This window comes from Apibacter sp. ESL0404 (assembly GCF_019469245.1).
Classification (GTDB): Bacteria; Bacteroidota; Bacteroidia; order Flavobacteriales; family Weeksellaceae; genus Apibacter.
Genome location: NZ_CP048267.1, coordinates 115,343 through 173,013, shown reverse-complemented (window position 1 = coordinate 173,013; position 57,671 = coordinate 115,343). Strand labels below are relative to the sequence as shown.

48 protein-coding genes and 1 pseudogene (2 of these 49 running past the window's edge) are annotated in these 57,671 nt (G+C 31.1%); 24 read left to right on the top strand and 25 right to left on the bottom strand.

Features of this window, described 5'->3' with window-relative positions:
- The 3 genes from carB to GYM72_RS00735 all read left to right on the top strand — a co-directional run.
- Positions 1–151, top strand: the end of a protein-coding gene (carB, locus tag GYM72_RS00745) for a carbamoyl-phosphate synthase large subunit (RefSeq protein WP_220264364.1). It extends 3,026 nt beyond the left edge of the window; only the last 151 of its 3,177 coding nucleotides appear in the window; its start codon lies off the left edge, out of view; the stop codon is at positions 149–151.
- Positions 152–477: 326 nt separating this feature from the next.
- Positions 478–891, top strand: coding sequence for a DoxX family protein (locus GYM72_RS00740; RefSeq protein WP_255571517.1), 414 nt, complete (start codon positions 478–480; stop codon positions 889–891).
- A gap of 55 nt (positions 892–946) precedes the next feature.
- Positions 947–1,591, top strand: coding sequence for a carbonic anhydrase (locus GYM72_RS00735; protein ID WP_166005258.1), 645 nt, complete (start codon positions 947–949; stop codon positions 1,589–1,591).
- 134 nt (positions 1,592–1,725) lie between these two features.
- Here the strand turns inward: GYM72_RS00735 and GYM72_RS00730 are convergent, their stop codons facing one another.
- Complete coding sequence (locus GYM72_RS00730) at positions 1,726–3,000, bottom strand: YeiH family protein (RefSeq protein WP_160565831.1); 1,275 nt, start codon at positions 2,998–3,000, stop codon at positions 1,726–1,728.
- Between the two features lie 186 nt (positions 3,001–3,186).
- On the opposite strand from GYM72_RS00730, the gene lepA reads away from it, so the two are divergent.
- The 4 genes from lepA (at position 3,187) to GYM72_RS00710 (ending at position 7,331) form a co-directional block, all read left to right on the top strand.
- Positions 3,187–4,980, top strand: a complete 1,794-nt coding sequence (gene lepA / locus GYM72_RS00725; protein ID WP_160542477.1) for a translation elongation factor 4 — start codon at positions 3,187–3,189, stop codon at positions 4,978–4,980.
- A gap of 714 nt (positions 4,981–5,694) precedes the next feature.
- A complete protein-coding gene (locus GYM72_RS00720; RefSeq protein ID WP_220264363.1) occupies positions 5,695–6,297 on the top strand; it encodes a Crp/Fnr family transcriptional regulator in 603 nt (200 codons plus the stop codon).
- Positions 6,298–6,399: 102 nt separating this feature from the next.
- Positions 6,400–6,798: a hypothetical protein gene (locus tag GYM72_RS00715; RefSeq protein ID WP_220264362.1), complete on the top strand. Its 399-nt coding sequence runs from the start codon at positions 6,400–6,402 to the stop codon at positions 6,796–6,798.
- 14 nt (positions 6,799–6,812) lie between these two features.
- The gene (locus tag GYM72_RS00710) at positions 6,813–7,331 is read left to right on the top strand and encodes an acyl-CoA thioesterase (protein ID WP_220264361.1); all 519 of its coding nucleotides are present in this window, start codon (positions 6,813–6,815) and stop codon (positions 7,329–7,331) included.
- Positions 7,332–7,333: 2 nt separating this feature from the next.
- On the opposite strand, the gene GYM72_RS00705 is transcribed toward GYM72_RS00710, so the two are convergent.
- Both GYM72_RS00705 and GYM72_RS00700 read right to left on the bottom strand, forming a co-directional pair.
- The gene (locus tag GYM72_RS00705) at positions 7,334–8,128 is read right to left on the bottom strand and encodes a UDP-2,3-diacylglucosamine diphosphatase (protein WP_255571516.1); all 795 of its coding nucleotides are present in this window, start codon (positions 8,126–8,128) and stop codon (positions 7,334–7,336) included.
- On the bottom strand, positions 8,107–8,550 hold the full coding sequence (locus GYM72_RS00700; protein WP_220264360.1) for a 6-carboxytetrahydropterin synthase: 444 nt from the start codon (positions 8,548–8,550) through the stop codon (positions 8,107–8,109). Before GYM72_RS00700 ends, GYM72_RS00705 begins: the two co-directional genes overlap by 22 nt.
- A 47-nt stretch (positions 8,551–8,597) precedes the next feature.
- Here GYM72_RS00700 and GYM72_RS00695 point away from each other — a divergent pair, with 47 nt between their 5' ends.
- From GYM72_RS00695 to GYM72_RS00680, 4 genes are all read left to right on the top strand, one after another.
- Positions 8,598–9,269 carry a ComF family protein gene (locus tag GYM72_RS00695; protein ID WP_220264359.1) on the top strand — a complete coding sequence of 224 codons (672 nt, stop codon included), beginning with the start codon at positions 8,598–8,600 and terminating at the stop codon, positions 9,267–9,269.
- 217 nt (positions 9,270–9,486) lie between these two features.
- Complete coding sequence (locus tag GYM72_RS00690) at positions 9,487–9,840, top strand: T9SS type A sorting domain-containing protein (protein WP_220264358.1); 354 nt, start codon at positions 9,487–9,489, stop codon at positions 9,838–9,840.
- Positions 9,841–10,033: 193 nt separating this feature from the next.
- Positions 10,034–12,439, top strand: coding sequence for an endopeptidase La (gene lon, locus GYM72_RS00685; protein WP_220264357.1), 2,406 nt, complete (start codon positions 10,034–10,036; stop codon positions 12,437–12,439).
- A gap of 189 nt (positions 12,440–12,628) precedes the next feature.
- Complete coding sequence (locus tag GYM72_RS00680; RefSeq protein ID WP_220264356.1) at positions 12,629–14,431, top strand: hypothetical protein; 1,803 nt, start codon at positions 12,629–12,631, stop codon at positions 14,429–14,431.
- 62 nt (positions 14,432–14,493) lie between these two features.
- Here GYM72_RS00680 and GYM72_RS00675 read toward each other — a convergent pair whose 3' ends face one another.
- From GYM72_RS00675 to GYM72_RS00660, 4 genes are all read right to left on the bottom strand, one after another.
- Positions 14,494–15,471 carry a hypothetical protein gene (locus tag GYM72_RS00675; protein WP_220264355.1) on the bottom strand — a complete coding sequence of 326 codons (978 nt, stop codon included), beginning with the start codon at positions 15,469–15,471 and terminating at the stop codon, positions 14,494–14,496.
- A 28-nt stretch (positions 15,472–15,499) separates the two neighbouring features.
- Entirely contained in the window at positions 15,500–16,300 is an 801-nt protein-coding gene (locus GYM72_RS00670; RefSeq protein WP_220264354.1) for a hypothetical protein, read from the bottom strand.
- A gap of 49 nt (positions 16,301–16,349) precedes the next feature.
- Positions 16,350–17,246, bottom strand: a complete 897-nt coding sequence (locus tag GYM72_RS00665) for a hypothetical protein (protein WP_220264353.1) — start codon at positions 17,244–17,246, stop codon at positions 16,350–16,352.
- Between the two features lie 666 nt (positions 17,247–17,912).
- Positions 17,913–18,107, bottom strand: coding sequence for a hypothetical protein (locus GYM72_RS00660; protein WP_160565807.1), 195 nt, complete (start codon positions 18,105–18,107; stop codon positions 17,913–17,915).
- 86 nt (positions 18,108–18,193) lie between these two features.
- Here GYM72_RS00660 and GYM72_RS00655 point away from each other — a divergent pair, with 86 nt between their 5' ends.
- From GYM72_RS00655 to GYM72_RS00640, 4 genes are all read left to right on the top strand, one after another.
- Positions 18,194–18,904 carry a helix-turn-helix domain-containing protein gene (locus GYM72_RS00655; RefSeq protein WP_220264352.1) on the top strand — a complete coding sequence of 237 codons (711 nt, stop codon included), beginning with the start codon at positions 18,194–18,196 and terminating at the stop codon, positions 18,902–18,904.
- 191 nt (positions 18,905–19,095) lie between these two features.
- Entirely contained in the window at positions 19,096–19,785 is a 690-nt protein-coding gene (locus GYM72_RS00650; RefSeq protein WP_220264351.1) for a LexA family transcriptional regulator, read from the top strand.
- 294 nt (positions 19,786–20,079) lie between these two features.
- A complete protein-coding gene (gene clpB / locus GYM72_RS00645) occupies positions 20,080–22,707 on the top strand; it encodes an ATP-dependent chaperone ClpB (RefSeq protein ID WP_220264350.1) in 2,628 nt (875 codons plus the stop codon).
- Positions 22,708–23,026: 319 nt separating this feature from the next.
- Positions 23,027–24,895: a TolC family protein gene (locus GYM72_RS00640; RefSeq protein WP_220264349.1), complete on the top strand. Its 1,869-nt coding sequence runs from the start codon at positions 23,027–23,029 to the stop codon at positions 24,893–24,895.
- 65 nt (positions 24,896–24,960) lie between these two features.
- Here GYM72_RS00640 and GYM72_RS00635 read toward each other — a convergent pair whose 3' ends face one another.
- Positions 24,961–25,545, bottom strand: a complete 585-nt coding sequence (locus GYM72_RS00635; RefSeq protein ID WP_220264348.1) for a riboflavin synthase — start codon at positions 25,543–25,545, stop codon at positions 24,961–24,963.
- Positions 25,546–25,764: 219 nt separating this feature from the next.
- Between GYM72_RS00635 and pdxA the strand changes: the two genes are divergently transcribed.
- Complete coding sequence (pdxA, locus tag GYM72_RS00630; protein WP_220264347.1) at positions 25,765–26,862, top strand: 4-hydroxythreonine-4-phosphate dehydrogenase PdxA; 1,098 nt, start codon at positions 25,765–25,767, stop codon at positions 26,860–26,862.
- Positions 26,863–26,948: 86 nt separating this feature from the next.
- Here the strand turns inward: pdxA and rny are convergent, their stop codons facing one another.
- From rny to GYM72_RS00600, 6 genes are all read right to left on the bottom strand, one after another.
- On the bottom strand, positions 26,949–28,520 hold the full coding sequence (rny, locus tag GYM72_RS00625) for a ribonuclease Y (RefSeq protein WP_105296320.1): 1,572 nt from the start codon (positions 28,518–28,520) through the stop codon (positions 26,949–26,951).
- Between the two features lie 286 nt (positions 28,521–28,806).
- Positions 28,807–29,076: a cell division protein ZapA gene (locus GYM72_RS00620; RefSeq protein WP_105296321.1), complete on the bottom strand. Its 270-nt coding sequence runs from the start codon at positions 29,074–29,076 to the stop codon at positions 28,807–28,809.
- A gap of 6 nt (positions 29,077–29,082) precedes the next feature.
- Positions 29,083–29,376, bottom strand: coding sequence for a hypothetical protein (locus GYM72_RS00615; RefSeq protein ID WP_105296322.1), 294 nt, complete (start codon positions 29,374–29,376; stop codon positions 29,083–29,085).
- Positions 29,377–29,720: 344 nt separating this feature from the next.
- On the bottom strand, positions 29,721–30,482 hold the full coding sequence (locus GYM72_RS00610) for a porin family protein (RefSeq protein ID WP_220233805.1): 762 nt from the start codon (positions 30,480–30,482) through the stop codon (positions 29,721–29,723).
- 27 nt (positions 30,483–30,509) lie between these two features.
- The gene (ubiE, locus tag GYM72_RS00605) at positions 30,510–31,232 is read right to left on the bottom strand and encodes a bifunctional demethylmenaquinone methyltransferase/2-methoxy-6-polyprenyl-1,4-benzoquinol methylase UbiE (protein ID WP_220233804.1); all 723 of its coding nucleotides are present in this window, start codon (positions 31,230–31,232) and stop codon (positions 30,510–30,512) included.
- A 40-nt stretch (positions 31,233–31,272) separates the two neighbouring features.
- Positions 31,273–31,839 carry a hypothetical protein gene (locus GYM72_RS00600; RefSeq protein ID WP_220264346.1) on the bottom strand — a complete coding sequence of 189 codons (567 nt, stop codon included), beginning with the start codon at positions 31,837–31,839 and terminating at the stop codon, positions 31,273–31,275.
- Between the two features lie 103 nt (positions 31,840–31,942).
- On the opposite strand from GYM72_RS00600, the gene GYM72_RS00595 reads away from it, so the two are divergent.
- The 7 genes from GYM72_RS00595 to rlmN all read left to right on the top strand — a co-directional run bounded on the left by GYM72_RS00595 (position 31,943) and on the right by rlmN (position 39,450).
- Complete coding sequence (locus GYM72_RS00595) at positions 31,943–33,025, top strand: 3-oxoacyl-ACP synthase III family protein (RefSeq protein WP_160565785.1); 1,083 nt, start codon at positions 31,943–31,945, stop codon at positions 33,023–33,025.
- A 29-nt stretch (positions 33,026–33,054) separates the two neighbouring features.
- Positions 33,055–34,281, top strand: coding sequence for a metallophosphoesterase (locus tag GYM72_RS00590; protein ID WP_220264345.1), 1,227 nt, complete (start codon positions 33,055–33,057; stop codon positions 34,279–34,281).
- A gap of 73 nt (positions 34,282–34,354) precedes the next feature.
- Positions 34,355–35,215, top strand: a complete 861-nt coding sequence (locus GYM72_RS00585; RefSeq protein WP_220264344.1) for a YicC family protein — start codon at positions 34,355–34,357, stop codon at positions 35,213–35,215.
- A gap of 7 nt (positions 35,216–35,222) precedes the next feature.
- The gene (gmk, locus tag GYM72_RS00580) at positions 35,223–35,864 is read left to right on the top strand and encodes a guanylate kinase (protein ID WP_317164154.1); all 642 of its coding nucleotides are present in this window, start codon (positions 35,223–35,225) and stop codon (positions 35,862–35,864) included.
- A 319-nt stretch (positions 35,865–36,183) separates the two neighbouring features.
- Positions 36,184–37,035 (top strand): glycoside hydrolase family 25 protein, encoded by an 852-nt coding sequence (locus GYM72_RS00575; RefSeq protein WP_220264343.1) that lies wholly within the window; start codon positions 36,184–36,186, stop codon positions 37,033–37,035.
- Positions 37,036–37,340: 305 nt separating this feature from the next.
- On the top strand, positions 37,341–38,390 hold the full coding sequence (gene queA / locus GYM72_RS00570; RefSeq protein WP_105296330.1) for a tRNA preQ1(34) S-adenosylmethionine ribosyltransferase-isomerase QueA: 1,050 nt from the start codon (positions 37,341–37,343) through the stop codon (positions 38,388–38,390).
- A gap of 19 nt (positions 38,391–38,409) precedes the next feature.
- Entirely contained in the window at positions 38,410–39,450 is a 1,041-nt protein-coding gene (rlmN, locus tag GYM72_RS00565; RefSeq protein WP_220264342.1) for a 23S rRNA (adenine(2503)-C(2))-methyltransferase RlmN, read from the top strand.
- A gap of 80 nt (positions 39,451–39,530) precedes the next feature.
- Here rlmN and pnuC read toward each other — a convergent pair whose 3' ends face one another.
- From pnuC to gltB, 4 genes are all read right to left on the bottom strand, one after another.
- Positions 39,531–40,223, bottom strand: a complete 693-nt coding sequence (gene pnuC / locus GYM72_RS00560) for a nicotinamide riboside transporter PnuC (protein ID WP_220264341.1) — start codon at positions 40,221–40,223, stop codon at positions 39,531–39,533.
- A 19-nt stretch (positions 40,224–40,242) separates the two neighbouring features.
- Complete coding sequence (locus GYM72_RS00555) at positions 40,243–41,142, bottom strand: DMT family transporter (protein WP_220264340.1); 900 nt, start codon at positions 41,140–41,142, stop codon at positions 40,243–40,245.
- 78 nt (positions 41,143–41,220) lie between these two features.
- Entirely contained in the window at positions 41,221–42,642 is a 1,422-nt protein-coding gene (locus GYM72_RS00550) for a glutamate synthase subunit beta (protein WP_220264339.1), read from the bottom strand.
- Between the two features lie 18 nt (positions 42,643–42,660).
- Entirely contained in the window at positions 42,661–47,160 is a 4,500-nt protein-coding gene (gene gltB, locus GYM72_RS00545) for a glutamate synthase large subunit (protein ID WP_220264338.1), read from the bottom strand.
- A 333-nt stretch (positions 47,161–47,493) separates the two neighbouring features.
- Here gltB and tssD point away from each other — a divergent pair, with 333 nt between their 5' ends.
- Positions 47,494–47,880 carry a type VI secretion system tube protein TssD gene (gene tssD, locus GYM72_RS00540; protein WP_105296336.1) on the top strand — a complete coding sequence of 129 codons (387 nt, stop codon included), beginning with the start codon at positions 47,494–47,496 and terminating at the stop codon, positions 47,878–47,880.
- A gap of 246 nt (positions 47,881–48,126) precedes the next feature.
- Here the strand turns inward: tssD and recA are convergent, their stop codons facing one another.
- The 7 genes and pseudogenes from recA to GYM72_RS00505 all read right to left on the bottom strand — a co-directional run.
- On the bottom strand, positions 48,127–49,149 hold the full coding sequence (recA, locus tag GYM72_RS00535) for a recombinase RecA (RefSeq protein WP_160542507.1): 1,023 nt from the start codon (positions 49,147–49,149) through the stop codon (positions 48,127–48,129).
- Positions 49,150–49,249: 100 nt separating this feature from the next.
- A pseudogene (bcp, locus tag GYM72_RS00530) lies at positions 49,250–49,708 on the bottom strand (thioredoxin-dependent thiol peroxidase).
- A gap of 213 nt (positions 49,709–49,921) precedes the next feature.
- Entirely contained in the window at positions 49,922–50,845 is a 924-nt protein-coding gene (locus tag GYM72_RS00525; protein WP_220264337.1) for a GYDIA family GHMP kinase, read from the bottom strand.
- A 20-nt stretch (positions 50,846–50,865) separates the two neighbouring features.
- The gene (locus GYM72_RS00520; protein WP_220264336.1) at positions 50,866–51,276 is read right to left on the bottom strand and encodes a thioesterase family protein; all 411 of its coding nucleotides are present in this window, start codon (positions 51,274–51,276) and stop codon (positions 50,866–50,868) included.
- An 89-nt stretch (positions 51,277–51,365) separates the two neighbouring features.
- Positions 51,366–53,321, bottom strand: coding sequence for a putative porin (locus tag GYM72_RS00515; RefSeq protein WP_220264335.1), 1,956 nt, complete (start codon positions 53,319–53,321; stop codon positions 51,366–51,368).
- A gap of 208 nt (positions 53,322–53,529) precedes the next feature.
- The gene (locus tag GYM72_RS00510; protein ID WP_220264334.1) at positions 53,530–54,945 is read right to left on the bottom strand and encodes a RagB/SusD family nutrient uptake outer membrane protein; all 1,416 of its coding nucleotides are present in this window, start codon (positions 54,943–54,945) and stop codon (positions 53,530–53,532) included.
- A 17-nt stretch (positions 54,946–54,962) separates the two neighbouring features.
- Positions 54,963–57,671, bottom strand: the 3' portion of a protein-coding gene (locus GYM72_RS00505) for a SusC/RagA family TonB-linked outer membrane protein (RefSeq protein WP_220264333.1). Its footprint extends 363 nt past the window's final position; the window shows 2,709 of its 3,072 coding nt (coding positions 364–3,072); the start codon falls outside the window, past its right edge — the gene reads right to left on this strand; the stop codon is at positions 54,963–54,965.

The window sequence follows — 57,671 nt, the reverse complement described above, 5'->3', positions numbered from 1 at the left end:
ACTTTCTAATGACGGTACGGCTCAAGAAGACGGCTTTTTAATTCGACGAAATGCTGTTGAAAACAGTGTGGCTTGTTTTACTTCTTTGGATACTACCGCCGCCGTAATTCAAGTATTAGAATCAATAGTATTTGATATTAAACCTTTTTAAATTTAAATTTTATAAAATATACATACAAAAAAGCCCTGTAAAAACAGGGCTTTTTTGCATTTATAGTTTTTCGATGTTTGTTTTTATTTCTTTAATAGTATCTTTTCATATCTGATTATGACTAAAATTAATACACAATATGGTAAAAGTATCACTTATTCAAGCTTTATTTTTATCTAGTAAAACACATTTTATACCACTTAATTACGTTTATCGTAAAACTTATTGTAATACATTTTTAACTATAATAAATTTGATTTTATTTACAAAAGATACAGAATTTATGAAATAAAAAATTTATTTTTGATCAAATTTACATTATAATTATGGCTAAAGAATTGAATTCTGATCTTGGAAAACTCCTATTACGTGTTTCAATAGGCGGATTAATGGTCTTCCATGGAATATCAAAATTATATCATGGACACGATTTTATAAAAGGAATGCTTACTTCAAAAAATTTGCCTGAATATCTCTGGCTTGGTGTTCCTTTAGGGGAAGTATTTGCTCCTATTTGTATCTTATTAGGGATTTTTACAAGGATTTCATCCCTTTTAGTAGCATTTACTATGCTTATGACTTTTTATTTGGTGCATGGGATGGAAGGTTTTTCACTATCGCAAACCGGAGGTTTAAAAGTTGAGCTTAACCTATTTTATTTATTAACCTCATTAGCGCTTTTCTTCTTAGGTTCTGGAAAATATAGCGTATATAAAGGAAACAAAGGAATTATGATATAAATGATTTCTTTCTAATTTTTGTTCATTATTTTTTTACTACTATATTAATCCATACATGAATTTTGAAAAAATATTTGCCCACAATGAAACATGGATAGCAGAAAAGTTATCTATGGATAAGGAGTATTTCCATAAGCTATCAGAAGGACAGAATCCTGAAGTTCTTTATATTGGCTGTTCTGATAGTCGGGTAGCAACAGAAGAATTACTTGGAGCTAAACCCGGAGAAGTCTTTGTCCATAGAAATTTAGCCAATATGGTTATTAGCACAGATTTTAATGTTCAATCTGTAATAACTTATGCTATCGATCATTTAAAAGTTAAACAAATCATTGTTTGTGGACATTATTATTGTGGCGGAGTTAAAGAGGCTATGGAGGCTAAAGACCTGGGACTTTTAAATCCGTGGTTGCGAAATATCAGGGACGTTTATAGAATTCATAAAGATGAATTAAATTTAATTACCGATTCAGAGGAAAAATACAATCGGCTTATTGAATTGAATGTGGAAGAACAATGCATTAATTTAATTAAAACCGCTGCTGTACAAAAAGCTATTATAGAAAGTAATCTAAAGGTTCATGGCTGGATTTTTGACATACGATCCGGAAAATTAATTGACATGAAAATTAATTTCAAAAAGATTCTAAAAGAGATTATGGAAATATATAATCTTTATGAAGGGAAAAGTTTATTTTAATATATGAAGGGTCAATTACCTTTCTCTACTAAATTAAAAAGTAACTTTTTTCCCAATAAAAAAATTTATAAAAATAATGGGAGAGTTAACTATTTTGCTAATCTCTCCCAAAATAAAAATAATAAAGTAATTGTTTATATTTTAGTCCATTCGATACCAAAAACTAAATAAGCGATAATTAAGGTAAATACAACATTAAAAGTTTGTGCGCCTAAAAATACTAAAGTAGCTTTTCTGTTTTCTTTATTAATCAACGTTTTAAAATTAGTTTCTAAACCTATGGAGGTAAACCCTAAGGCAAACCATAATCCTTGAAATTTCTTCAATACAGCAAGAACCGGTTTGTAGTGCTCAGTTGGAATAACAAATGAGAATAACAAAGAAGCTAAGATAAAACCTATAACAAATTTAGGAAATCGATCCCAAATTACTTTTAGATTAGGTTTATCAGCAAATTCATTTCCTTCTTTTTTAGTATAACTCCAATAAACAGCTATTAAAAAGGCAGCAATACCTAACAAAACATTTTGTGAAAATTTAACTATTGTACTAATTTTAAGTGCTTCTTCCCCATAAACGGCTCCGGTTGCAGCTACTGCTCCGGTAGTATCAATTGTTCCACCAATCCATGCACCGGCCATTACTTCTCCTAATCCTAATAATTTAGCTAATGCCGGCATAATGATAATCATAGGTACAGCAACTACTAAAACTAGTGATACTACATAAGATAATTTTTTGGAATCTCCTTTTATTGCTCCTGCCGTTGCTATAGCAGCTGAAACTCCACAAATGGATACCGCACTGGAAAGCATCATAGACATTTCCTTATCTATATTGAATTTTTTGCACAGCCAAAAAGAAAAATACCAAACAGAGAAAACTACTACTACTGATTGTATTAATCCCAAAGCACCCGCCTGCATAATATCTTGAAAAATAATGGTTGAGCCTAGAAAGATCAATCCTATTTTCACATACATTTCAGAAGATAAACATCCTTTCATCCACTGAGGAGTACCTATAAAGTTATTGATAACTAATCCTATAAGCAAACAAAATATTACGGTTTCAAATCCCCAATAATTCATTACCGAGTTTCCACCAATCACCATGGCGACTATAGTAAGAATAAACAGTAAGGGAAACCCTTTTGCTGAACTCATAGGTTTTCCTTGTAATAGATCTGCCAATAATAATAAAATATAAGAAACAATAAAAATGATAAAAATGTTTATAAAATTTTTACCTGTTAAAACATTGGACAATAAATCGTCACCGGTGCTCCATTTAAATGTAGGCCAACTTAGTGTATACCCGAATGAAGAATATAAAATAATACCTAATACTATGACCAATCCACCAATTATTGTGGCTGTCCAATCTTCTGTTAAACTCAGTTTTTTCATTTCTTATTTTTGATGTTCTTTAAAAAAGTTTTTTAGTTTTATTTTAGATCAAAACTCCGCAAATGTAATAATTCCTATCGAAATAATAGGAATTCAACTAAAATTTTTTACCCAGATTCGCAGTTTGTAGCAAATACACCCTTATATTGTTTATAAAAAATGTATTTTTGCACTATTGTAGAAAATATGAAGAACATAAGAAATTTTTGCATTATTGCCCATATAGATCATGGCAAAAGCACTTTAGCAGACAGACTTTTACAACAAACCAAAACTATTTCTGATCGTGAGCTGCAAGAGCAGACCTTAGATGATATGGATTTAGAACGCGAACGGGGTATTACTATAAAGAGTCATGCTATTCAAATGGAGTATGAATATAAAGGGGAAAAATATGTTTTGAATTTGATCGATACTCCCGGGCATGTTGATTTTTCTTATGAAGTTTCTCGTTCTATTGCTGCCTGTGAAGGTGCCTTATTAATTGTTGATGCAGCACAAAGTATTCAGGCACAAACCATATCCAATCTTTATTTAGCGTTAGAACACGACTTGGAAATTATTCCAGTTTTAAATAAAATTGACCTACCTTCTGCTAATCCTGAAGAAGTTACCGATGAAATTGTAAATCTTCTCGGTTGCAAACCTGAAGACGTTTTACGCGCCAGTGGCAAGACCGGAGCGGGGGTTGAAGAATTGTTGGAGCAAATTGTGGAAAGAATCCCGGCACCATCCGGAGATCCTAATGCTCCATTACAAGCCTTGATTTTTGATTCTGTTTTTAATCCTTTTCGAGGAATAGAGGCCTTTTTCAAGGTTGTAAACGGCAGCATAACTAAAGGTCAAAAAGTGAAATTTATGGCTACCGGTAAAAGCTATGATGCCGATGAAATAGGAACTTTAAAACTAAATCAAGTCCCAAAAGATGTTATACATTGCGGTGATGTGGGATATATTATAAGTGGTATTAAAGAAGCTCGTGAAGTTAAGGTAGGTGACACCATCACATCGGTTGAACGCCCTGCATCTGAAGCTATTGCCGGATTTGAAGAAGTAAAACCGATGGTGTTTGCCGGAATATATCCGGTGGATACGGAAGAATATGAATTGTTGCGTTCTGCTTTGGAAAAGCTTCAACTTAATGATGCTTCTCTTGTTTTTGAACCGGAATCATCCGCTGCTTTAGGATTTGGTTTCCGTTGCGGATTTTTAGGTATGCTTCATATGGAAATCATTCAAGAGCGTTTGGAACGAGAATTTAAAATGACTGTAGTTACTACCGTTCCCAATGTATCTTATAATGCCTATTTAAATAAGGATCCTGAAAAAGCGATTGTAGTACATAATCCTTCGGAACTTCCGGAACCTACGTCTTTAAATCGTGTGGAAGAACCTTATATTAAAGCTTCAATCATCACCAAATCAGATTTTATTGGTTCTGTAATGAACCTTTGTATTGATAAAAGGGGCGAACTGACTAACCAATCGTATTTAACTACAGACCGAGTAGAGCTATTTTTTGAAATGCCTTTAGCTGAGGTGGTTTTTGACTTTTATGATAGACTCAAAACTATTTCCAAAGGATACGCTTCTTTTGATTATTCGCCTTGCGGAATGAGAACTTCCAAGCTGGTAAAAGTTGACATCCTTATAAATGGTGAACCTGTGGATGCTTTATCTGCTTTGATTCATCAAGATAATGCCTATACTATAGGTAAAAAAATGTGTGAAAAGTTAAAAGAATTAATTCCAAGACAACAATTTGACATTCCTATTCAAGCAGCACTTGGAGCTAAGATTATTGCTAGAGAAACTATTAAAGCTTTACGAAAAGACGTTACTGCCAAATGTTACGGAGGGGATATATCTCGTAAAAGAAAATTACTTGAAAAACAAAAAGAAGGTAAGAAACGAATGCGACAAATTGGTCGAGTGGAAGTCCCACAATCTGCATTTTTAGCGGTATTGAAACTGGATTAAGCGTTTGTTACTTATTTATAGATTATAGGCTATAATTTGCAATTATTGTATTATAGGAGTATCATGTTATGATAATTGATTAATTTACCTTCTATAATTATTTTGTACCTTAATAAGTTATTGGATATTTACTTGCATATATCTTTTCTAAAAGGTAAATACATTTATTTTATAGCTGTTATCTTTTTTATATAAATTAAACTTCTAATAATTATTATCTTATAAACATTATTTATTATTTTTATCTATAAAATTTATTTGAATATTATTTTTTATGTTTTTATATCTAATAAAAATTCTTTAAATTAATATTTCAATATTTTTTTAAATAATTAAAGTAAGTATAGTAATCTAAATATGTTTAGCTTTTATGTAAAATTCGAATTCCATTAAATTTTAAATAGATAAACAGATTGTTTATTATTTTTGTGAAAATTTTTTTTATAGATTAATTTTCGTAACCAATCCTAATAATATACTACAAATAGTAAAAAGGGATTCAGTGTTCTTTACCATTTAATACAGTTAAGACAATGTATTTATAAAATTTTAACATCGGTTATATTATTGTTTTCTATCTCTACTAAAAAAATAGTGAAGAGAATTCTAACCAAGTAGGACAATTTTACAAATAGCATTCTTACAATTATAAATGGATATAGTATTACATATTTAAAAAATTTTTACATAGCGATTTAAAAACTCTTATATACTATGATTTTTGAAAAAATAATGGAAGAAATAAATGAGGTAGTGCCTATTTCCAGAGAGGAAAAAGAGTATCTAAAATCTATTTTAAAATTTAAAAAGCTAAACAAAAGAGATTCTCTTTTGCATCAAGAGGAGGTTGAAGATAATTATTATTATGTACTTTCCGGTTGTTTACGAAGCTATATTAACGACAAAAAAGGATTGGAGCAGGTTCTTCAATTTTCATCTAAAGGTTGGTGGATTGCAGATAATGAAAGTATTATATACAATCAACCTGCTAAATTCAATATTGTTGCAGATTTAGATACTGAAATACTTATTTTATCTAAGAAAGCAAAAGAAGAATCCGTTAAAAGGTTTCCAAAATTAGAACTTTACTATAATGAAAGTTTAATCCGCTCTGTAATTTTCTTACGTAATCGTTTATATGAAATATTAAGTTTATCTGCAGAAGAACGATATAGAAATTTTTGTATTATGTTTCCTGAATTAAAAAATTCAATATCTCAAAAACATATCGCTTCATACATTGGTATTACTCCTGAATTTTTTAGTGCTATGAAAAAAAAATTAAAAGACAGGCAAACATGCGTTGAGGAATTTTAATTATATATCCTAAAGTTATTTAAATTTGGGAAAATATATTTCAGCTTTAAAAAAGGAGATAAAGATAGTTGATAAATAATGTATTTATTATAAATTTACTTTATGGACCTAACAAAATATTGCATACTATTATTACAAGAAACCAATCAAGTTACTTTACCTTCTTTTGGAAAATTTGAATTAAAATTTAATTCGGTGAGAGAGGATCAGGAAACTAATCAACTACTCCCCCCTTCCTATTCCCTATTTTTTACTCAGCAACATAACCTCAATGATATCGCTTTAACTAGTGTAATTGCGGAATTGAATTCAATAGATGTTGATAGAGCTAAAGATTTTGTTTATCAAACAATTAAAGAGTGGAAAAAAATTCTAAAATCGGAACCATATTTAACCATTGAAAATTTAGGAACATTTACAGCTGAAAAAGAAAAAATTATTTTCAGTTTGAGTGAAAAGAGTTTTGTTACTTGCAAAAATTTTGGTCTACTTCCTCTATAATTGAATTGAAATTCATGAAAGCTAAAACTCCCTCTGATTCAAGAACCATAATGACCACCATTGTGCTAACGAATGAAACCAATGCTTATAATAATATGTTTGGTGGGGATTTACTTTCTTTAATGGATCGAGCATGTGCCATAGCCGCTCAAAGACATGCGGAAGCTAAAGTTGTGACTGCTTCTGTTAATCATGTTTCCTTTTCAACACCTATTCCATTAGGAAGCACCGTAGAAGCCATAGCTAAGGTTTCTAGAGCTTTTGGATCTTCAATGGAAGTATTTGTCGATATATGGGTGGATGATGCAATAAATCATACAAAGACCAAAACCAATGAAGGGATATATACTTTTGTAGCTTTAGATGAATTTATGAAACCTAAAAAAATACCTGATTTAGTTCCCGAAACTGAAGAAGAAATAGTTAGATATAACTCAGCCCTTCACAGAAGGGAATTATCTTTGCTACTATCCGGAAGAATTACTCCGTCAGAAGCTGTTGAATTAAGAAAAATGTTTACGTTGGATAACTAAAATTAAACAGGTTTGGTAAAAGTCTGTAAATGCAAATGATCTCCATCGAAAACGGCATAGGTAAAATACGAAATCCAATCCCCTAAATTTACATAGTGGCTGTTTTTATCTTCACCAATCAATAAATCCATAGGTAAATGACGATGCCCGTAAATAAAGTAATCATAATGTTTTTCATTCAATTTTTCTTTAGAAAAGACAATCAGCCATTCATTATCTTCCCCTAAGAATTTAATATCTTCCTCCCCGCTAATTAATTTATTTTTTCTTGATAAATAAGTACCTAAGGCTACTCCTACATCCGGATGCAACCATCTGAAAAACCATCGAGCAATAGGATTAGTAAAAAGTTTTTTCATTCTTTTATACCCTCGATCTCCCGGTCCCAATCCATCTCCATGAGCAATAAAAAAACTTTTGTTGTTGATGATAAATGTTTGTTCCTCATTAAAAACTGTTATTGCTAATTCTTTTTGAAGATAATCTCTCATCCATAAATCATGATTTCCGGTAAAAAAATATATTTTAACCCCTGAATCTGAAAGTTCAGCTAATTTTCCTAATATTCGAACAAATCCTTTGGGTACAACGGTTTTATATTCATGCCAAAAATCAAATAAATCCCCTATTAGGAATAATACTTGAACATCAGGTTTAATTTGTTCTAAAAATTTTACGAAAATCTTTTCTCTTTTTCTGGATGAAACTTCATCAGGTGCTCCTAAATGCTGATCTGAGGCAAAATAAACTTTTTTGCCTGCCATAAGATTAATTTCTATTGGTCTTCCCTTATCCATTCACCATATGACGTTTCGGTTTCATATAATTTAAGCTTCGCTAATAAAATATTTTCAGGAAGCTCTGATTGTATCTTTTCGGCAAAATCCATCAACATATTCTCACATGTGGGCTGATAATTTATAAAAATAACTTTATGCCCTTGATTTTGCAATTGCTCTCCTAATTGTTTATGTTCTGTTTGAGCGTTTAAAATAATGGCATGATCTAAAGGATTTATAATTAATTTTTTTACAATAGATTTCAACTCTCCAAAATCCATAACCATTCCATTTTTTACATGGTGTATATCATTACACGGCTCTCCTTTAACAGTAACATACAATTTATAAGAATGCCCATGAATGTTTTTACATTTACCATCATATCCCCACAGAGCATGAGCTGTTTCAAATGTAAATATTTTAGTCAGCCTTATCACAATAAATAAATTTGTTTATATTACGCAAAGATAATTGAAAAATACTCATGTGGCAAGAAATACTCTCTACTCTGTTTCCTAATAGATGTATTGGTTGTGAAACAATTATTTCTTCATCACAACACTATGTATGCGAAAAGTGTAAAGCTCATTTACCTTTTACTTATATTCCTTTTGACAACGCAAATTCAATTCACAGCCAACTTAACAATTCTGCGAAAATAGAATTTGCATCTTCCTTATTGTTTTTCTCAAAAGAAAATATTACGCAACAATTAATTCATCATTTAAAATATAAAAATAAACCGGAAATCGGTTCATGGTTAGCTGAGATTTGGTTTATGCAAAATGAGAACAATCCTTGTTTAAAAGAAGTAAAAACCATTGTTCCGGTCCCTATTCATTCGAAAAGATATAAAAAAAGAAACTATAATCAAATTTTGCTCTGTTGCAAAAAATTAGCAACTCTATTGAATTGCAATTTCGACGAGCATGTTCTCCGACGAGTTTCTCATACGAAATCTCAAACTCAATCCAACAGAGAAGAACGTATAAAAAAAATGGAAAACGCTTTTATAAGAAATTCAAATTGTTCGAGTCATTATTTATTGGTTGATGATGTCTTAACAACGGGTGCAACTTTAATTGCATGCACTCAAGAACTGTTAAAAACCGATGATTCTCAAGTAAGTATATTTACTTTAGCAACAACAATATAAATATAAAATATAGAATAATTCAGAAAAAAGCCCTTAAGACAAAACTATTGAAGATAAGATAATTGAATATTATCTTTATTCCCAAATAAAAATAAAAATAATTTAATGAAAAGTTGTAAAGAATATTTTTTTTTTATAATTTTATACATTAATTTTAAGTACATAAAACTATCATTTTATCAAGGAAATTTTCATAATTTTTAGATATAAATTGCTTATGAAGAAATTTTTATTTTTTATTACGTTGCTTTTTTCAATTAAACTGGTTACTGCAAAAGATTTTCCAGCCAATATTTTAATGAACTTTTATTTACAAGAGCAACCTTATACTAAATCAAAATTATATCCTAATCCGGCAGTAAATTTTATACTTGTTAAGAATTCAAGTTCTTATAAAATCGATAATATTTCTGTTTTATCCATGGTTGGTACCAATTTAATCGATAAAGATATAATTGACTCCAATCTTAATCAGGAAATTAATATTTCAAAACTTCCTACAGGAAGATATTTTGTTAAAGTTACTTATTCCGATGGAAGCAGAGAAATTCTAACCCTTATCAAGTTATAATTCTAAGCTTTATTAGCAATTATAGTAAGTTTTTATTTGGCATATTAATTGACCTTAGTACACGTACAAACTTTGGAGGTTACAACATTTCTTATTAATAATCAATACTATACCCCATTTAAGATTTAAAAAAAGTAGTTCTCTTTTTTTAGATATCTGAAAGTTTGTCATTAAATCTTTAATACGAAACATTATGAAGTTCGACATATTGTCATTAGATCAAGTTATGCAAAATGATAGTGAATTTATTCCTTTACTAAGCCAGGATGAAGAAGATAAAATGATGAATGAAACTTTTCCTACAGTTTTACCTTTACTTCCGGTAAAAAATGTAGTTTTATTTCCCGGGGTTGTTATACCAATTACCGCCGGAAGAAATAAATCCATCAATTTATTACAAGATGCTCAGCAAAACGATAAGATAATAGCTGTCATTACACAAAAAGATGTAAATGCAGATAATCCGACTATAAATGATATGTACTCGGTAGGTACTATAGGTAAAATATTAAAATTACTTAAAATGCCTGATGGAAGTACCATGGTAATTATTCAGGGGATACGTAAATTTTCTATTAATAATATACTTGAGGAGGAGCCATATTTAAAAGCAGAAATTACTTTATTGGAAGACAAAAGAAAGGTTTCCAATAAAAATAAAGAACATTTTAATGTTTTATTGGAAAGTCTTCGTGAAACAGCCATTAAAATTATTAATGAAAATCCGGCTATCCCTTCAGACGCTTCCTTTGCTATAAAAAATATTGAAGGCAGCTCCTTGTTGGTAAATTTTGTTGCTTCTAATCTTGATTTGCCGTTAGTCAAAAAGCAGGAATTACTGGAAGTTAACAGTTTGTTAGATCGTGCTTCCAAAACGTTAAAGTACCTGAACGTTGAGCTTCAAAAAATATCTTTAAAAAATTCTATTCAGGATAAGGTTAACTCCGACCTCAGCAAACAACAACGTGAATATTTCCTACACCAGCAAATGAAAACCATTCAGGAAGAGTTGGGAGGCGTTTCTTATGAAGCTGAAGTTCAAGAAATGAAAGAAAAAGCTTCGAAAAAAAAATGGAGCAAGTCTATAAATGAACATTTTGAAAAAGAACTTAATCGCTTAGTTCGCATGAACCCGCAAACACCTGATTATGGTGTTCAAAGGAATTATTTAGAATTAATGTTGGATTTGCCTTGGGAAAAATATTCTAAGGACAATTTTGATATTAATCATGCTGAAAAAGTTTTAAATAAAGACCATTTTGGCTTAGAAGATGTTAAAGAACGAATCTTAGAATATCTCGCAGTCCTAAAACTTAAAGGAGATATGAAATCTCCCATCATTTGTTTATATGGTCCTCCCGGTGTCGGTAAAACTTCATTGGGTAAATCCATTGCTTCTGCTTTAGGAAGAAAATACGTTCGTATATCATTGGGAGGGTTGCATGATGAATCGGAAATTAGAGGACATCGTAAAACTTATATTGGGGCTATGCCGGGGAGAATTATTCAATCCATAAAAAAGGTTGGAACATCTAATCCCGTTATTGTTTTAGACGAAATAGACAAAATTAGCACCAGTGGACACGGTGACCCGTCATCTGCTTTACTTGAAGTATTAGATCCCGAACAAAACAGTACTTTCCATGATAATTTCCTGGATGTAGATTACGACTTATCTAAAGTATTGTTTATTGCTACCGCCAATAATTTAGCAACCATACAACCGGCGTTGTTAGACAGAATGGAAATTATTGATATTTCCGGATATACTATTGAGGAAAAAGTAGAAATAGCTAATAAATATCTTTTACCAAAGCAAATCCTTGAACATGGACTTACCAAAAAAGATATTTTAATAAGTAAGAAAGAATTGGAATTTATTATCCAAGCATATACTCGAGAATCCGGTGTTAGAGGCTTAGAAAGGAAAATATCAAAAATTGTAAGGAATATTGCCTTACAAATTGCTCGCAATACAGAATACAATAAAAAATTGAGTCAAAATAAAATTATCGAAATCCTAGGTCCGCCAATGATGCCTGAAATGTCTGAAACTAATAAAGTTCCAGGAGTTGTTACAGGATTAGCTTGGACTCAAGTAGGAGGAGATATTCTTTTTATTGAAAGTATTCTTTCTAAAGGCAAAGGAAACTTAACCATGACCGGAAATTTAGGTAATGTAATGAAAGAATCGGCTACCATTGCTTTGGAATACATAAAATCTAATTATAAAGAGTTCGGTATCGATCCGCAAAAAATTGAAGAAAGTAATATACACATTCACGTTCCTGAAGGTGCAACTCCTAAAGACGGACCATCTGCAGGTATAGCAATGCTTACTTCTCTTGTTTCCTCTTTTACCGGTAAAAAGGTTAAGTCTAAATGGGCAATGACCGGTGAAATTACGTTACGAGGAAAAGTTCTTCCGGTAGGCGGAATTAAAGAAAAAATATTAGCTGCGAAACGGGCCGGTATTACCGATGTCATATTATGTGAAGAGAATAGAAAAGATATTGAAAAAATCAATCCTGATTATATTAAAGGCTTAAAAATACATTATGTAACTCAAATGTCTGAAGTGATTGATTTAGCTCTATAATAAAATTATAATAATTATAAGCCTGATTTTCATCAGGCTTTTTTATTTCTAATTATAATATATTTAAAATGCTACATTTATCAAATAATAAAATTTAATTTTTTTTTATTCCTGTTCAAATTTGAAAGTAAAGTACTAGATATATATAGACTTTAAATTAACTATTTTATTTTGTTTACCTTTGATATCATGAAAATAAAAGATATTGAACATTCATACCGTTCTCTTATTAATAAAGAGATTTCAACGGTACAATCACTTAAAAAAAAGATATTTATTATTGCTGCTTTGAGATTATCAGTAGTTCTTGTTGCTGCTTTACTTTGTATTTTTACTTGGAAAAACAGCTACCTTACCGGCGGTATCATCTTTGTATCTTTTTCAATATTTATCTTGTTATTAAAGTTACATCAAAAACTGTTTTATAAAAAAAATTATTCAGAATCATTAATAACTTTAGCAGAAAATGAATGTAAAGCTCTTAATTACGATTTTTCATCTTTTGATGGAGGCCCAGAATATATTTCGACTGAACACAGCTTTAGCTACGATTTAGATTTATTTGGCGATCGATCGGTTTTTCAGGCTATTAATCGAACATGCACCTATCAAGGTAAAAAATTTCTTGCCTATCTGTTCCTTACTCCCTATTTAGACAAAAAAACCATAGTGGAAAATCAGGAAAGCATCCAAGAATTAGCTTCAAAACAAGATTGGGTAAACCATTTCCGAGTTTTGGGGTCTTCAAACGGAAAATTAGAAAATAAAGAAAATTTTGATTCAAATATATTTCCGGAAACATTTTTATTGCATAAAAATAAATTCTGGGAAATAATGATAAATATTATTCCCTGCTTGTATTTAATCTTACTTGTACTTACAGCTTTTAATAGGGTATCTGCATTATATTTTATTCCTTTATGGATCATAACTTATGCAATTAATGCCTTTGCGAGTAAGCATGTAAATAATATAGTTAATAACATAGAAAAAAAAACAGATGTTTTAAACACCTATACCTCACTTTTTAATGCCATAGAAGAGCAAAATTTTGATAGTTATTTGTTAGAAAAAAATCGTAAAATCCTTATCAAGAAAACTTCTGCATCAAAAGCTATCTATAAATTAAATAGATATTGTTCTCAATTAAATATGAGTATGGCTTATCCGATGATTTTATTTTTCAATCCGGTCTTATGTTGGAGTGTTCTTTATGCTATTAAGATAGAAAAATGGTTAGATATCTATAAAAAGTATCTACCGAATTGGTTTGATTCTCTTTCTCATTTTGATGCTTGGTGCTCCCTGTCAACATACGCATATACTCACCCCGGATATTCATATCCTAAAATAAATACTGAACATTTTATATTTGATGGGAAAGAATTGGGCCACCCTCTACTTAACCGATCTAATTGTGTAACCAATGATGTTAAAATTTCAAAAGAAAATTATTTTTTAGTAATAACGGGAGCTAATATGGCAGGTAAAAGTACGTATTTAAGGACTATAGGGGTTAACCACGTGTTAGCCTGTATCGGTGCTCCGGTATACGCTAAGTCATTAAAAATATTCCCTGGAAATTTGGTAACTAATTTAAGAACTACAGATTCCTTAGTTGATCATGAATCATATTTTTTCTCTGAATTAAAACGATTGAAAATGATTATAGACAGACTTCATTCCGGAGAACATTTATTTATTATTTTAGACGAAATTTTAAAAGGTACCAACTCTGAAGATAAGCAAAAAGGATCCTTAGCGCTTATGAAACAGCTTATTTTGTTAAAAGGAAATGGCATTATTGCTACGCATGATTTAGTACTAGGCACCTTGGAAGCAAACTATCCCGACAATATAAAGAACTATCGTTTTGAAGCAGAAATAGCTCAGGATGAATTAGTGTTTGATTATAAATTAAAAGAAGGTGTAGCTCAAAATATGAATGCCACTTTTTTAATGAAGAAAATGGGAATTACAGATATTGAATAAAAAATACCTGCCTATTCGGCAGGTATTATATAAATACTAGTATATAACTTAATTTTTAAAATTTATAGAGATGATTCATCTATATCTAAACGAATAGCAAAGAAATAAACACCAACCGGTAGATCTCCACCATTATTACCCGCTCCAGATATTGAAGATTTACATTCTAAAAGAGCTTCTCCCTTTAAACTTGTGCTAAATGTTAGAGCTATTTCATGTTCATATCCTGTATCACCCGGATTCTTACCTGGAGATTGGATTACAGCAATATAATTTACATATGGAGTAGTGTATCCAGGGCTATAAGGCTTAGCTTCTGGGTAGATACCTACAACAGTTAACGCACTTTTTGAAGGATTAGCTCCAAGATCAGCACTAGCTAAGTACCAATTTAAATTATATCCTTTACCATCACAATTTTTTTCTGGAAGAGCTCCATCAATTAGACAAGGCTTACGTTTATCAGCAAGATGAGTTCCATCAAAAGATAGACCAGTAAGATCATCCAAATCATGCAAATACGTCCAAAATAAATTTCCTTGATCACCTTTATGGTTATATACCATATATTTTGCCATAATCATCCATATACCCGGAGGTAATTTTAATCCTTTTCCAGGTTGCGTAATTTCTACATGATCTCCTGAATTTCTACCATTCATTACAAAGTCTGTTCTAAGTTCTTTTGTTTCAACCCGCTTAATACTAAATGGTTTGGGCACCCAGTTAACCATACCGGTATCATCATGGAACATTAACATGCTTCCTGCAGCTTCAGATTGATCACTTATACGAATTGCTGGTACGGTTCCATCCGTATAAATATGAACTTTAGCTTGAGGCGTTAGGGTACCTATCCCCAGATTACCATTACTATCAACTATTACATCATCGGAAATATTAGTATTCCCTTGAGTATTACCTTTTGCATCAACATGAAAAACTCCTTTAGGTTCTGTTGTATTTATACCTACTTGTGCAAAAGCAGAGGAAATTCCTACACTTCCTCCTAACATATATAATAAAAATAATTTTCTCATATAATAAATTTAAAATTCGTATAATTTATTAATCAATAAGATCCGCATCTAATCGAACAGCATAAAAGAAAGAACCTTGAAAGTTTGTATTTGATGTTATATAACCATATTCCTTATTACTTGTGCTTCCAAATATTCTAAATTCATGATTCTGCCCTTTAGGAACAACAACTAAAGCTGCTAACTGAGGTGTTCCAATAAAAGCTCCTTCTTGTTCCACGGGTACACCTAAAATAGTATTATAGACTTTATCGGTTATTAGCGGATATTCGCTAACATTTTTTAGATAAATCCATATATTATTTCTAGGTTTATTATCTTTTGGATTCGGTGGTGTTGTTGTATTTTTAACTACAAATTTGGAAAGAATCAGCCATCTTCCTTGAGATAGTATTACGGGCTGCTCTGTTAAATCTGTGGCACTCTCATCTAATGGTAAAGGTATATTGTCTCCTATTTGACCAAATTTAATTAAAGGTCTTGATGGCACTACCCATTTGGCATTTCCTAAAGAGTCTGTGCTGACCAATATGTTTGCATTAGTTTCATGACCATCTTCCAAACGAATATTTCCGTTTACATCCAAACTAACATCAGGATTAATTTTACCTACCCCAACCTTTCCATAATAAGGAATAATAGTATCTCTTGTAAATACCACATCATCCGAAGTATTTACCGGATTTGGTATATCGCCATTATCCTTTTTTGCATCAATATGAAATATCGCTTGGGGATTTTCGGTATTAATCCCTATCCCCTTCTCTTGCGAAATACCTATACCTGTTGCTAACAACAAAATGCATATAGTTAAATATATATTTTTCATGATTTTTTTATATAAAAATTATTATGATAATAAATAATAATGATCTTTTTTATTTAAATTGATCTATCCGTACAGCTCTAAAATAAGGTTTACCGGTAGAAAACACATCATAATCCCCATCTACATACACTATTGTATTATGATCAATGCTGGTACTGGCATAAGCGCTAACCTTCATGGTTTGTCCATTGTTTATCTTAACCACATGGGTTAGCTGTGGTGTACAGGCACAAGCTCCACTGCGTTCTGTAGCAAAACCAACAGTTGTTAATACTCCTTTATCGGGTGACTGATTTTCGTCATAAAGTAGGGTCCAGATATATTGATCAAAACCTACATCTCTTGGGTCTTGTCTTCCACATCTTTCCCCTCCTACTTGAAAATTATTTCCACTTCCAGCTGTTGTTCTAGTAGTATATTTAAGCTGTATTAACCATGTACCTTCTGTTAGCTCTAATGACTGATCTGAAATTTTTACTGCCGGTTTAGAACCACTAGGCATATTTGGGTCACCGGGTACAAACGGAGTTGTATTTATTAAATTAGGTGCAGCACTAGGTGCCCACCCAATTGGAGTGTGTATTTGAATAATAGAACCTTCCTTGATCTCCGGCATAGGCCTCGTTTCAGCTACAAAATTACCTTCTGCATCAGAAGCAATAATTTCACCTTTAGACTGTACACCGGCCGGTTTTACTCGTAATGCTTGCCCTTTTGTCCCTATAATTTCGAGCTTTGCTTTCGGAGTTCTGGTACCAATACCTACATTTCCTTCTGAATCTACTATAAATTCATCAAATTCTTGATTTAAATTGCCTTCTTTTCCACTTACAATGTGGAAAACTCCTTGAGGATCTTCTGTGTTTATTCCCACATTTTTGGTTTGAGAGAAAGAACAAACGGAAATCACTCCGAGTAATGAACATAATAAAACTCTCTTTTTCATAATGAATTATTAATTAACATATTACTTATTAATTGATTTTCTACTTTTTAATTTAAAAAATCTATCCTATTTTTAATGATCATCTTTCTTTTTTCATTATAAAAATATAGTACCTACAAGGGCATTAAAAATAGATGAACGCTTAATTTTTTAAACTTTATAACACTTTAACACTAACTTTATGGCGGTAAAGATAAACAAAAAAAATATACAATCACAAAGTTTATATAACATATATATTTTTTATATATTTAAATCAAATAAAGTGATTTTAATTTATTTTTTAAATATATAGGTAACACACATTAACAATTTTTAAAATATAAATCTTTTAAATTATATTGATTAAATATTTACTTTATATAAATTTAAAATTTAAAAGTATGCATATAATAGCATTTATATATTAAAAGATCCATTCTTTTTATATCAATTTATGTCATTATCAAAAGACGTAAAGTTATTTTAACACTCCTAAAAATTTATAAATCGTTTATTTAAGTAAGTGTATATGTATACAGAATTGATAGATTATTTAATATAAATTTTAAAAAATATTAAGTAGCATAATTCATAAGTTTATTTCATTCCATTCGTGCCGATAAAGTAGTTATTTACATTGATTATTGTTTTCTTATATTAAAAATAACTTTATTTAATCCTAAATTAATTTGAAATTTTCTTTTGATAATTTTTAATAAACTTTTCTCTATTACTAATAATTGCTTCTAAAGCCTCTAATACATCATTTTTTTCACGGGAAAAACGAGCTCTTACGTTTTCAGGAGTTATATTCAATAACTTAGATGCCAAAATATAATCTCCCACTTCAATTTTTCTTTTTATTTGTTCTACTGTCATAACAATAATATATTTTTTGATATCTTTGTTTTATCTCAACACAAATATATATACATTTTGTTTATCTTAAAATTTTTTTACACGAAATGTATATTTTTATACATGCTATGGATAAAGTTATTATTTTAAATGAAATTAAAAAACACTATGGATACACTAAAGATTCTCAGTTAGTAAAACATTTGGGAATAACTTCTCAAATTTTGTATAACTGGAAAAAACGTAATTCATATAACATTAAATTAATTTATACAAAATGTGAAATTTTCAACTATGAATGGCTATTAACAGGAAAACCTCCTATGTTGAAAAAAGATAATACCATTACAAATAATAATAATTCTATAGCTGAAGAATCAAAAAATATTTTTCTTAAAGGCCAAAAAAATTATATCCCTTTATATAATTTGGACCGTAATGGGGGTTTAAAAAATATTTTTGTAAAAAAATTTGATCAAAATTTAATTATAGAATTTATCAAAATACCGGATTTAGCTGATTGTGATGGGGCAACATATGTTAAAGGCAATTCCATGCTACCAACAATCCAAAACGGTGACATTGTTATTTTTAAAACTATTTCCCTTAATGATTTATTTTGGGGAGAACTTTACTTAGTCGAAATATGCATGGATGACGATTCATTTTATTTATTAATTAAGTTTATACAAAAATCTGAAAAAGGAGATAAATTTATTAAACTTACAGGGCAAGATAATAAAAGTAGTTCCCATGATATTCCTATTTCTAAAATCAATGCAATAGCCCTTATCCGTGGAAGCTTACGAATATTCTAAATGCGCCTCCCTACATTATTTATCTCAATATAATTTATATATAATTTTTTTATACTAATTGTGTTAGATTATTGTAATATTGTTGTGACAATATAATAATTTTTAGTATATTTGTCTAATTATCAAATAGATATATAAACACACTGTTTATATAAAATTTATTTGAGCTTTTACTTATATAACTACAATCTATGGAAAAAACTACCATATTGAATAAAATAAAGTTATTTTATGGATTCAAAAAAGATTCTGAATTAGCCAGATATCTCGGTATTTCTCCCCAAACCTTTTCGAATTGGAAAAAAAGAAATAGTTACGATTCTTTATTGATCCATACCAAATGTCCCGAAATAAATTTAGAATGGCTTCTCACCTATGAAGGCCCCATGTTAAAATCCCCAATTTTAGATAAAGATTTTCCAATGTCTGTATTGGAGGACCCTATGTTTAAATTACAAGAAAAAAATAATACCAATATCCCTCTTTATAATTTAGATTCAAATGGCGGATTAAAAAATATCGTTCATAAAAAATCAGAAAATACATTCATTTCAGGATTTATAAAAATACCTAATTTATCAGATTGTGATGGAGCTATTTATATAAAAGGAGAGTCTATGCTTCCTCTTTTAAAAAATGGTGATATTGTTATTTTTAAAAATGCTTCCATTGATAATATATTTTGGGGAGAATTATATATAATCGAAATTGCCTTATCTGAAGATTCCAATCATACCTTTGTTAGACACATTCAAAAATCCAGTTTAGGTAACGATTACATAAAATTAGTCAGTGCCAATCCTATGTTTGAATCTAAAGATGTCTCTTTAAAAACCATAAATGCTATCGGCATGATACGTGCAAGTATCCGATATCATTAAATATTACATAAAATCTATAATTTATTTATATCATATTATACATCTGTAATTTTTAAATTATATATGAATTTCATGTAATTTAATATTTTTGAAGATGTAGTAATCAAAAAGACAATCCAATCTTTTAATGAGTAAACAACCATGACATTGTGTCATTAATTTTAATTACGACAATACAAAATAATGCCATATTGTCTCGTTTTATTCATTTATTCCCTTACATATTGATTATAAAAACCTATCCATGATTTTGGTTTATATTTTGCTGAGAAAAAATGTAAGAGATTAAATAAAATGGATTTTAATAAATTAACCATCAAATCACAAGAAGCCTTGCAACAATCTCAAGTGATTGCACAAGGATTAGAAAATCAAGCTATTGAACCTGCACACCTACTTAAAGCTTTATTGGAAAGCGAAGCCAGTGTGATTACTTTCATATTAAAAAAACAAAACTCAAATTTAGCATATATTAACTCCGAACTTGAATCCATACTAAATTCTTTACCTAAAGTTAGTGGCGGACAAATTTATTTGTCCCAAAATTCTAATAAAGCTTTAAATGAAGCCCAATTAGAATCAACTAAGATGAAAGATGAATTTATAAGTTTAGAGCATATTTTCTTAGGACTGCTTTCAGTAAACGACAAAACCTCCCAACTATTAAAAAATCAAGGAGTCACCAAAGAAGGCGTAATTAAAGCGATCGAAGAAATCAGAAAAGGAGAACGAGTAACTTCTCAATCTGCAGAAGATACCTATAATTCATTAAACAAGTATGCCAAAAACCTTAATGAATTAGCTCAAAACGGTAAACTAGACCCAGTAATAGGAAGAGATGACGAAATCAGAAGAGTTTTGCAAATTCTTTCTCGAAGAACAAAAAACAATCCCATATTAATTGGAGAGCCCGGTGTCGGAAAAACTGCAATTGCCGAAGGAATAGCTCATAGAATCATTAACGGGGATGTTCCTGAAAATTTAAAGGATAAAACTATTTTTTCTTTAGATATGGGAGCTTTAATTGCAGGAGCAAAATATAAGGGTGAATTCGAAGAACGTCTAAAAGCAGTAGTTAAAGAAGTAACCGCTTCCAACGGAAATATTATTTTATTTATTGATGAAATTCACACATTAGTTGGTGCCGGAGGGGGAGAAGGAGCCATGGATGCTGCGAACATTTTAAAACCCGCATTGGCACGTGGTGAACTTCGTTCAATTGGAGCTACAACATTAAATGAATATCAAAAATATTTTGAAAAGGACAAAGCGTTGGAAAGACGTTTTCAAAAGGTGATGGTTGAAGAACCCGATGTGGATGATGCCATAGCTATATTACGTGGAATTAGAGAAAAGTATGAAGCCCATCACAAAGTACGTATTAAAGATGAAGCCGTAATTGCATCAGTGGAACTTTCCAATCGTTATATTTCCGACCGATTTTTACCGGACAAAGCCATAGACTTAATGGATGAAGCATCAGCAAAACTTCGTATGGAAATGAATTCCAAGCCTGAAGAACTGGATGCCTTAGACCGTAAAAAAATGCAGCTTGAAATTGAATTAGAGGCGGTTAAACGAGAAGCGGAAAGTCCTACTTCCAATGAAAGCATTAAACAAGCTAATGAGAAAAGGTTAGAAAATGTTAAAGAAGAATTAGCACAACTTAATGAAAAAAGAAATGAGCTAAGCGCTTCCTGGAAAGCAGAAAAAGAAAGAGCGGATAAAGTTCAAGAAATCCGTAAAAATATTGAAGAATTTAAAATTGAAGCTGAAAAAGCAGAAAGATCCGGTGATTATGGTAAAGTTGCTGAATTACGTTATGGAAAAATAAAAGAACAAGAGGCTGAACTTGCTAAAGCTGAAGCCGAACTTTCTGATGATCGACCTAAATTAATCAAGGAAGAAGTTGATTCCGAAGACATTGCTGATGTAGTAGCCAAATGGACCGGTATTCCGGTTACTAAACTGGTACAAAGTGAACGTGAAAAGTTATTAAATCTGGAATCTGTTCTTCACAAAAGGGTTGTCGGACAAGAAGAAGCTATTGAAGCGGTAGCAGATGCTATACGCAGAAACCGAGCGGGATTAAACGATGAAAGAAAACCTATCGGATCATTTTTATTCTTAGGAACAACAGGTGTCGGTAAAACCGAATTAGCTAAAGCCTTAGCCGAATTTTTATTTGATGATGAAAATTCAATGACCCGAATTGACATGAGTGAATATCAAGAAAAACATTCTGTTAGCAGACTGGTAGGTGCGCCTCCGGGATATGTGGGTTATGATGAGGGTGGTCAGTTAACCGAAGCCGTTAGAAGAAGACCTTATTCTGTTATCTTATTGGATGAAATCGAAAAAGCTCATCCGGATGTTTTTAATATTTTATTACAAGTATTAGATGATGGTAGGCTAACAGATAATAAAGGAAGAACAGTTAATTTTAAAAATGCGATTATAGTTATGACTTCCAATTTGGGATCTCATTTAATTCAAGAAAATTTTGAAAAACTGGAAGGAAATAATTACAAAGAAATTTTAGAATTGACCAAAGAGCAGGTTATGGAACTGTTAAGGAAAACCCTTCGTCCTGAGTTTTTAAACCGTATCGATGAAACTATTGTATTTAAGCCTTTAAATAAAAATGAAATAAGAAGTATAATAGATATCCAATTAGATTCTCTTAATAAAATATTAGATAAAAAAGGAATTCGCATGAGCATGACCGATGAGGCTAAAGATTATATCATGAGCAAAGGCTATGATCCTACTTTTGGCGCCAGACCTTTAAAAAGATTGATTCAACATGAAATTTTAAATCAATTATCTAAGGAGATTTTAGGTGGAAAAATTAATGACAATGATACCATCGTTGCAGATTATTTTCCTGAAACCGGTCTAGTTTTTAGAAAAGAAAATTAATAAGAATACATAAATCATAATACATTATTAAATTAAAAAAAGGGTATATTATTTATACCCTTTTTTGGTTTCAATTAATAAAAGTACTTCATATTATTTTTATTTTATATTTACTCCTTATATTTAGTATTGAACACTTACTATCTTAATTAATAATACATAAATTTAAAGATGATGATATCATTTAGAATTAATTAGTTTATTATCATATTAGACGATAGATCTATAAATAAAACCTGATAAAAAATGTTTTTAGATAAGTTTGTAACAAAATAAATAATTATTCTACTTATAATACTGAAAATTCATTTACATAAGAATGAAACTAAACAACAGTATAATCGCTTTTTTCATAGTCGGATTTATTTCAGCGCAAAAAGTATGGTCTTTCAATGATTGTTTATCTTACGCCAGAGAAAACAATTTGCAAGTACTTGCTTCTAAACTAAATGAACAAGTTCAAGAAAGTAATTTAAAAATTGCTAAAAAAGAAAAACTACCCGATCTTAAAGGTACTATAACCAACGGTATAACTTTTGGTCCATTGGCTACACAAAAGGTTACCCAAGATGGTGTAACAGATTTTACCATAGACTCCTATTATAAATATACAGAAGGATATCAGAACAATCTTGCTCTTGAATCCTCCATGATACTTTATAACAACAGACGTTTACGATTAACAGAGGAAAAAAACTCTTTTTTGGTTCAACAAAATCAATATACCACTGAAAAAATCAAAAATGATATTTCATTACAATTAGTAGGAAATTATTTAACCGTTCTATTGAATAAAGAGCTTTTAGGAGTTCAACTAAATTCCATGGATACTCAAGCAAAAGATAAAGACAGGAATGAAAAATTATATAATGCCGGTAGTATACCTTTAAGCACTTTATATGAATCAAAATCCAATCTTGCGAACGCTAAACAAACGTATGAAAATGCTAAAATTGAAGTAGATCGTTCACTAATGGTTTTAGCCATGTTACTTCAAAAAGATTATCGAGACTTTCAGATAGAGGATGTTAAAGTTTCCGATGATATAGGAATGCCTCTTATCAATTTGGATGATATCATCAATTATGCTTTTAATAATCAACCGGTTATTAAATCTGCCGAATTAGGGGTTGAATCAGCAAAGAAAGATATTGATATTGCTAAAACCGCTTTTTACCCTTCAATTACCGGCGGATATAAAGTAAGTACTTTTTATCAGGATTATTTCGATCGTTCCAGTAAATCTATAGACGACCAATGGTATGACAATCACTCTCAAATGGTATCTGTTGGGGTTAACATTCCCATATTTAGTAAAGGAACAAATAAAATAAAAGTTCAGCAATCCCGAATTAATCAATTGATTCAAGAAAACCAGCTCGACCAAGAAAAATTAAATTTAAAGCAAAATATACAAACTTCTTATTTTGACGTAAATTCTGCTTATCAAACATTTACCTCTGCAAAAGAATTGGTAGCATCCACCGAATTATCCTATGAATTTGCACAAAAGAGTTTCACTGCAGGAAAAATTAATATATACGATTTAAATACTGCAAGAAATAATTATTTCAACGCATTATCTCAAATGCTTCAAGCTAAATATTCATTTTTATTCAGATTAAAAATTCTTGATTTCTATATTGGTAAACCGTTAGAAATATCTTCTGATGAAAATACTAATTATAATAATTTAACTCCTGGTAAAGAAACGGTACAGGCAATAAATGATTTAACTTCAACTGATGTGGAAATTAAAAAACCGGAAGTTATAAAATCAAATAATATTATTCAGGAAAGAAAAAATGCAAATCTTTCAAGCCCAAAAACAACCGTTATAAAACCTGAAAATATTAGCAATGCTAAACCTAAGCCTTCTGTAAAATCTAAAGATGAAGTAAAAACTAGTTCCGTTCCTGTTACGGCTCCTGTTAAAAATAATAATTCATCTCAACCCATAAAAACTGAAACGGTGAATAGTAAAAATATTCCGGTTAAATCATCAAATGAAAATTCGACAGTAAAACCATCAACTAAAAATGATGCAGATGCTAAACGGGAAGCATTAATTAAAGAAAGAAGATTAAAATATAGTCAAGGCGCCAAACCTAAATTCCAGAATGATGCTCAAAGAGAAGCCTTAATTAAGGAAAGACGAGCTAAGCTGAGTAAAGGAATATATGACTAACTACTATGAAATAAAAGGCCTTTACCAAATGGTATAGGCCTTTTATTTTGAATTAAGTTTATTATTTACTTACATGAACCATACAACTTCTGTATATACTTACCAATAATATCAAATTCTAAGTTTACTTTATCTCCAATTTTCAGATATTTAAAATTTGTATGATCCCATGTATACGGAATAATTGCAACTGAAAACTCATTATCCTTACTATCTACCACCGTTAAGCTTACTCCATTCACAGTGATTGAACCTTTTTCCACGGTGATTTGTTTACCTGTATAGGTAAAAGTCAATAAAAAACTTCCTTCTTGATTTTCTATCGATTTCAATTCCCCTACTTGATCTACATGCCCCTGTACAATATGCCCGTCTAGTCTATCTGATACTTTAACACATCTTTCCAGATTAATACGATCACCAATGGCAAGAGTTGAAAAATGCGTTTTTTTTAATGTTTCAGCAATAGCTGTTACCGTATAAAATTCCGGATTTATATCTACAACTGTTAGACATGTTCCATTATGAGCTATACTTTGATCAATTTTTAATTCATCAATAAATGAAGCGGATATTGATATGGAAAGATTTTCATCTATTTTTTCCATATTTACTATCTTTCCCGTTTCTTCTACAATACCTGTAAACATATTTAATTTTTATTCAAAAGTACTATTTTATAATTTTTTTTAAATCGTTTATAGGCAATATTTAAACTCTTTAATATTTTGTTTTTAATTTATAATTATTGTTGATTTATAAATTAAAAAGCTTTATTTAATATAGCAATATTTCTATTTTATTAAATTATTATAAATTAAGTATATATTTTTTTCTACTTTTGTTATAATAAATTTCACAGTTCATATATGAGCGTTAAAAATAATAAGCTAAAAATAGGAATTAGTATAGGAGACCCTAATGGTATAGGAATTGAAGTAATATTGAAAACACTTCAAAATAAAGAAATCTTAGATTTCTTTACACCGGTTATTTTTGCATCTACTAAATTATTATCCTATCAAAAAAATATTTTCGGATTAAATTCTATCTATTTTCAAGGAATATTCAAAGCTGAAGAAGCTATTCCCGGAAAAATAAACGTTGTGAATTTATGGAAAGAAAATGTTTCTATAAGTTTTGGCAATTCAACCGAAGAAAGTGCCAAAATAGCTAAAAATTCTTTATTAGCTGCTGTTGACGCTTTAAAACAAGGTTCGGTGGATGTTTTGGTTACAGCTCCTCTAAATTGGGAAAGCATGCAAACCCAAGGATTAAATTTTTTAAATCATACGGAATATCTTGAAAATACTCTTAAGGAGAAAGCCCATTTACTTTTAGAAAACAACGATTTAAGGATTGCGTTTGCCACGTTTAATACTCCAATATCCAAAGTTTCTGAACTATTAAGTAAGGAGTTAATTAAAAAACAAATTAAAGCTTTACATACCACTTTAATTCAAGACTTCTGTATTGAAAAACCTAAAATTGCGGTGTTAGGATTAAATCCACATGCAGGAGAAAATGGCCTATTAGGAAAGGAAGAAATTAATTGTATTGAGCCGGCGGTTAAAGAATCTTTTGATCGAGGCATTCTCTCCTTTGGTCCTTACTCTGCTGATAGTTTCTTCTCGCCTAGTATTTATACTTCTTTTGATGGAATATTAGCAATGTATCACGATCAAGGGCTTATTCCTTTTAAAACTCTAGCTTATGAATACGGCGTAAATTTTACCGGTGGATTATCTGTTGTTCATACTGAACCCAATCATGGACCAGCTTATTCGATAGCCGGACAAGGAATTGCGGATGCAAAATCATTTGAACAGGCAATTTTTGATGCCATAAAAATTTATAAAACTAGAAGAGAATATGTGAAATTAAAATCAAATGCCCTTCAAAAAACAAAAATTGAGGGTATTGATATTACTGTTGATGAAGATCTTCCCGAAGAAGGAGAAGTATAAATTTAAATATTGTTATAATCTAAAATAAAAAAAACTTTAAAATTAATTTTAAAGTTTTTTTTATTTTTATCTATTAGGTAAACAGTCTACCTGGCTATATTAACAGCTCTCGTTTCTCGAATAACAGTTACTTTAACCTGTCCCGGATACGTTAATTCATTTTGAATTTTTTCACTTATTTCAAAAGACAATTGTGACGCTTTCTGATCGTCTATTTTTTCACTTTGAACCATTACGCGTAATTCTCTACCGGCTTGAATTGCATAAGCTGTATTAACGCCATCAAAACTTAATGCTACATTTTCTAGGTCTCTCAATCTTTGAATATATGATTCTACTACTTGTCTCCTTGCTCCCGGTCTTGCACCGCTAATTGCATCCGCTACTTGAATAATAGGCGCAATCAAACTTTTCATTTCAATTTCATCATGGTGGGCACCTATGGCATTAACAACGGTTTGATTTTCTCCATATTTTTCCGCCCATTGCATTCCTAATATTGCATGAGGATACTCGGATTCTTCTTCAGGAACTTTTCCAATATCATGCAATAATCCGGCACGTTTTGCAATTTTTGGATTAAGCCCTAGTTCGGAAGCTAAAATTCCTGCTATATTAGCAACCTCTCTTGAGTGCTGTAAAAGGTTTTGTCCGTAGGAAGAACGATATTTCATTCTACCGACCATTTTTACTAATTCAGGATGTAATCCATGAATTCCTAAATCGATAATGGTCTTTTTACCGATCTCAATAATTTCTTCTTCTATCTGTTGCTGGGTTTTAGCTACAATTTCTTCAATTCTTGCCGGATGGATTCTTCCGTCGGTTACCAATCTATGTAAAGATAATCTGGCTACTTCTCTCCTAACCGGATCAAAACAAGAAAGTAATATTGCTTCAGGAGTATCATCAACAATAATTTCAACCCCTGTAACTGCTTCTAAAGCCCGAATATTACGCCCTTCTCTTCCTATAATCCTACCTTTTATTTCATCTGATTCTATATTAAAAACAGATACCGAATTTTCAATTGCTTGTTCAGTACCTACCCTTTGAATGGTTTGTACTATAATTTTTTTGGCTTCTGCCTTTGCATTCAGCTGCGCTTCTTCAACAATGGCTTGGATTTGAGCTTGAGCTCTGGATCTTGCTTCCTGCTTTAATGCTTCCACCAATTCAGCTTTTGCATCTTCAGCAGAATATCCTGAAATTTTTTCTAATATTTCTACCTGCTGTTCGTGCATTTGATTTAATTCAGCTTGTTTTTTAGTTAGCGTTTCCGCTTTAATCTGATTATCATTTATGGCTTGATCTAATTGCTTTTTCTGAATATTATTCTGATGCAATTCGTCATTCAGCTTCGTTTCTTTGTCTTTAATTCTTTTTTCCACTTCAAGCATTTTCTTTTCTCTTTGATTAATTTGCTCTTCGTGTTGTAATTTTAATTCTAAGAATTTTTCTTTTGCTTGAAGCATTTTTTCCTGCTTAATGTTTTCGGCCTTAAGCTCTCCTTCCTTTAAGATCGCAGCAGCTTTGTCTTCTGCTTCTTTTAATTTATTTTCTCTATATTTATTTAGAGAACTTTTCGATAAGAAGTATCCTATAAATCCCCCAATAAAAAGGGTGGCGATTAACTCAAATATTATCGTTACATTCATACAATTAATTTATATAAAAAAACCTACATCAATCCTATTAAACTTTGATTTAAGTAAACTCCAATAAACAGGATTCAAGCTATGCTTTTTTCTCTGTAATCTGCTGTTGATATTTCTATCAAATCATCTGAGAAGATGAGAGGCAGCCCGCCATTAAAAAAAACAATCACTCAGTCAGTCAATTCGTGTTGAGTTTACTAAATTGAGTTAGAATCAATGTAGGTTATATCTTTGTTCTACATTTAATTTTAAATTCTATGATCTATTTGGAAATGCGTTACTTTATCTATAACAATTTTTTTATTTTCTTTATTTTAAGCAAAATTTCATTTTGTTCTTGAGATTTTTCCCTTAAAATGTTTTCTAATTCTGAAGCTAGTTGTAAAGCCGCCATAGCTAAAGCATCTTGTTTTTCAGAAATGTTATAGTTTTTTTCAAAAGTATTAATGTATTTTTCTATTTTTTTTGCAGCAATTCGTAATATCTCTTCTTCCTCACTTTGTACTACTAGGGGGTAATTTCTTCCCGCTACTCGTATATTTACTTTTTGAGACATTTTTATTTATGAATTCTGCAATTCTGAAATACATGCATCTATTTCTTTAATCATTCTATTCATCTGCAATTTCATCAACTTCTTATATTCTCCACTTCCCGAAATTGCATTAATAACTTTCAATCTTTTATTAAGCTCTTCAAGTTCTTTATATTGTTTTTCTTTCTGAATAAATTTATCTTCATTTTTTAAAAGAGAATTTTCTAGATATTCATTTTTTCTTTTCAATTCTTCATTTTCCTTCTTTAATTCGAGAATCTTATTTTCCAAATCATTAATTCCCTGAATAATCTCTTCCATATTAGAACGAAAAATTTACTATTCTAACTCTCTTGCAAATATATGAAATTCTTTTTTAAAAAAGTTAATATCCTAATATAATAGTTTATCCAACAAAATTTCATCAACATTGTTTTAATTAACAAATCCCTGCAGTAAAATTTAAAATTTTATATGATGTTTTTAAGTTAATTATACTGAATTATTTCAACAAGTTGTTAATAAATTGAAATAACTCCATTTTAACTTTTAGTTTATTATATGCCGATATATTTGTAGAAAAGAAGAATCAGCAGACCAAAAATAACTAAAAATTTAAATTATTTACTATAACAAAAAGTAGTAATAAAAAGATTTAAAAATGATTATTCGAATTTAATTGAAAAGACGACAGCTCTGGTATGTATCGACTTTAATGCACCTGCCCAGTACGGAGGAGTTCCCGGATTATCTGCAACTAATTCATTATTGAAAAAGAATATCCCCCTTATTGAAGGAGTCATTTTAAATCGCTTAAAGTAAAGCTCTATACCGGCTTCTAATTGATAAGAAAAGTTATTAGTTTTCATTCGGAAGATTTGATCGGTATTATCCTTTTCTTTTTTCTCATTACTTTGTAAATTTATTAACCAACTTAAACCGGCCTGTACATAAGGTCTGGAATTATACCATCGGTCCCCGTGAAAATTTAAAAATAAAGGAAAATCTAAATATGTAGATTTTACATTTCGTTTGACATCTTGTTCTGTGTAAGTAGTTTCCAGACCATTGGCAATTTCTTCATCGATGATCTTTTGAACGTTGTTAAAAATTAAATCGCGTTGTGTGAAGTGCATAGCCGGTTCTAACCTCAAATCAACGTAGTCATGAACTTTCATTTTACCAATTAAGCCTACAGTAAATCCTCCTTTAGAATCCACATCAACCAAATATCTGCCGGTATGTTCTAAACCTTCTTTGTTGGGATGAATTTTTAAATCAAAATAATTCATTGCTAAATAATACCCCCAGGAAAATTCCTGATCATCAAAATCAGTATACCTTTCCATAACATCTCTTGAACGGAACTGCGCATTAACTCCACAATGTATTACTATTAATAATAAAACTATGACTAATTTCTTCATAGTAGAGAAAACGATTTTTTTATTTATTTATTTTATTCCCTCATAGACAGTGGCTACTCCAAATGTCAATCTTCTAAAGCTTGCCTCCTTAAATCCATTTTTAAGGATCAAGTTTTTCATATTTTCCCCATAGGGCATAGCATCAACGGAATTGGGTAAATAAGTATACGCTCGAGAATCTCCTGAAATTATTTTTCCTATGCCGGGTAATATATTTTTAAAATAGAACATAAAGAAAGGAGCAAAAAAACCACCGGGTTTTGAAAATTCTAAAATTAACAATTTGCCTCCCTTTTTAAGTACTCTTCCCATTTCAGAAATACCTTTTTCTAAATTTTCGAAATTACGAACTCCGAAGGAAACTGTTACAATATCAAATTCTCCTTCTTGAAAAGGTAAATTTTCTGCATCTCCTTTAACTAATTTTATTCGGTTATTCAGTCCTTTTTTATTTATTTTAACTTGACCGTAATCCAACATTTTTTGGGACAAGTCTAAACCTGTAATTGAAGCTATTGTTTTTTTAGCGTGTTCAATCGCCAAATCAGCCGTTCCTGTAGCAACATCTAATATTTTTTCGGGGTTATATGCCACCACTTTTTTTTCCAATTGATTTCGCCAATAAACATCAATGTTAAAAGATAACAATCTGTTTAAGAAGTCATAATTTTCAGATATATTATCAAACATCTGTTCAACCTGTTTCTTTTTACTTTCTGTTTCGTTATATGGCTTTACAATATTTGGCATATTATTAATTTGCTGTTCTCAACTTACAAAAGTAACTGTTTTATTCAAATGTTGACCGATAAAACTCTAAAAATTGGTTTTTTCTGAATAATTTAATCCTTGATTCTATGGAATCTACTTTATTAATTATTTTAGGAAAATTTTGATTAATATTATAATAGAAATCTTGTATTACTAATTGGTTGTATTCGCCAATTTCACCTAAAAACTCTTTTCCATCGATATTTTTCCGATGGGCTCGATATATGGAGTCTCTGTTTTTTATATGACCGTAATATCTTTTAAAAGTGAAATAGGTTGCTAAAGAAGGATTAATAAGACCTCTTTTATTTTTAGTTATTATAAAAAAAGTATCTTTTAAAATAATATTCCCCTGTTTATTTTGACATGAAATTGTATTCTTACCCGAATTAACAGGAATTGAAAGAGATTGTCCTCCCGCGAGTAAATAACTTTTTCCATTTACAAATACTTTAATTTCTTCCTTGTTGGGATTATCCAACAAAAATTCATCATTCTTTTCAATATAAAACTTGTATATAAAAAATGAAATTAATCCTATAAATAACGCTATCAATAATCCTTGTAAGGAATTTTTATTCAGCATATAACCTTACTTTGATGCACAAAGGTAACAATATAATAGATTTTTTAGTAATTATTACATAAATTTGTCAAATTATTATCAAGAATAATATCACAAATTTAATATGTTGCAAAGTATTATAACTGGCTCTGGATCGTACTTACCTAAGAAAGTCGTTCCAAATAGCAATTTTGAAGGAATTACTTTTTATGATGAAAACAGGGAACCCATAACGAAACCGACTCCAGAAATTATTAAAAAATTTGCAGATATCACTGAAATAACTGAAAGACGTTACGTTGACGACGACAATGTGATGAATTCTGATTTGGCAGCTGAAGTAGGTAGATTAGCAATTGAAAATGCAGGAATAGATAAGGAAGAACTCGATTATGTTATCGTAGCTCACAATTTTGGAGATATCGATGCTAATGAAAGACAAGTAAGAATTATGCCTTCCATAGCTGCTTTAACCAAGAAAAAAATTGGTATTAAAAATATTTTGTGTAAGCCATATGATATGAACTTTGGATGTCCGGGATGGAATGAAGGGATGATTTTAGCCGACCAATTATTAAAAGCTAAAGTGGCTAAGAAAATATTGGTTATAGGTTCTGAAACTCTTTCCAGAACTGTTGATCCTTATGACAGAAATTGTATGATTTTTTCTGATGGTGCAGCAGGTGTAATACTTGAATCCAGAGAAACCGATAAGCCGGTAGGTATTCTTCATCATTATACTAGAAGCGATAATGGAGAAGAAGTATCTTATATTGCTACAGACTCCTCTTTAAATCCTAATTATGTCGGATCGAAAGCTAACATCCGAATGAAAGGAAGAAAAGTATATGAATATGCCCTAACTTACGTTCCTCAAGTCGTAAAAAAAGTGATCGATGATGCCGGATACACCATATCCGATATAAATAAGGTTCTTATCCATCAAGCGAATGCAAAAATGGATCATGCTATATTAGAAAGAGTTTTTAAATTATATAAATTAAAGGTAACCGATATTCCGGAAGGAATAGCCCCCATGACTATTCAAAAATTCGGTAATTCTTCTGTAGCAACCATACCCACGATGTATGACATGATGGTTAAAGGTAACTTTTTAAACCAAACTTTAAAATCCAATGATTTGGTCATATTTGCCTCGGTAGGTGCAGGGATGAATATCAATGCAATTTTGTATAGAATGCCATAAAATTTAATTACTGAAAATTCAAAAATACATTGGGCACTTTAATAGGAATATTATTTATTGTATCATTAATTGTTGAATATTATTGTTATCAAGCTATTAAAGTATTGACAACTAATAAACTTTTTAGAAAATACTGGTTAGGTTTTTCAATTAGTGCTTTATTGATTATTCTTATTTGGTCCATTTTTATTGATAGAAATAACAAAGGGCAAGTTCATTTTTTATTAGGTTTTTTTATGATTGTTTTCGTTCCTAAATTTGTTTTGGCAATAACGATCATTTTTGAGGACCTCATAAGAATGCTGACTTTTTTAGTTAGAAAAGTTACATCAAAACCATCTGCAAATGACGCATATTTACCTGAAAGAAGAAAGGCTATAAGTGCTATTGGTTTAGGACTTGCAAGTATTCCTTTTTTATCCATTATTGAAGGTATTGTTTGGGGTAAATTTGATTTTAGAGTAAGAAAAGTTACCTTAAAATTCCCTGATCTACCCGAAAATTTTGACGGGTATAGAATCGCTCAACTTTCAGACATACATTTGGGAAGTTTTAATACTAAGGATTTCGATAAGGTTGCCAGAGGGATAAAACTTCTAAATGATCAAAATGCAGATTTGTTTGTTTTTACCGGAGATTCTGTTAATAATCTGGCGGATGAAATGGAACCGTGGCTTCCTTTGTTAAAAACCATAAAAGCTAAAGACGGTAAATATTCTATTTTGGGTAATCATGATTATGGGGTTTATGTTTTTGGAAAGAATGAAATTGCTCAACAAAAAAATATTGATCAATTAAACGAATATCATAAATCCATTGATTGGAAATTATTAAGAAATGAATCTATAAGACTTTATAAAGATAACCAATTCATCAACATTGTAGGAGTTAAAAATTGGGGAGCAGGACATTTTCCTAAAGATGGAGATATAGAAATTGCTTCTCAAAACATTAAAGATGGTGAATTCAATATTTTATTATCACATGATCCCTCCCATTTTGATGCTATTGTAAAAAATTTCTCAAAGAAAATGCATCTTACCTTATCAGGTCATACTCACGGAATGCAGTTTGGAATTGAAATTCCCGGCGTTATAAAATGGTCTCCTATCAAATATAGATACCCTAAATGGGCGGATTTATATCAAGAAAAGGATAAATACCTTTATGTAAACCGTGGATTTGGTTTTATAGGATTTCCGGGAAGAGTAGGAATTTGGCCGGAAATAACTATAATTGAATTAAAAAAAGGTTAATTTTGCAGTTCTTTTAATTGCAAAACTACATTTAAATTAACTACGCTTAGTTATAACCATATTTTTATTAACTATGTTACAATCAATGACTGGCTATGGTAAGTCAGAAGTCAATACAGAAAATTTAAAAATTTCAATTGAAATTAAAACCCTTAACAGTAAATCTCTTGATTTATTTGTAAGGATATCGCCTAGATATAGAAATAAAGAGCTGGAATTAAGAAAAATTATCGGAAATAAATTAGTAAGAGGAAAAATAGATTTTTCTATAGTTATTGAAAATTTAGGTGCAGAAAATAATTCTCGAATCAATGTAAATGCTGTTAAAAATTATATTTCCAATTTGGAAGAATTACAAATAGAAGGCACACCCTTGGATTACCTTAAGATGGCTATAAGAATGCCTGAAGTATTTACTAATCAAGAAATTGAAATTAGTGATGATGAATGGATTTTGGTTTTAGAATGTCTAAACGCTTCTATTGAAAAAGTAAACGATTTTAGAGCTGAAGAAGGAAAGTCTTTAGAAAACGTTTTAAAAAAATACACTCAAAATATTCTCATTTCATTATCTGAAATTGAAAAATACGAACAAGAAAGAGTTGAATCCGTAAGGCAGAAATTAGAAAAACAATTATCTGAATTGAAAGTCCAATTTGATGAACAGCGTTTTCACCAAGAACTTGTATATTATATTGAGAAATTAGATATTAATGAAGAAAAAGTACGCTTAAAACAACATTGTGAATATTTTTTTAAAGTAATTGAAGAAGAAGATCAAGCCGGAAAAAAATTAGGTTTTATTGCCCAAGAAATGGGAAGAGAGATCAATACCATTGGTTCTAAAGCCAATCATTCTGAAATTCAAAAATTAGTCGTACTAATGAAAGACGAACTTGAAAAAATAAAAGAACAAACTAACAACGTTTTATAATTAATTCATGGGGTTAATCTATCAAAAACCGGGAAATGATACGTTTCAACTTAAAGAATTGCTTCCGGGAAAGCCTATGGAAGGCAAATTAATTATTTTTTCAGCTCCTTCAGGTGCCGGAAAAACAACCATTGTTCAATATCTTTTATCCATATTTCCTGAAATTTCATTCTCTATTTCCTGTACAACACGTCCTAAAAGAGAAAATGAAGTTGACGGAAAAGATTATTATTTTCTAACTGAAGAACAATTTCAGGAAAAAATAAAAAATAATGAATTTATTGAATATGAAGAGGTTTATAAAGGACGATATTACGGAACTCTTCATTCAGAGATAGAAAGATTATGGAACCAAGGGAAGCATGTTATTTTCGATATTGATGTAAGGGGTGGACTTAATCTTAAAAAACAATTTAAAGATAGAGCATTGGCAATTTTTATAGCACCTCCTTCTTTAAAAGATCTTGAAGAACGATTGAAAAATAGAAATACTGAAAATTTAGAATCGCTATTAACCAGAATTCAAAAAGCGGATGAAGAGCTTTCTTTTGCCAAAGATTTTGACGCTGTTATTATTAATGATAATTTGGAAAAAGCTCAAAATAAAGCTAAAACGTTAGTTAAGAATTTTCTCGATATAAAAGAATAAACTAATTACTTTCTTCTACCTCGAAAAATAATGCCTTTATCATTCCGCTAATAGTATACATATTGTTTAAAAAATAGTATCATAAAAACTATAGGGTTTAAAAATATGAATTTTTAAGAGTTTTATTTACTTAAAAAATCATTCGGGAAAGCACAATTTATTTAAACATTTTTTAAATTCATGTAGCATTTACAATATCCATTGGCTTAAATAACAACTAAGTCTTCATTGATATTTATAGTTTTTTTAAATTTGAATAATCTTATTTCAAATGAACTAAATTATTCATAATTAACCAACTACTATTTTTTATATTTTCATGAAAGGAAGGATAAACAAGAAAAACAGTAAAAAGGAAATTCCCTATAAGCTCTATTATTGGCTAACGGGTATTATTATTTTTTTATCTGTGCTTTTCTTTTTTAGAACTTCACTCATTATGTATTATTACATTATAAAAGAAAAATTAGCTATTGGTGAATTCGGAAATGCAAATTTTCAAAAGAGCATTAAAATTTCTGAAGCCGAAAAGATTCAGGCTGTTTTTAAAAAATATAAAAATTATGCTTTCGGGTTGGATATAAGTCAACATCAAGGTAAAATACTTTGGGATAGCGTGCAAGACATTCATAAAGATATTCCTGTTTCCTTTGTTTTTGTTAGAGCAACCCGAGGGGCTTTTACTCAGGATGCTTTTTTCAAAAAAAATTGGAAAAATCTTACGAAAAAAAAAATAGTCAAAGGCGCATATCATTATTATGATGTGAACAGAAATTCTACCCTACAAGCAGAAAACTTTATTAAAACCGTAACTTTGAATAAAGGTGATTTGCCTCCCGTACTTGACGTGGAAGATCTGCCCAAAAATCAATCGTTGGAATTATTGAAATCGGGACTTATCAATTGGTTGAACTTAGTTGAAAAAAACTATAATGTGAAGCCCATTATTTATTCTAATGATTCATATTTTATCTATCATATTTCGGATCTTGATTTAAGTGAATACATTATATGGACGGCAAACTATAACCCTATAGAAAGTCCTTTGCACCAAAAATGGATTTTTTGGCAATTTACGGAAAAGGGGATTGTCAAAGGATTTACACAAAATTTTGTAGACATCAATGTATTTAATGGAAGCATAGAAGAGTTACAAAGACTTACTCTTTAAAAAAATAAGGGTAGAAATATTTCCACCCTTATTGCTCTAACTAAGTATAAATTTATTTGAAAGAAATTTACTTTAAAAAAAATTAATTTACTTTTAAATTATATGCTACCAATAAAATCTAGAAATATTATTTGATCATGACTAAATAATTAACATTTACTATTTTATCAATAAAACTTATAATTTAAGTTAATATTTTCAAAAAACTTGCCAAAAAGTCCTTTAGATAAAGAGCATACATTAATAAATACTTGACTTTAGGGGTATGCTTATTGTATATTTGTAAACTAAACATAATTTTAATAATGAAAACTTCAGATTTTGATTTTAAATTACCTCCTGAACTTCTTGCGGATAGACCTTCCAAAAACAGAGATGAGGCAAGGCTAATGGTGGTACATAAAAATACAGGAGAAATAGAACATAAATTATTTAAAGATGTCATTGATTATTTTGATGAAGGAGATGTATTTATTTTAAATAATACAAAAGTATTTCCGGCTCGTTTATATGGTAACAAAGAAAAAACAGGAGCTCAAATAGAAGTTTTTTTATTAAGAGAGCTGGATGCTGAGTCAAGAATTTGGGATGTATTGGTAGATCCTGCACGAAAAATAAGAATTGGAAATAAATTATTTTTTACGGAAGATGACAGTCTAGTGGCTGAAGTTGTAGATAATACTACTTCCCGAGGCAGAACCTTACGTTTTTTATTTGACGGTTCTTATGAAGAATTCAGAAGAAAATTAAAAGAATTAGGAGAAACTCCTCTTCCAAAATATATAAAAAGAAAACCTGATTCAGAAGATGCTGAAAGATATCAAACCATCTATGCAAAAGAAGAAGGTGCAGTTGCAGCTCCAACGGCAGGACTACATTTTTCAAAACATCTGTTAAAAAGATTGGAAATTAAAGGTATTGAATTTGCTGAAATTACTTTACATGTAGGATTAGGTACTTTTGCTTCAGTAGAAGTGGAAGATCTTTCCAAACATAAAATGGAAAGTGAACAAATTTCCATTTCAGAAAAAACTTGTAAAATAGTAAATCATGCCATTGAGACTAAACACCGTGTATGTGCTGTGGGTACAACTTCCATGAGGGCTATTGAAACTTCAGTTTCTGCTAATAAACGATTAAATCCATACGAAGGATGGACCAATAAATTTATTTTCCCTTCTTATGATTTTGGTATTGCCGATTCCATGATTACCAACTTTCACACTCCTAAATCAACTTTAATGATGATGGTTTCTGCTTTTGCCGGTTATGATTTAATTATGAAAGCTTACAAAGAAGCTATTAAAGAAAATTATAAATTTTACTCCTATGGAGATGCCATGTTAATCATTTAATAATAGCATTATAGTAACTTTGAATCAAAATAAGAAAGATATAAGAGCCTTAAGTTTACAAGAACTTGAGGCTTATTTTTCCTCGATAGGAGAAAAACCTTTTCGAGCCAAACAGGTTTATGAATGGCTCTGGAATAAAAATGCTCATTCTCTTTCAGAGATGACCAATCTTTCCAAATCTTTACGTGAAAATTTAGAAAATCATTTCTCAATCAAGCCGGCAGAAATCCACGTCATGCAAAGGTCTATCGACGGTACAATTAAAAATGCCGTAAAATTACACGACGGAAATGTCGTGGAATCGGTTCTGATTCCTACCACTAAACGGACTACGGCTTGTGTTTCTTCGCAAGTTGGATGCAGTTTGGATTGCACTTTTTGCGCTACGGCACAATTAACACGAATGAGAAATTTAACTGCCGCAGAAATCGTAGATCAGGTAACCTTAATTGATAAACAAAGCAGAGAATATCATCAAAAGCCTCTTTCCAATATAGTGTTTATGGGAATGGGAGAACCTTTACTCAATTATTCTTCCGTAACGGATGCAATCCGAAAGATAACGGAGGACAAAGGATTAGGGATGTCTCCAAGAAGGATCACCGTTTCTACTTCCGGAATTCCTAAACTGATTGAAAAATTAGCGGATGAAAATTTAAAAGTTAAATTAGCCTTATCCTTACATTCAGCCATTGAGGAAAAACGCAATCAATTAATGCCATTTAGTGTTAAATTTCCTCTAACAAGTATAATGGAATCCCTATCCTATTGGTATCAGAAAACTAAAAGTAGAATAACACTGGAATACATTATTTGGAAAGGTATCAATGACGGCAACGAAGATATAAAAGCATTAATAAAATTCTGCAAATCAATACCGTCAAAAGTTAATTTAATACAATACAATTCCATAGAAGGAGGAAAATACTCTCAAGCCAATTCAAACATAATTCAAAACTATGTTAACGCTTTGGAACAAGAAAATATCATTGTTAAAATAAGAAAAAGCAGAGGAGATGATATTGATGCAGCCTGTGGGCAACTCGCTAACAAGCATTAATATATAATTAAGTTTTGAAGAAAGTTTAACTTAAATTCTAAGTTTACTTATCTAAATAATTATTTTTTTAATCTGTTGGCTTAGTTATCAGAATCGGTATACCATTTATATATGCCTACGAGCGCATTTATTTCATATAATATGGATTGAACAGCAAAAATATAATTATGCGAAATCAGATTTAATGATAACCAAACTAAATTACTAATACTCCACAAAACCCAGGAAAAAGGTTGTCTCATGATCATAGTAAATTGAGCGGACACTCCTATCATAAAAGCAATACAATTAAGTAAAAGTATGTAAGGAGAAGAATCTTTTTTAAAAAAATAATCCCCAAAGAAAAACATAAGAATTATTCCTATTATACAGAATAAGATCGTACATATTAAGGCTTTTTGATCCATTTTTGATACTTTGATTTTTCCTTCTTGATCTTGATTTTTTTTCTTAGTCCATAGAATCAGCCCGAAAACATGAGTTATAAAATAATATAGATTACTACACGCCATACCTACATTTCCAAACAACAGATGGGTATATATCTCGCCAATATTCGCTGACATTCCCAATAAATTGGATACTATCGGCGATCTATATACCAATACGTTAACACAAACATAACCAAGCAAAGCGGTTACGGTAAAAATTAGTATATGGGGTAGTGGTTCAGCATTGTCTTTCCACATAGCATATCCCAAGTATATGGTTAAAAAAAACGCAATAATAAACCAGGTGATTCTAAGTATTTTTTCAAATTTCTTTGTAAACATTTTACTTAATTATTATATTTTAATTTTGTTTTCTTTTAATTGTTACTCCGTTTTCTGATACATACACCCCCGATAAAATACATACGGTACCTAGAAAAGTAATCATCGTTATACTTTCCTTTAAAATAATTGATGCCGAAATGATTGCTATCAACGGTACTAAGTAGATATAATTAGTTGTTTTTATAATTCCTATTTTCTTTATTGATAAATTCCAGGTAAAAAAACATACCATAGATGCTATAATTCCTAAAAATAAAAGATTAAAAATTACCGTAGGTGTTAGCAATACATTTTTTTGAAATTTGAAAGGTGCTATTAAAATAAAAGGTATTATAGTTACTATTCCATAAAAAAATAATTTACGGGTTATAAAAAGTATGGAATAGGTTTTACTGAGCTTATTTAAAATCAAAGTATAGATTGTCCAAGAAAGTACTGCCGTTAATGCCAATAGATCCCCCCAAAAGTTTATCTCGAGTATGAAACTACCATTAAATATTACTAAAAAAACTCCTAATAAAGCTAATAAAGAACCATACACTAAATTTTTAGTTACTTTTTCTTTTTTATTTATTAGTATAGTAAAAAAAGCGGTTACTATGGGATTAGTAGACAATATTAACGATACATTAGAAGTTAAAGATAACTTCAAAGCCATATTTTCTGTTATAAAGTATATAGTTCCTCCAAATAATCCGATTAACAAGAACAGAAATTCATCTTTATAATTTTTTGAAAAAATTACCTTAGGAGAAAAAAACCATATACATATATAAGCTAATAAAAAACGGTATAAAAAGATCTCTACCGGACTTAATCCGTCATTCATTAATACTTTGGTCGAAATAAAGGTAGTACCCCATATAAAAATCGTAATTATAGCTAAAATATGATATTTTAAATTTTTGTTTTTCATGTATTTAGTTAGTATTATAATAAAAAAGAACTGATAGTTTTATAAAACTATCAGTTAATTCCAAGATTAAAAAATATACTAGTTTCTTAAAAATTCATCTATATGCCTAGCCGTTTTTCTTCCGGAAGCGATGCTTGTCACCACCAAAGATTGTCCACTCACACAATCTCCAGCTGCAAAAATTTTATCCACATTGGTCTTTCTAGTTTCATCGGTATGAATATTTTTTCTTTCATTCATGATGATCTCCATTTCTTCTAAAAAACCTTCTTGAATGGGATTGACAAATCCAAGGGCCAAAAAAGCCAAGTCAATTTTTAATATTTCGGGTTCTCCCACTTCTTTCATAGTAAATTTCCCTGATGAGTCTTTTTCCCATTCAACTTCTACTACTTCCACTCCGGTTAATTTTCCCTCTTCTCCGATAAATCTTTTGGTATGTAATGACCATCTTCGTTCACATCCTTCTAAATGTGAAGAAGAAGTTTTTAAATAGACCGGAAAAGGAACAGGCCATCGGTTTTCAACTTCTTTTAACTCTTTAGGCTTAGATAGTATTTCAATTTGTATAATGTTAGCAGCTCCTTGACGATTAGCCGTTCCTATACAATCGGAACCGGTGTCTCCTCCTCCGATTACCAAAACATTTTTCCCTTTTGCGTTAATAAATTCTTCTTCGGAAATGGTTTCTTTAGCAACAATCTTATTTTGCATTTTTAAATATTCCATTGCGTAATGAACTCCTTTGAGTTCCCTTCCCTCAATTGTCAAATCTCTGGGCGACTGAGACCCGATGGCTATACAAATGGCATCGTAATTTTTTAAAATCTCTCTTCCTTTTATATCTTTGCCCACTTCAGTGTTGACTATAAATTCAATGCCCTCTTCCTTCATCAAATCAACACGTCTTTGAACTACATTTTTGTTTAATTTAAAATCGGGAATACCATAACGAAGCAATCCGCCTATGCTGGTATCTTTTTCATAAACTGTTACAGTATGTCCTTTTTTATTGAGTTGATTGGCTACTGCCATTCCTGCCGGACCTGATCCAATAACAGCTACTTTTTTTCCTGTTCGTGCAGTTGGAATTTGTGGCTTCATGAATCCCTCGGAATAGGCGTGTTCCATCACGGCCGCCTCATTTTCTCTAATGGTAACAGGCGAATCTTCAATCGCCAATACACAAGTTTTTTCGCAAGGTGCCGGACATACTCTTCCGGTAAATTCAGGAAAATCGTTAGTAGATTGTAAACTTCGAGCGGCTCTTTTCCAATTTCTTTTATAAATTAGATCTTGCCATTCGGGCATTTTATTTCCTAATGGACAACCGTATTGACAAAATGGAACTCCGCAGTCCATACATCTAGATGCTTGTAAAAATCTATCTTCTGTATTTAATGTCTGCTCTACTTCTCCATAATCCGAAATTCTTTCATGTCTAGGGCGATACCCTGCTTCTTTTCTATTTATTGTTAAAAATGCTTTAGGATTTCCCATTTTATACTTTATAATATCTTAATAATCGTATTCTAGTTTTGAAATTTTCTCATTTATTGCGCGAATTTTTTCTTCTTGCAAAACTCTTTTATATTCTATTGGAGTAACTTTAATAAAAGAATTTACTTCGTTTATCCAATTATCCAATAACCTTTTAGCTAGTGGGCTTGAAGTGTGTTTGTAATGATTGCTAATAAGATCATTTAATTCACGTATATCGCTAATATCCTCAATTAAGGAAAGTTCAACCATTTCCATATTGCAATAGTAGTCGAAATCGCCATCCGGATTATATACATATGCTATACCTCCACTCATACCGGCAGCAAAATTTCTTCCTGTTTTACCCAGCACTACCGTTCTTCCTCCGGTCATATATTCACAACAATGATCTCCTGCTCCTTCAACTACTGCAAGAGCTCCACTGTTTCTTACACAAAAACGCTCTCCTACCTGACCGTTAATATATACTTCGCCTGAGGTCGCACCATATAAAAGTGTATTTCCCGCTATAATGTTGTTTTCAGGCATAAAGTTAGATGAATCGGGAGGCAACAAAACAATCTTACCGCCTGACAATCCTTTTCCCAAATAGTCATTTGCATCCCCTTTTAATGTAAAAGTGATTCCTTTGGATAAAAAAGCTCCGAAACTTTGACCTGCCGATCCCTTAAATGTGCAATGAATGGTATTATCCGGTAATCCGTCGTTACCGTATTTTTTTGCAACTTCTCCTGACAGCATTGCTCCCACTGCTCTATCCGTATTTTGAATGGTACGTTTCAATGATACGGGCATGGTTTGATCTATGGCATTGCGACAAGTGTTTATTAATTCTCTATCTAAAACTTTATCTATTTTATGATCTTGAAGTTTATTGTGTTTTAAAGAATTTTTATTTTTTTCGGGATAATATAATATTCTGCTTAAATCTAATTTTTCAAATCTTGGATTTTGAAGAGAGGATTTGGACTTTAACAGATCTGTTCTTCCCACAATATCGTCTAATTTGGTAAATCCCATTGAGGCTAAATGTTCTCGTACTTCCTCTGCTAAGAAAGTAAAGAAATTTATAAGATAATCACTTTTGCCGCTAAATTTCCCCCTTAATTGCTCATTTTGGGTTGCTACTCCTACCGGACAAGTATTTAAATGACACTTTCTCATCATAACGCAACCCAAAATAATCAAAGCACTGGTTGCAAAACCAAATTCTTCGGCTCCCAGCATTGCGGCTATGACAATATCCCTGCCTGTTTTTAATTGTCCGTCTGTTTGAAGGCGAATGTTACCTCTAAGATTATTTAACACCAATGTTTGTTGGGTTTCAGCTAAACCGATTTCCAGTGGTAATCCGGCATGTTTAATAGAGCTTAACGGACTGGCACCCGTTCCTCCGTCACACCCGCTGATTAAAATTAAATCTGCCTTTGCTTTTGCCACACCGGCAGCTATAGTTCCTACACCACTTTCTGAGACCAATTTTACGCTAATTATAGCTTTTGGATTCACATTTTTTAAATCATAGATTAATTGTGCCAAATCTTCAATAGAATATATATCGTGATGAGGTGGAGGGGAAATCAATGAGATACCGGGTATTGAATGTCTTGTTTTGGCTATAATCGTATCAACTTTAAATCCGGGCAATTGTCCTCCTTCTCCCGGCTTAGCTCCTTGAGCTACTTTAATTTGAATTTCATCTGCATTTACTAAATATTCCGTTGTAACTCCAAATCTTCCTGAAGCTACTTGTTTGATCGCTGATCTAGCGTTAGTTGAAAAACGTTCTTTTAGTTCTCCTCCTTCTCCTGTATTACTTTTTCCCCCGATCGTATTCATAGCAACCGCTATGGCTTCATGTGCTTCTTTACTGATTGATCCGAACGACATAGCACCTGTAACAAAACGTTTCATAATTTCTGATGCAGGCTCGACTAAATCTATATCAATGGGTTGGGAAATATAATCGATAAAATCTCTTATAAATATTTTATCCTCTTTGTTGTCTACTTCTTGAGTAAATTCTTTAAATTTATTGTAATCTCCGGTTCGTGTGGCAATCTGAAGTTTTGCGATGGTTTCCGGATTCCAAGCATGGGCCTCTCTACCTTTTCTCCATGCATACATTCCTAAATTGTCGTATATGGTTGAATCATGTACCCCTTCGAATGCTTCTTTAAACGATTGGATGGTATCGTATGCTATGTCTTCTAAGTCTATACCTTCTATTTTTGAAATGGTGTGACCAAAATAATCGGACAATACTTTTGAACTTATTCCGATCGCCTCAAATACTTGAGCTCCTATATAACTTTTAAGGGTTGATATTCCCATTTTTGAAAGAACTTTCAATAATCCTTTATGTATGGATTTCATGTAATTTCTTTCTGCTGTTGAAAATACCATTTGTATTTCTCCTTTTTCAACCAAATCATTCAACATGGCAAATGACAGGTATGGATTTACCGCATTGGCTCCGTATCCAAATAATAAGGCAAAATGCATAACCTCTCTCGGTTCTGCTGATTCTACCACCAAATCAATTTGCATACGTTTTCTCTTTTTAATCAAATAATGATGGACAGAAGAAACTGCTAATAATGAAGGAATGGCTATATGGTCCAGGTCAGCTTTTCTATCACTTAAAATAATATAATTGCTTCCTTTGTCCACTGCTTCTTCTGCAGTTTTACAAAGTTCTTCAATACCTTTTTTCAACCCGTAAGCATATTCATCCGGTTGATACGTAAAGGTTATAGGAATTACTGTCGATTTAAATCCCTTATAGTCTAAATTTTCAAGCAGATCCAATTCTTTATTAGTTATAATGGGATAGGCCAGTCCGACCATTTTACAATGTTCGGGCATGGGCTCTAATATATTTTTATGTAAAGAGCCTATATATCCCGCTAGGGACATTACTAATTCTTCTCTTATAGGATCAATGGGTGGATTGGTTACCTGCGCAAAATGTTGCCTGAAATAGGAAAATAAACGATTGGGTTCTTTGGATAATATGGCCAAAGGGGTATCGTTTCCCATAGAGCCCACCGGTTCTTTTCCGTCCTTCGCCATCGGAATTAAGAGTTTCTCTATATCTTCACGATAATATCCATATGCTGATAACATGACATCCAAATTCGGAACTTCATATTTCACGCTTCTTCCCGAAGATATATCATCTAAAGAAATTCTGTTTTTATCTAACCATTGTTTATACGGATAAGCATTTGCTAATTCTTCTTTTAATTCTTTATCATACTGAACAGTACCATTCATAGTATCAATTAATACCATTTTTCCTGGTTTTAATCTTCCTTTTTCCCTGATTTCTGAAGGATCAAAGGTAACTACTCCTGTTTCTGAAGCTACTACCATCATATCATGATGGGTAATGAGATATCGTGCGGGGCGTAATCCATTTCTATCCAACAATCCACCGGCATATCGCCCGTCACTGAATAAAATGGTCGCCGGTCCGTCCCACGGTTCCATAAGAATGCTGTGGTATTCATAGAAAGCTTTCAGTTCGGATGAGATCGGGTTTTTATCATTCCATGATTCCGGAACCATCATGGCTAATGCATGAGGCAATGACTTGCCCGACATTACTAAAAATTCTAATACATTATCAAAAGATGAACTGTCGCTCATCCCCTGCTGCACAATCGGCCATATATCTTCTATATTTCCTATTTTTTCTGATTTTAAAACGCTTTCTCGTGCTTCCATCCATAACCTGTTTCCTTTGATGGTGTTGATTTCTCCGTTATGCCCGACTAAACGAAAAGGCTGAGCTAAGTCCCAGGTTGGAAAAGTATTGGTACTGAATCTTGAATGAACTAAAGCAATGGCACTGGTAAAATTAGGATGTAATAAGTCAGGAAAATAATGTCTTAGTTGTAAAGATGTTAACATTCCTTTATATACAATGGTTTTGGTTGACAAACTTACTATGTAGCACCCGCGTTTATTTTTTATATCTGATTCTAATAGTGATTTTTCAAATTTTTTTCTAAGTAAATACAGTTTTAATTCTAATACTTCTTGTGAATATTCTTCTCCTTTTATGAATATCTGCTTTATAATCGGCTCATTTGCCATTGATATTTCTCCAAGTATATCACTATTAACAGGTACATCCCTCAAGGCTAGAAAACTTAATCCTTCTTTTTTGATTAATTCGGACAGTAATTCAAATGCCTTTTTTTCTTCTTCTTTTTCTTTAGGGAAAAATAACAACCCGCTCCCATATCTGCCCTTTTCCGGAACTGCTATTCCTTGAAGAAGAACAAATTCATGAGGTATTTGTACCATAATTCCGGCTCCATCTCCGGTTTTATTATCGGCGCTTTCAGCTCCTCTGTGGGTCATATTTTCTAAAACTTGAAGTCCGTTTTCAACAATTGAATGGGATCTGACACCTTTGGTGTGGACTATCATACCTACTCCACACGCGTCATGCTCAAATTCCGGATCATATAATCCTTTTTTACAGTATTCACTTTTCCACATAATTTTTACTCAGATTTTTTTAAGTTATAAAAGTAATAATTATAAATATAAATTATTGCATAAATTGCATTATAATTTGTTATTAATAAATTATAAACATAAATTATCTAGTATTTTATACCTTAAAACGCATAGGAAGATTCGATATTTTCAATTGATTTTTGAAAAATTAATATCCATCGGAGTTTTTTACTGAAAATAAGATATATTAATATTTTTATATTTTACAATTAATTTAACATTAATTTAAAAATAAGACAACTTTCATGTACTATATTTGCGTTATAAATTCAATTAACACAATTTTATTAAGATAATCGTAAAACAATCACTATGTCATTTAAAGCGAAATTAGAAGTAGAAGGGAAATCATATAATGTTTTGAATATTAATTACTCTTTAGCTCAAGAAACAGATCCGACCGGTCGCCCGTCTTCTCAAACCAGAGGGGGAAGGATTGAAGTTTCAATTGAATCTACCGGTGAAACTGATATTTTTGAGTGGATGACAAATAGCTTTGAAAGAAAAGATGGTAAAATAGTATTCATTAAAAGAGACAACAATTCTACTTTAAAAGAATTATATTTTTTTGATGGATATGTTGTGAAATATAAAGAAAATTTTGATTCTTACGGTAAATCTCCTCTGACGGAAACTTTTACTATTTCTGCTAAGAGTATTAAAATGGGAACCGGAGAGCATATTAATGAATGGATTTAAGATTAAAAATCTTTTAATCGGAATTAATAACTGAATTATCGGTTTAAATTAAATTTACACGTATAGTATGTATTTTTATTTAATTAAGAAATTCTATTATCCAATTTGGTAAGATTTGTAAAGTGGTTTCGGATATTAAGTTTCTTATTTTTAAAAATATTTATTTCTTATAAAAAAATAAAACGATGAATTTCAAGAAATTCATCGTTTTTTTATGAGTGTTATAATTAATAACTATTTTACATATTATTGTTCCGCCAATTTTTCTTTAATGCGGGTTTCAATTTCCTCTAATAGTTCCGGATTATCTTTTAATAACTGCTTAACAGAATCTCTTCCTTGTCCAAGTTTCGTATCTTGATAGCTGAACCAGGATCCGGATTTTCCGACAATTCCCATTTCAACTCCTAAATCCAGGACTTCTCCAACTTTGGAAATTCCTTCTCCGTACATAATATCGAATTCTGTTTGACGGAATGGTGGGGCTACTTTATTCTTAACGACTTTTACTTTTACTCTGCTTCCTATTGCATTATCACCATCCTTGATCGGTGAGCCTGATTTACGTATATCAATTCGTACTGAAGCATAGAATTTTAATGCATTTCCTCCGGTAGTTGTTTCCGGGTTTCCAAACATTACTCCAATTTTTTCTCTAAGCTGATTGATAAATATTACGGTACATTTAGTTTTACTAATGGTAGCGGTTAGTTTTCTAAGAGCCTGAGACATTAGTCGTGCATGAAGACCCATTTTAGAATCTCCCATTTCTCCTTCTATTTCTGCTCGAGGAGTTAATGCTGCTACTGAATCGATAACTACAATGTCAATAGCACCTGATCGAATCAGATTATCGGCGATTTCCAATGCTTGTTCTCCATCGTCCGGCTGAGAAATAATCAGATCGTCCAAATTGATGCCCAGACGTTGAGCATAGGTTGGATCGAATGCGTGTTCTGCATCAATGAATGCTGCTATTCCTCCTTTTTTCTGAGCTTCTGCTATTGCGTGTAACGTAAGTGTTGTTTTACCCGATGATTCAGGACCAAATATTTCAATAATTCTTCCTCGTGGATAGCCTCCGACCCCTAAAGCCAAATCCAAACCGAAAGATCCGGTAGGAATAGTGTCTACTTCTTCAACAGGCTTATCTCCCATTCGCATGACTGATCCTTTACCATAGGTCTTGTCTAATTTGTCTAAAATTAGATTCAACGCCTTCTTCTTTGCTTCTGAATTGTTTGCGTCTTTGCTTTCTTTTTCTGCCATTATTTGTTTTACTTTTTATATATATATTTAATTTTTCAATTGTTTTTAATCCTTTAAAATATTCGTCGTTTAAGAATATCTAAGTTAATTAATGTTTATCTTACAGATTCATAGTTTTAAGAATTTGTTCTGCATGATTCTTTGTTTTTACTTTGGTAATAATATTTTTAATTATTCCATTTTCATCAACTATATAGGTATATCATAAGATACCTTCGTATTCTTTTCCCAAAAATTTTTTCTTACCCCATGCTCCAAATGATTCTATTATTTTTTTATCAACGTCTGCTATAAGCGGAAAAGGAAATGAATATTTATCATGAAATGATTTTTGTTTATCTACTGAATCTTTACTTATTCCTATGATTTGATAGCCTTCTTTTTGAAGATTTGCATAATTATCTCTAAGATTACATCCTTCAGCTGAACAACCCGGAGTATTTGCTTTGGGATAAAAATATATGATAAGTTTTTTTCCTTTAAAATCTGAGTATTTAATTATTTTTCCTTCTTGGTCAAGTCCCTCAAAATCAGGAATCTTATCCCCTATTTTTAACATCGTTTTGGGTTTAAACTTTTGGTTATGTAAAGATATTCATAAAAAATATAAGTATCAATTTTTTCAAAACTCTAAATTACATATCCTTACCAACCACCAACCTAAGCAATTATATATCAAACCATTAAGAAACCAAATAATTCTCAGCTATAAATTTTCAATTTATTTCAATTAAGTGTAAGTAAATTTCATGAAATACTGAAATTTTAAATGCTATAGTATAAGATCCTTGTAACTTTTGATTACTTCATATCCTTTGTTTTTGAAATAGGTTTCCGAACATTCTAATTTTTCAGCCATAATAAAATCTCCTCCCCAAGCTCCCAGACTCTTAACAACCCCCGGATAATCACTGAATAAAACTTTTTTTACTGTATCTATATTGATAAACTCTGAAATCAATTGTTCATGTTCTGAAATAAGAATTCTGAATTGATTAAAGGTAATTTTTGGGTCTATAATTTCTCGGGTTATCTTTGAAACGGCATCTATGAGATTTTCCGACTTCGTTTTTTGTTTATAATGCTGTATTCCTTCTCTTGAATTTTGTTTTTGATTCAAATAAATAAATAAAAGATTTTCCGTTATTGCGGAAGATATTTCTACCTTTTCAATTTTCTTTACTTCATTTTCTATTAGTTGATAGGTAATAGGCGTATAGGCTTCGGCACAGGCTATATCATAACCGCTTCCTCCAAAAGTTTTTTCTAATAATTTATAGGGATTTACTTTTGTCCATTGTGCTACATTATTGATTAAGGTTGAACTGGTTCCCAAGCCCCAATTTTCGGGAAAGTCCAGCCGAGTTATACATTCGTATCCTACTTTATTTTCAAATTTTGTGCTTCCTAATTTTTGTACTTCTTGGAAAATAAGGAGTAATTGTTTTGAAAAATTTATATTCGTCGTTTCATCGATTTTATTGCTGTTAATATCTAAAACGGTTTTAAACCATAATTTTCCATCACTTTTATAGGCAGTCCATACCAATTTATTAGAAAATTCTTGAGTTTGGTGTATTTGAAGAGATTGTCCTAATCGAGTGGGTACGGCTAAACTTAAGGCACCATCCAGTACCGTATATTCTCCGGTTAAAAGTAATTTACCGTTACTTTTAAATTTTTGTAAAATACTCAAATTATGAGAGTTTATTCTGTTTATTTTTGAAGGTATATAGCAAATGATTCATCTAATAGCGCCGGCATACTTACACGTCCATTGACTACACTTACTACTTCTGCTTTTGCTTCAGAACATACTTTGTTGTCGGACTTGCGTATAATTTTTTGATTAAATATATAACGGATTCCTTCTTTTTCCAATGAATCTATGGTACATAAAAATTTTTCTCCTCCTTTTAGTGAACTCATATAGCGTACATGAATGCTTATTAATACTAAATCGATTCCTTTTTGGTGTAAATCATAGAAATCTAGCCCATTATGTTCTAGAAATTCATGACGGCCTACTTCATAATAGTGTTGATAATTTGCATTGTTTACGATGCCTTGTGCATCACATTCATAATCTCGTACTTTTAAATCGATTTCAAAAAGAGGAGTATTCATAATTTAATTTTTTATACGTAATAGTAAACTCTAATTTATGAAAAATTTCGCTTATAAAAAAGGGATTGTAAGATTTTTATTCATGGTTTTTAGGTGAATATATACCAGAGTATTCCTATATTTAAACGAAAATCTGTATATGGATTAAGTGGCGAACTGTAGAATTTGTAACCACTAAAACTGGAGTTGAAATGTTGTCCTTCTAGTATAATCAACATTCTTTTGACTTTAAAATGCAGAAATAAATCTAATACGGGATATTCTCCAATATTATAATTTTCTGTTTTTGATTGTAATCTAAACTCATTGGTTACCGGTAAAAAGAGTCTGGATTGGAATTTATTAAAGTAATAAGCATTTAATCCTAATTGGAATTCTGCATTATTTTTAAATGCTTTTGATTGGTAATAAATGGTTGCTCTACCAATGAAATCCGGCAAGGGTAAGAGTTGTTTATTACTGGTAACATTTTGATATGCTAAATTAGTTTCCAAATGGAATTTTTTATATTGAAAACTGTTTTTCAAACCTACTTGTACTACATCCACTGAAGAACCGGCTTGTTTAGGAAGATAATCACTATCTAAATAGGTATAATTTTTTATATTATAAAATTGTGTAAAAACTCTTGTATTATAAGGTTTTATATGTAATTCTCCTCCTGCTTGAACTGTTCTTTCTTTTTTAGGGTCATCCATAAAATAATTCATGGATTTATAAAAACTTTGATTATACAGCAAGTTTAACGACGGTATCTGGGATTTAACTCCTACATTAGCTTCTAAATAATAATCTTTTAAAGGACTGACTATTAAATGATTGTCTAAGTAATACGAATTTTTAAATTCATCTCCCGTCATTGCCTCTCCTTGTGATTTTAAAACAATTTCTTTCTTCCAGTTAAATGCAAGTTTTCCGGCTATTCCCACTCGATTGTCTTTGAGATTTTTGGGAAAGGAAATACTTGGATCAACTATTCGGTCAAAATTAAATTCTAAATGTTCATATTTAAATCCTGTTTCCAAATGTAATTTATCGCTCCAATCAAAAACTGCCATGGATTGATTGGTAATCTTTCTAAGCTTTTTGGTGTTGTAATGACTTTTCAAATTGTCTACATCAAAAATACCTTGTTTATCTGAAAAATAGGAATTTAGATTTTTAAATTCTTCATAGGTAAAATGGGAAGATTCTGCCGAAAAAATATTTTTTATAGATAAAGGATAGGTGTTATGTCCCGAATTAAGTATTCCTAATTGTTGACCGACATAAAATCTTCTTCTTCCATATTTTGATTGCGCTCCTGTAAGGTTTACTTCCATTCGGTCCCGATCTTTAAATCGGCTGTCTCCATCTTCGAAATTTTTTGGAAATTGAATTCCTCCGTTTTCTTCATCGTCTACATTAGCTGTTATATAGTGAGTCCACAAATTATATTTTTGATTTTTGGTATGATAGGCAAGTGTGAATAAAAGTGAATTATTGGAAGCTAATTGTTCTAAATATTTTCCTTCTGAACGTAATCCTCTGTATTGTATGGAATAATTTAGCCTTGAATTGATATTATGTGTAAATAAACTTGATAATGAATGGCCTTGATTATATCCATTGTTGTATTGGAATTCGGTCATCGGGGTCTGAACATCAAAATATCTTACTTCATCTGCTTCTATTAGGTTAAAAGATTTTCCCGTAGGAATTAAATCTATTCCCGAGTTAATTTTAGTTGAAAATAATAAAGGATTAAAAGTATGTCCAATATTGGAAAACGGCATGGCGCCAAAACTATCTTTGTGATTGTACATTTTATTGCTATAGTATTTATCTATAGTTAAAACCGTATCAAAGATTTTTTTCGCATGGTCTTCCGTCCAATATTTATAGGATTGAATGGTTGGGTTATAAATTTTAATTGAATCAGAAGAGATAGGTTTACTGTTTGTTACAGGCATTTCGTTTGTGTTCCCTTCTGAAACCTGAGCAAAAGAAAATATTGAAACTATGCTTGAAAAAAAACAGATAAAAAATATTCTAATTCTACTCATGTACGTAAACAATATGCAAATATAAAAATAAAAAAACGGCAAAAAAACCGACTTTTTATTATATATGTTATATTGTTCTTAATATTTGTTAAAATAATGCCGAATATCATTATTTACGTTCTGTATTTAAAATAATTTTAGTATTTAATAAAAAGCTATTTATAAAAAAACCACCTTAAATAAGGTGGTTTTTTGTGTATATAATCTATTAATACCCTTTATTTTGTTGATCTTTGTTCATTCCTGCATTATTATCTATTTCGGATTGCGGTATCGGAAAAGCTAATCTGAAGTCTCCAACTGGGAAAGTAACATCTTGTTCTCCTGTTAAGTCTATTCTTGTTAAGGTTTTATTCCATCTTAACAAATCCCAAACTCTGAATCCTTCTCCTACTAATTCTTTTCTTCTCTCTTCTTTTACATCATCCATGGTTATTGTTGTTAATGGAGTAATTCCTCTTTGAGCTCTAATGCCGTTTACTAATTCTAAGGCTTCAGCAGTAGAACCTCCTCCTCCCATTAATATGGCTTCTGCCTGATTTAAGGCTATTTCTTCATATCTTACTAACTTTTGATTGGATTCTCCTGTTAATAACGGATATTTACCTTCTATGTAGGTTGCATTTTTGGAAGAATTTTGACGCAACATTCCGGTTTTGTCTTTACTATCTTTTTTGATTTTAGCTCTGATATCTTCAGGATCGTATGCTGCAACTAAACTTGGATTTAATCGGGTATTGGCGTATCCTTCTGATGAAAAAATATAACCTACACTTGAAGTACCAATAGCCCCTGCAACGCCATAAGCTAATTCAAATATTGAGTTAAGTCCTTCTATTCTCCAACTGGTTACATATAAACCTTTGTCAATAGGTGCATACTGAGCGGTAACTTCACTGGCATATTTATAGACATTGTTATACTCTTCTTTGTATAAATAGTATCTCGACATTAATCCGGCTATCGCTCCTTTAGTTAATTTTTGTTTAACATCAATGTTATATACTGATTTTTCATAGGCTTGTTGAAAATCAGATTCGATTTGAGCATAGCATTCATCTAAGGTTGCTCTTGATACAGCGAATGTTGCCGGATTGGTTGTATTTTCTAAAATTAAGGGAACACCTAAATTTTTGTCTTGTGTATATTTTTGTCCAAACAATTTTATGAGATCGAAATATGCCCAAGCTCGGATTGCATAGGCTTGTGATTTAATTTCGTCAATTTTTTCTTCCGAAGTTCCATCTGTTATAGTTGCGTTTATGACAATATTTGCATTGGATATTACTCGATAGATTCTTTTCCATGTTTCACTTGCATAACTGTCGGTTGCATTCATGGTAAATTGAGAAACTGTCTGATATCTTCCGGAAGAACCTGTTGAGAACATTTCATCACTTCCTCTAACTTCTCCGAAAACTACATAATTACATCCGTAATAATATTGGGATCTCATTAAGGCATAAGTTCCGTTCATAAATGTTTCCAGCTGACCCAAAGTAGTAATGGGCGTTTCATCTATTACATCGGTTTGTTGCAATTGTGGGTCTGTAAAATCATCTGAGCATGATACGGTTGAAATTAATGATGATAAAACAGTTGCTAATAATATAATCTTTTTCATGGTTATCTTCTTAATTTTTAAAATCCAACATTAACTCCAACAGTAAATGTTTTTATTATAGGTTGTTCAAAGTTACTTCCTCCTCCATTGACATTTTGTTCAGGTTCTATTTTCAGATGCCTTACTTTACTGTCAAAACAATAGGTCCAAATATTGGTTCCTCGTAGATATATTTTAAGGTTAGTTAATCCTATATCATCTAATACTGATTTTGAAAAAGTATATCCGATGGTTAAGTCTCTTAATCTGATGAAATCGCCATCATATAAAAATCTGGTTGATGAATAGTTGGATTTTGAAGAATTGGTAAGTATTGGTTTTGGATTTGAAGCATGAGGATTATCCGGCGTCCAGAAATCGCCTTGTTCTTCATATCCTCCATATATATGTATATATTGTCCGTCACTGGTAGTGTAATTTCTCCATCCATCATATATTTTATGTCCGAAATTACCACTGAAGGTTGCAGATAAAGATATTCTTTTATAAGATAGATCTGTTGAAAGCCCTGCCATGTATTTTGGAAGTGTAGTTCCTTGAACGGCTCTTTCTGCTTTATTATAATCGGTAGTTACTTCTCCTCCTTTTCCATTTACATACCATTGTCCTTCTCCTGTAGTAGGGTTAACTCCCGCCCATTTCCTCATATACCAACTTTTTACGGCTTCTCCTTTTCTAACAATATTTACTCCTGTGATAGATTCACCTAACGGAAGATTTGTTACTTCATTTTTTACGTAAGTGAAATTACCGGATAGATACCAGTTGAACCCGTCAGGGGTATCTGATTTTATTATTGTTCCTCCTAAATCTAATTCAATTCCTTTGTTTACCATATCTCCGGCATTAACTAATACGGTAGAGAAACCTGTGGTTAATGATATACCTTTAGGGAATATTAAATCTTTTGTCTTTTTGTGAAAGTATGAAGCTGAAAAATTCAATCTGTGATTAAAAAATTCTGTTTCGAAACCTGCATCAAACTGTCTAATTTTTTCCCAAGTGAAATCTTTATATCCTAATTGATAGATATATCCTCCCGCAGCATCATTATAATTTAAATCATATCCATATTGTGCAAATGAATTTAAATCGTCATATAGTAATTGATTTCCTAATTCTCCATATGAAGCTTTGATTTTTAATAAATCAATGGATGATCCGATTAAAAATCTTTCATTGGAAATATCATAAGCTGCTCCTACAGACCAGAATGTCCCCCATTTATTACCTGAACCAAAGTTATTTAATGCTTCTCTTCTTATCGTTCCGTCCAGAAAATACTTTTTACTGTAATCGTAACTTACATTCGCTGCATATGCATTTCTAGTAGCGATATAGCCATTTCCGGTGGTTTCTTCATTTTTAACAAAATTATCTGTAGAATATAACCCCAGTCTTCCTAATGTAGTATTTGAAGTGCTTAAGTATTTATAGTCTTTTTTATAAGCTTCTTGTATAATTCGTGTATCAAAGTGATGGTTTTCTCCTACTGTGAAAAAGTAATTTAAAATATTCTGAACATTCCAGTTAAAATATCGCACTCTTTCATTAATCATTCTTCCGTTTGTATTTGCTCCGTCTCCATGAATTGGATTATCATATTTATCTCTTTCCATGTTTATATACTCAGGCGCGAAATTTATCACATATCTTAAATTATTAATAATCTTGTACTCACCTTGTATATTAGCAAAAACTCTGGCTGTTTTAGTGGTTATGTAGTTATTTTCCAATAAATACGCGGCATTAAACATACCGTTAAACATTCTTCCGCCTTCTCCTAAATTGTAACTTCCATCCGGATTTTTAGCAGGGTCAGTTGGCAGCATAAAGTATTTAGTTAATAACGGATTTGAAAAATATCCTCCGTTTAAAACACTATTTTGTTTGGTATAAGCCGCATTGATATCTGTACGGATGGTTAATTGATCTGTAGCTTTATAATCAGTTGCTAATCTCCCACTTACTCTATCAAAGTCTGTACTTCTTACAGTACCTTCTTGTGAGAAATAATTAAGAGACGAAGCATATTTTAATTTATCTGAACCTCCGGTTACTCCAATATTTAGACTGTTTTGAGAGGTATAATCTCTTTCCACAAGTTTAGTCCAATCAGGAACCTCAGTTTTACCATCCCATAACGGCAAAGTGGTTTCTTTTGGAGCCAATTCATTATTTATATAATCGATGGCTTCTTGTTCTGTTAAATTTCTTTTATTTCTAACCGCTTCCGTTAAAACTCTGTTCCATGTTCCCGGAGTGATTGATTTTGGTCCTTTTACCGCTTTTTTTCCAAAACCTCTTTCCAAGTCAACTGAAAATTTAGCTTTCCCGTTTTTTCCTTTTTTGGTAGTTATCACAATAACCCCCGCTCCTGCATCAGCACCATACAAAGAGGTAGCTGCTGCATCTTTTAAGACCGTATAGGATTCTATATCATTGGGATTTATGGTTGCTAAAACATTCGTTGAAGGATCTGTTTCGGATTTGTTACGATTATTGGTTAAATTACCTGAAGAAATTCTTACCCCGTCAATAATGTAAATCGGATTGTTATTTCCGTTTACAGAGGTAACTCCTCTCAATCTTATTTGTGCAAGTCCTCCCGGCTGACCTGTGGAGGAGTTTACTGACAAACCTGAAACTCTTCCTGCTAAGGCTTTATCAAATGATGCAATCGGGGCATTTGATATATCTGATCCTTTTACCACAGATGCTGTTCC

What these genes read in the sequence shown, in the direction of transcription:
- GYM72_RS00650 (WP_220264351.1), top strand. Translation starts at nt 19,096, where the DNA reads ATGGAAAAAACTACCATATTGAATAAAATAAAGTTATTTTATGGATTC.
- GYM72_RS00575 (WP_220264343.1), top strand. Translation starts at nt 36,184, where the DNA reads ATGAAAGGAAGGATAAACAAGAAAAACAGTAAAAAGGAAATTCCCTAT.
- GYM72_RS00735 (WP_166005258.1), top strand. Translation starts at nt 947, where the DNA reads ATGAATTTTGAAAAAATATTTGCCCACAATGAAACATGGATAGCAGAA.
- gmk (WP_317164154.1), top strand. Translation starts at nt 35,223, where the DNA reads ATGGGGTTAATCTATCAAAAACCGGGAAATGATACGTTTCAACTTAAA.
- tssD (WP_105296336.1), top strand. Translation starts at nt 47,494, where the DNA reads ATGTCATTTAAAGCGAAATTAGAAGTAGAAGGGAAATCATATAATGTT.
- GYM72_RS00695 (WP_220264359.1), top strand. Translation starts at nt 8,598, where the DNA reads ATGTGGCAAGAAATACTCTCTACTCTGTTTCCTAATAGATGTATTGGT.
- GYM72_RS00635 (WP_220264348.1), bottom strand. Translation starts at nt 25,545, where the DNA reads ATGTTTACAGGTATTGTAGAAGAAACGGGAAAGATAGTAAATATGGAA.
- lon (WP_220264357.1), top strand. Translation starts at nt 10,034, where the DNA reads ATGAAGTTCGACATATTGTCATTAGATCAAGTTATGCAAAATGATAGT.
- GYM72_RS00585 (WP_220264344.1), top strand. Translation starts at nt 34,355, where the DNA reads ATGTTACAATCAATGACTGGCTATGGTAAGTCAGAAGTCAATACAGAA.
- GYM72_RS00600 (WP_220264346.1), bottom strand. Translation starts at nt 31,839, where the DNA reads ATGCTGAATAAAAATTCCTTACAAGGATTATTGATAGCGTTATTTATA.
- GYM72_RS00550 (WP_220264339.1), bottom strand. Translation starts at nt 42,642, where the DNA reads ATGGGAAATCCTAAAGCATTTTTAACAATAAATAGAAAAGAAGCAGGG.
- ubiE (WP_220233804.1), bottom strand. Translation starts at nt 31,232, where the DNA reads ATGCCAAATATTGTAAAGCCATATAACGAAACAGAAAGTAAAAAGAAA.
- GYM72_RS00660 (WP_160565807.1), bottom strand. Translation starts at nt 18,107, where the DNA reads ATGACAGTAGAACAAATAAAAAGAAAAATTGAAGTGGGAGATTATATT.
- GYM72_RS00680 (WP_220264356.1), top strand. Translation starts at nt 12,629, where the DNA reads ATGAAAATAAAAGATATTGAACATTCATACCGTTCTCTTATTAATAAA.
- lepA (WP_160542477.1), top strand. Translation starts at nt 3,187, where the DNA reads ATGAAGAACATAAGAAATTTTTGCATTATTGCCCATATAGATCATGGC.
- GYM72_RS00620 (WP_105296321.1), bottom strand. Translation starts at nt 29,076, where the DNA reads ATGTCTCAAAAAGTAAATATACGAGTAGCGGGAAGAAATTACCCCCTA.
- pdxA (WP_220264347.1), top strand. Translation starts at nt 25,765, where the DNA reads ATGAGCGTTAAAAATAATAAGCTAAAAATAGGAATTAGTATAGGAGAC.
- clpB (WP_220264350.1), top strand. Translation starts at nt 20,080, where the DNA reads ATGGATTTTAATAAATTAACCATCAAATCACAAGAAGCCTTGCAACAA.
- queA (WP_105296330.1), top strand. Translation starts at nt 37,341, where the DNA reads ATGAAAACTTCAGATTTTGATTTTAAATTACCTCCTGAACTTCTTGCG.
- GYM72_RS00555 (WP_220264340.1), bottom strand. Translation starts at nt 41,142, where the DNA reads ATGAAAAACAAAAATTTAAAATATCATATTTTAGCTATAATTACGATT.
- GYM72_RS00675 (WP_220264355.1), bottom strand. Translation starts at nt 15,471, where the DNA reads ATGAGAAAATTATTTTTATTATATATGTTAGGAGGAAGTGTAGGAATT.
- GYM72_RS00705 (WP_255571516.1), bottom strand. Translation starts at nt 8,128, where the DNA reads ATGGATAAGGGAAGACCAATAGAAATTAATCTTATGGCAGGCAAAAAA.
- GYM72_RS00510 (WP_220264334.1), bottom strand. Translation starts at nt 54,945, where the DNA reads ATGAAAAAGATTATATTATTAGCAACTGTTTTATCATCATTAATTTCA.
- GYM72_RS00665 (WP_220264353.1), bottom strand. Translation starts at nt 17,246, where the DNA reads ATGAAAAAGAGAGTTTTATTATGTTCATTACTCGGAGTGATTTCCGTT.
- GYM72_RS00740 (WP_255571517.1), top strand. Translation starts at nt 478, where the DNA reads ATGGCTAAAGAATTGAATTCTGATCTTGGAAAACTCCTATTACGTGTT.
- GYM72_RS00715 (WP_220264362.1), top strand. Translation starts at nt 6,400, where the DNA reads ATGGACCTAACAAAATATTGCATACTATTATTACAAGAAACCAATCAA.
- GYM72_RS00710 (WP_220264361.1), top strand. Translation starts at nt 6,813, where the DNA reads ATGAAAGCTAAAACTCCCTCTGATTCAAGAACCATAATGACCACCATT.
- GYM72_RS00720 (WP_220264363.1), top strand. Translation starts at nt 5,695, where the DNA reads ATGATTTTTGAAAAAATAATGGAAGAAATAAATGAGGTAGTGCCTATT.
- GYM72_RS00690 (WP_220264358.1), top strand. Translation starts at nt 9,487, where the DNA reads ATGAAGAAATTTTTATTTTTTATTACGTTGCTTTTTTCAATTAAACTG.
- GYM72_RS00515 (WP_220264335.1), bottom strand. Translation starts at nt 53,321, where the DNA reads ATGAGTAGAATTAGAATATTTTTTATCTGTTTTTTTTCAAGCATAGTT.
- GYM72_RS00640 (WP_220264349.1), top strand. Translation starts at nt 23,027, where the DNA reads ATGAAACTAAACAACAGTATAATCGCTTTTTTCATAGTCGGATTTATT.
- GYM72_RS00520 (WP_220264336.1), bottom strand. Translation starts at nt 51,276, where the DNA reads ATGAATACTCCTCTTTTTGAAATCGATTTAAAAGTACGAGATTATGAA.
- GYM72_RS00595 (WP_160565785.1), top strand. Translation starts at nt 31,943, where the DNA reads ATGTTGCAAAGTATTATAACTGGCTCTGGATCGTACTTACCTAAGAAA.
- GYM72_RS00610 (WP_220233805.1), bottom strand. Translation starts at nt 30,482, where the DNA reads ATGAAGAAATTAGTCATAGTTTTATTATTAATAGTAATACATTGTGGA.
- recA (WP_160542507.1), bottom strand. Translation starts at nt 49,149, where the DNA reads ATGGCAGAAAAAGAAAGCAAAGACGCAAACAATTCAGAAGCAAAGAAG.
- GYM72_RS00730 (WP_160565831.1), bottom strand. Translation starts at nt 3,000, where the DNA reads ATGAAAAAACTGAGTTTAACAGAAGATTGGACAGCCACAATAATTGGT.
- GYM72_RS00615 (WP_105296322.1), bottom strand. Translation starts at nt 29,376, where the DNA reads ATGGAAGAGATTATTCAGGGAATTAATGATTTGGAAAATAAGATTCTC.
- gltB (WP_220264338.1), bottom strand. Translation starts at nt 47,160, where the DNA reads ATGTGGAAAAGTGAATACTGTAAAAAAGGATTATATGATCCGGAATTT.
- rny (WP_105296320.1), bottom strand. Translation starts at nt 28,520, where the DNA reads ATGAATGTAACGATAATATTTGAGTTAATCGCCACCCTTTTTATTGGG.
- GYM72_RS00670 (WP_220264354.1), bottom strand. Translation starts at nt 16,300, where the DNA reads ATGAAAAATATATATTTAACTATATGCATTTTGTTGTTAGCAACAGGT.
- GYM72_RS00655 (WP_220264352.1), top strand. Translation starts at nt 18,194, where the DNA reads ATGTATATTTTTATACATGCTATGGATAAAGTTATTATTTTAAATGAA.
- pnuC (WP_220264341.1), bottom strand. Translation starts at nt 40,223, where the DNA reads ATGTTTACAAAGAAATTTGAAAAAATACTTAGAATCACCTGGTTTATT.